The organism is Paenibacillus piscarius, from assembly GCF_022234545.1.
GTDB classification, from domain to species: domain Bacteria; phylum Bacillota; class Bacilli; order Paenibacillales; family Paenibacillaceae; genus Paenibacillus_AQ; species Paenibacillus_AQ piscarius.
This window is the reverse complement of the sequence record NZ_JAIEUI010000005.1, coordinates 288,357-346,027: the sequence shown is the minus strand read 5'-3', so window position 1 is coordinate 346,027 and position 57,671 is coordinate 288,357. Positions and strand designations below refer to the sequence as shown.

At 39.9% G+C, this 57,671-nt stretch carries 47 protein-coding genes and 1 pseudogene (2 of these 48 cut by a window edge); 9 read left to right on the top strand and 39 right to left on the bottom strand.

The annotated features are described in order from the left end of the window. The 7 genes from K1558_RS12010 to K1558_RS11980 form a co-directional block, all read left to right on the top strand. Window positions 1–465: the 3' portion of a sensor histidine kinase gene (locus K1558_RS12010; RefSeq protein WP_238651809.1), read on the top strand. It extends 378 nt beyond the left edge of the window; 465 of the gene's 843 nt are visible here — the last part of the coding sequence; its start codon lies beyond the left edge, outside the window; it ends in the stop codon at window positions 463–465. Further along, window positions 462–1,118 (top strand): response regulator, encoded by a 657-nt coding sequence (locus K1558_RS12005; RefSeq protein WP_238651808.1) that lies wholly within the window; start codon window positions 462–464, stop codon window positions 1,116–1,118. The genes K1558_RS12010 and K1558_RS12005 overlap by 4 nt, the downstream gene beginning before the upstream one ends. A gap of 167 nt (window positions 1,119–1,285) precedes the next feature. Further along, entirely contained in the window at window positions 1,286–2,653 is a 1,368-nt protein-coding gene (locus K1558_RS12000; RefSeq protein WP_238651807.1) for a right-handed parallel beta-helix repeat-containing protein, read from the top strand. After that, window positions 2,650–3,207: a nitrous oxide reductase accessory protein NosL gene (locus tag K1558_RS11995; RefSeq protein ID WP_338019688.1), complete on the top strand. Its 558-nt coding sequence runs from the start codon at window positions 2,650–2,652 to the stop codon at window positions 3,205–3,207. Before K1558_RS12000 ends, K1558_RS11995 begins: the two co-directional genes overlap by 4 nt. Window positions 3,208–3,209: 2 nt before the next feature. Then, window positions 3,210–4,031 carry an ABC transporter permease gene (locus tag K1558_RS11990; protein ID WP_238651806.1) on the top strand — a complete coding sequence of 274 codons (822 nt, stop codon included), beginning with the start codon at window positions 3,210–3,212 and terminating at the stop codon, window positions 4,029–4,031. Continuing rightward, window positions 4,024–4,743 (top strand): ABC transporter ATP-binding protein, encoded by a 720-nt coding sequence (locus K1558_RS11985; protein WP_238651805.1) that lies wholly within the window; start codon window positions 4,024–4,026, stop codon window positions 4,741–4,743. The genes K1558_RS11990 and K1558_RS11985 overlap by 8 nt, the downstream gene beginning before the upstream one ends. Beyond that, window positions 4,740–5,279, top strand: a complete 540-nt coding sequence (locus tag K1558_RS11980; RefSeq protein WP_238651804.1) for a TlpA family protein disulfide reductase — start codon at window positions 4,740–4,742, stop codon at window positions 5,277–5,279. Before K1558_RS11985 ends, K1558_RS11980 begins: the two co-directional genes overlap by 4 nt. On the opposite strand, the gene tnpC is transcribed toward K1558_RS11980, so the two are convergent. The 24 genes from tnpC to K1558_RS11860 all read right to left on the bottom strand — a co-directional run bounded on the left by tnpC (window position 5,207) and on the right by K1558_RS11860 (window position 37,613). Next, a complete protein-coding gene (gene tnpC / locus K1558_RS11975) occupies window positions 5,207–6,694 on the bottom strand; it encodes an IS66 family transposase (RefSeq protein ID WP_238651803.1) in 1,488 nt (495 codons plus the stop codon). The two genes, K1558_RS11980 and tnpC, sit on opposite strands and share 73 nt — an antisense overlap. Window positions 6,695–7,423: 729 nt before the next feature. Next, a complete protein-coding gene (xerS, locus tag K1558_RS11970; protein ID WP_238651802.1) occupies window positions 7,424–8,494 on the bottom strand; it encodes a tyrosine recombinase XerS in 1,071 nt (356 codons plus the stop codon). A 281-nt stretch (window positions 8,495–8,775) separates the two neighbouring features. Continuing rightward, a complete protein-coding gene (locus tag K1558_RS11965) occupies window positions 8,776–9,207 on the bottom strand; it encodes an HNH endonuclease (RefSeq protein ID WP_238651801.1) in 432 nt (143 codons plus the stop codon). A 74-nt stretch (window positions 9,208–9,281) separates the two neighbouring features. After that, on the bottom strand, window positions 9,282–9,680 hold the full coding sequence (locus K1558_RS11960) for a hypothetical protein (RefSeq protein ID WP_238651800.1): 399 nt from the start codon (window positions 9,678–9,680) through the stop codon (window positions 9,282–9,284). Window positions 9,681–10,428: 748 nt separating this feature from the next. After that, window positions 10,429–11,160, bottom strand: a complete 732-nt coding sequence (locus K1558_RS11955) for a serine protease family protein (protein WP_238651799.1) — start codon at window positions 11,158–11,160, stop codon at window positions 10,429–10,431. A 1,312-nt stretch (window positions 11,161–12,472) separates the two neighbouring features. After that, window positions 12,473–12,682: a hypothetical protein gene (locus tag K1558_RS11950; RefSeq protein ID WP_238651798.1), complete on the bottom strand. Its 210-nt coding sequence runs from the start codon at window positions 12,680–12,682 to the stop codon at window positions 12,473–12,475. Window positions 12,683–12,703: 21 nt separating this feature from the next. After that, entirely contained in the window at window positions 12,704–13,327 is a 624-nt protein-coding gene (locus K1558_RS11945; protein WP_238651797.1) for a hypothetical protein, read from the bottom strand. Between the two features lie 57 nt (window positions 13,328–13,384). Continuing rightward, window positions 13,385–13,780 carry a hypothetical protein gene (locus K1558_RS11940; RefSeq protein WP_238651796.1) on the bottom strand — a complete coding sequence of 132 codons (396 nt, stop codon included), beginning with the start codon at window positions 13,778–13,780 and terminating at the stop codon, window positions 13,385–13,387. Window positions 13,781–13,856: 76 nt separating this feature from the next. Further along, the gene (locus K1558_RS11935; protein ID WP_238651795.1) at window positions 13,857–14,477 is read right to left on the bottom strand and encodes a hypothetical protein; all 621 of its coding nucleotides are present in this window, start codon (window positions 14,475–14,477) and stop codon (window positions 13,857–13,859) included. 1,567 nt (window positions 14,478–16,044) lie between these two features. Next, window positions 16,045–16,437, bottom strand: a complete 393-nt coding sequence (locus K1558_RS11930; RefSeq protein ID WP_238651794.1) for a hypothetical protein — start codon at window positions 16,435–16,437, stop codon at window positions 16,045–16,047. 78 nt (window positions 16,438–16,515) lie between these two features. Then, a complete protein-coding gene (locus K1558_RS11925; RefSeq protein ID WP_238651793.1) occupies window positions 16,516–17,352 on the bottom strand; it encodes a hypothetical protein in 837 nt (278 codons plus the stop codon). A gap of 2,055 nt (window positions 17,353–19,407) precedes the next feature. Next, entirely contained in the window at window positions 19,408–20,325 is a 918-nt protein-coding gene (locus K1558_RS11920; protein ID WP_238651792.1) for a hypothetical protein, read from the bottom strand. Window positions 20,326–20,516: 191 nt separating this feature from the next. After that, the gene (locus K1558_RS11915) at window positions 20,517–21,248 is read right to left on the bottom strand and encodes a hypothetical protein (protein ID WP_238651791.1); all 732 of its coding nucleotides are present in this window, start codon (window positions 21,246–21,248) and stop codon (window positions 20,517–20,519) included. A 204-nt stretch (window positions 21,249–21,452) separates the two neighbouring features. After that, window positions 21,453–22,571, bottom strand: coding sequence for a hypothetical protein (locus K1558_RS11910; protein ID WP_238651790.1), 1,119 nt, complete (start codon window positions 22,569–22,571; stop codon window positions 21,453–21,455). Window positions 22,572–22,919: 348 nt separating this feature from the next. Next, window positions 22,920–26,741 carry an nSTAND3 domain-containing NTPase gene (locus K1558_RS11905; RefSeq protein ID WP_238651789.1) on the bottom strand — a complete coding sequence of 1,274 codons (3,822 nt, stop codon included), beginning with the start codon at window positions 26,739–26,741 and terminating at the stop codon, window positions 22,920–22,922. 97 nt (window positions 26,742–26,838) lie between these two features. Beyond that, on the bottom strand, window positions 26,839–27,573 hold the full coding sequence (locus K1558_RS11900; RefSeq protein ID WP_238651788.1) for a hypothetical protein: 735 nt from the start codon (window positions 27,571–27,573) through the stop codon (window positions 26,839–26,841). Window positions 27,574–27,821: 248 nt separating this feature from the next. Continuing rightward, on the bottom strand, window positions 27,822–29,270 hold the full coding sequence (gene cap4 / locus K1558_RS11895; RefSeq protein ID WP_238651787.1) for a CD-NTase-associated endodeoxyribonuclease Cap4: 1,449 nt from the start codon (window positions 29,268–29,270) through the stop codon (window positions 27,822–27,824). After that, the gene (locus K1558_RS11890) at window positions 29,267–29,743 is read right to left on the bottom strand and encodes a Mov34/MPN/PAD-1 family protein (protein ID WP_238651786.1); all 477 of its coding nucleotides are present in this window, start codon (window positions 29,741–29,743) and stop codon (window positions 29,267–29,269) included. The genes cap4 and K1558_RS11890 overlap by 4 nt, the downstream gene beginning before the upstream one ends. Continuing rightward, the gene (locus K1558_RS11885) at window positions 29,736–31,457 is read right to left on the bottom strand and encodes a ThiF family adenylyltransferase (protein ID WP_238651785.1); all 1,722 of its coding nucleotides are present in this window, start codon (window positions 31,455–31,457) and stop codon (window positions 29,736–29,738) included. Before K1558_RS11885 ends, K1558_RS11890 begins: the two co-directional genes overlap by 8 nt. Continuing rightward, entirely contained in the window at window positions 31,457–32,452 is a 996-nt protein-coding gene (locus K1558_RS11880; protein WP_238651784.1) for an SMODS domain-containing nucleotidyltransferase, read from the bottom strand. The genes K1558_RS11885 and K1558_RS11880 overlap by 1 nt, the downstream gene beginning before the upstream one ends. 323 nt (window positions 32,453–32,775) lie before the next feature. After that, window positions 32,776–33,462 (bottom strand): hypothetical protein, encoded by a 687-nt coding sequence (locus K1558_RS11875; RefSeq protein WP_238651783.1) that lies wholly within the window; start codon window positions 33,460–33,462, stop codon window positions 32,776–32,778. A 571-nt stretch (window positions 33,463–34,033) separates the two neighbouring features. Beyond that, complete coding sequence (locus K1558_RS11870) at window positions 34,034–35,086, bottom strand: HNH endonuclease (RefSeq protein WP_238651782.1); 1,053 nt, start codon at window positions 35,084–35,086, stop codon at window positions 34,034–34,036. A 953-nt stretch (window positions 35,087–36,039) separates the two neighbouring features. Beyond that, window positions 36,040–36,675: a restriction endonuclease gene (locus K1558_RS11865; RefSeq protein ID WP_238651781.1), complete on the bottom strand. Its 636-nt coding sequence runs from the start codon at window positions 36,673–36,675 to the stop codon at window positions 36,040–36,042. Between the two features lie 179 nt (window positions 36,676–36,854). Beyond that, entirely contained in the window at window positions 36,855–37,613 is a 759-nt protein-coding gene (locus K1558_RS11860; RefSeq protein WP_238651780.1) for a hypothetical protein, read from the bottom strand. Between the two features lie 457 nt (window positions 37,614–38,070). Here K1558_RS11860 and K1558_RS11855 point away from each other — a divergent pair, with 457 nt between their 5' ends. Further along, window positions 38,071–39,153 (top strand): hypothetical protein, encoded by a 1,083-nt coding sequence (locus K1558_RS11855; RefSeq protein WP_238651779.1) that lies wholly within the window; start codon window positions 38,071–38,073, stop codon window positions 39,151–39,153. A gap of 241 nt (window positions 39,154–39,394) precedes the next feature. Here the strand turns inward: K1558_RS11855 and K1558_RS11850 are convergent, their stop codons facing one another. After that, window positions 39,395–40,381, bottom strand: a complete 987-nt coding sequence (locus K1558_RS11850; protein WP_238651778.1) for a DGQHR domain-containing protein — start codon at window positions 40,379–40,381, stop codon at window positions 39,395–39,397. Between the two features lie 132 nt (window positions 40,382–40,513). Here K1558_RS11850 and K1558_RS11845 point away from each other — a divergent pair, with 132 nt between their 5' ends. Continuing rightward, complete coding sequence (locus K1558_RS11845) at window positions 40,514–40,855, top strand: helix-turn-helix domain-containing protein (protein ID WP_238651777.1); 342 nt, start codon at window positions 40,514–40,516, stop codon at window positions 40,853–40,855. A 25-nt stretch (window positions 40,856–40,880) separates the two neighbouring features. On the opposite strand, the gene K1558_RS11840 is transcribed toward K1558_RS11845, so the two are convergent. The 14 genes and pseudogenes from K1558_RS11840 to K1558_RS11775 all read right to left on the bottom strand — a co-directional run. Continuing rightward, complete coding sequence (locus K1558_RS11840; protein WP_238651776.1) at window positions 40,881–42,446, bottom strand: hypothetical protein; 1,566 nt, start codon at window positions 42,444–42,446, stop codon at window positions 40,881–40,883. Between the two features lie 18 nt (window positions 42,447–42,464). Further along, on the bottom strand, window positions 42,465–43,439 hold the full coding sequence (locus tag K1558_RS11835; protein ID WP_238651775.1) for an ATP-binding protein: 975 nt from the start codon (window positions 43,437–43,439) through the stop codon (window positions 42,465–42,467). Between the two features lie 15 nt (window positions 43,440–43,454). Continuing rightward, a complete protein-coding gene (locus tag K1558_RS11830; RefSeq protein WP_238651774.1) occupies window positions 43,455–45,434 on the bottom strand; it encodes a hypothetical protein in 1,980 nt (659 codons plus the stop codon). Continuing rightward, the gene (locus K1558_RS11825; RefSeq protein WP_238651773.1) at window positions 45,431–46,081 is read right to left on the bottom strand and encodes a hypothetical protein; all 651 of its coding nucleotides are present in this window, start codon (window positions 46,079–46,081) and stop codon (window positions 45,431–45,433) included. Before K1558_RS11825 ends, K1558_RS11830 begins: the two co-directional genes overlap by 4 nt. Window positions 46,082–46,391: 310 nt before the next feature. Beyond that, window positions 46,392–46,826: pseudogene (locus tag K1558_RS11820) on the bottom strand (site-specific integrase); the annotation flags it as partial. A gap of 65 nt (window positions 46,827–46,891) precedes the next feature. Beyond that, a complete protein-coding gene (locus K1558_RS11815) occupies window positions 46,892–47,893 on the bottom strand; it encodes a hypothetical protein (protein ID WP_238651772.1) in 1,002 nt (333 codons plus the stop codon). 936 nt (window positions 47,894–48,829) lie between these two features. After that, window positions 48,830–49,822: a thiamine pyrophosphate-dependent dehydrogenase E1 component subunit alpha gene (locus K1558_RS11810; protein WP_238651771.1), complete on the bottom strand. Its 993-nt coding sequence runs from the start codon at window positions 49,820–49,822 to the stop codon at window positions 48,830–48,832. Further along, window positions 49,819–50,727: a glycosyltransferase family 2 protein gene (locus K1558_RS11805; protein WP_238651770.1), complete on the bottom strand. Its 909-nt coding sequence runs from the start codon at window positions 50,725–50,727 to the stop codon at window positions 49,819–49,821. The genes K1558_RS11810 and K1558_RS11805 overlap by 4 nt, the downstream gene beginning before the upstream one ends. After that, window positions 50,724–52,295, bottom strand: a complete 1,572-nt coding sequence (locus tag K1558_RS11800) for a B12-binding domain-containing radical SAM protein (protein ID WP_238651769.1) — start codon at window positions 52,293–52,295, stop codon at window positions 50,724–50,726. The genes K1558_RS11805 and K1558_RS11800 overlap by 4 nt, the downstream gene beginning before the upstream one ends. Further along, window positions 52,296–53,594 carry a B12-binding domain-containing radical SAM protein gene (locus K1558_RS11795; RefSeq protein WP_238651768.1) on the bottom strand — a complete coding sequence of 433 codons (1,299 nt, stop codon included), beginning with the start codon at window positions 53,592–53,594 and terminating at the stop codon, window positions 52,296–52,298. 18 nt (window positions 53,595–53,612) lie between these two features. After that, window positions 53,613–55,022, bottom strand: coding sequence for a B12-binding domain-containing radical SAM protein (locus K1558_RS11790; protein ID WP_238651767.1), 1,410 nt, complete (start codon window positions 55,020–55,022; stop codon window positions 53,613–53,615). Beyond that, entirely contained in the window at window positions 55,019–56,521 is a 1,503-nt protein-coding gene (locus K1558_RS11785) for a class I adenylate-forming enzyme family protein (RefSeq protein ID WP_238651766.1), read from the bottom strand. The genes K1558_RS11790 and K1558_RS11785 overlap by 4 nt, the downstream gene beginning before the upstream one ends. Beyond that, a complete protein-coding gene (locus K1558_RS11780; RefSeq protein WP_238651765.1) occupies window positions 56,499–57,257 on the bottom strand; it encodes a hypothetical protein in 759 nt (252 codons plus the stop codon). Before K1558_RS11780 ends, K1558_RS11785 begins: the two co-directional genes overlap by 23 nt. Further along, window positions 57,235–57,671, bottom strand: partial view of a BtrH N-terminal domain-containing protein gene (locus tag K1558_RS11775; RefSeq protein ID WP_238651764.1) — the 3' portion only. The gene runs 577 nt beyond the window's last position; only the last 437 of its 1,014 coding nucleotides appear in the window; its start codon lies off the right edge, out of view; the stop codon is at window positions 57,235–57,237. Before K1558_RS11775 ends, K1558_RS11780 begins: the two co-directional genes overlap by 23 nt.

The window sequence follows — 57,671 nt, the reverse complement described above, 5'->3', positions numbered from 1 at the left end:
ATTCAAGAAGTCAACCGTTATGTCCGTCAGGCTATAGCTGATTTAAAGTACGAACCCATGAAGGACAAAACAATTTGGTCGCATGAGTCTATTGAGTCCAAACTAAAAAAAATGGTCCAAGATATCCCCATTCAAATTACTGTAACCTGGTCAATACAGGACAACTTGCTTTCACCCAAAGAAAAGATTGAACTGCTTGCCTGTGTTCGTGAAGCTGTCGTTAATATGGAGAAGCATTCAGCGGCTAATCAAGGCTGGATTACGGGAGATGGGAACCAGAACCAACTTAAAATTACCGTTAAAGATAACGGACGAGGGTTCGCAGGCAATCCCTTTATGCTGAAAGACCGCTACGGTCTAAACATTATGAAGGAAAGGGTGGCAGAGATGGACTGGAGAATGAACTTTTACCGTGACAGGATCTACACTATTCTTGAATTAGTTAAAGAAGGTGAGCGGAATTGAGGCACACGCGTATATTAGTTGTCGATGATCACAAATATGCCCAGGAAGCTATCTGTGATATTCTTTCGATGGATGCAAGCCTTGAAGTAGTTGGGGTAGTATCCAATGGCGCAGAAGCGATAGATTTCACTTCAGAGTGGTTGCCTGATTTAATTCTGATGGATATCCAAATGCCTGAAATGGATGGTCTGGAAGCTACGCAGCGGATTAAACTGATGTTTCCTTATGTGAAAATCGTTATGATTACTGTATCGGATGATATGATGCACCTCCTAGAAACCCTAAAGCGCGGTGCTCAAGGATATCTTCTGAAGAATTTGGCACCATCAGCTTGGATTGAGTATCTGCATGCTATTATTCACGAAGAGATGCCGTTAAGCAGGGAATTGGCCTATCAGATATTGAAGGATGTCTCTTTTACTGCAAAGAAGGAACAGCAGGTTAACCTGACAGCAAGGGAACAGGATATTCTTAACGGAGTAGCCGCAGGCTGGACGAACAAAGAGATTGCCGAGAATTATAGTATTTCTGAATACACCGTTAAAAATCACCTTAAAAATATCCTGCAGAAGCTGCAGGTACAGAATCGCGTGCAGCTTACACGTTATGCCTTGGAAAAGGGACTTATTTCAGATGACGCTAGTCGTTCATAAATATATGACATAAATCACAAAACAGACACATGCTTTTGTAGTTATAGCTACATCGAGCTATAGTCAGCGGGATTCCTTTTATTTACAATGTGAAGCATAATCATGTTTTATAGCTTACAGAATTGTTAATGATAGAGTAATGGAACGGCAATGCGCAGGGGGGAACAATGCCAACAAATAAATATGACTGTCTTCCTCGAATAGTAAAAGTTATGATTACGATCCTGATATGCTTGTTGCTAGATAGCCTATATTGCCGAAGCACGGTTAGTGCCAAGTTAAGTGTAGAAGCTATCCCGCTTCAACCCATGATTGATTCAGCCAGTAACGGGGAGAGTATCACACTGGCGCCGGGAACTTATCTGGGTCCCATTCATATCGACAAGAAACTGACGATTAACGGGAACGGCGAAGCGACAATTCTTAACACTTTAGCAAACGAACAGGTGGCAGTTCTGATCCGTGCCGCTGGTGTACAACTGGAGAATCTTAATATTCAGCAAAATAACGGCGGAGAGGCCGCTGCGGTGAGAGTTGAGGCTGACCGGGTTACATTGAAAGGCCTTACCATTCATACGGCCGGTTTTGGAGTTGTGCTCCGGGAAGCTAATGGCGGTTTTATTTCAATGAATAAGATACGCTGGTTTATTCCAAAGGGAGAGGCTCCGGGAACAAGAGGCAATGGTATTGATCTCTATAACTCTCACGGGACAGAGATCCGGGAGAATGAAATCTCTTATCTGCGTGATGGCATCTATTTGGAGAACAGCCGCAACACTGTAGTGGATCAGAACAAGCTATCTTATTTGCGGTACGGTGTGCATTGTATGTACATAAATGGCTCCAGGGTCATCAATAATACCGGTGAATACAACATCACCGGAGCAATGATAATGGGAGTAACCGATGTGATCGTATCGGGCAATTCTTTTCGCAAGCAGAGTCAGAACGTTCACTCTCAAGGAATATTGCTCTATGATGTGCGAACCTCAAGTGTGGTGAACAATGTGGTAGAAGGCAACCGCGTTGGGATCTTTATGCAGCAATCTTCGGATAATATCCTGCAGAATAACCTTGTTCTCAGGAACTATATCGGCATTCAATTTGAGGATGCAGAAGGTAACCGTTTTCAGCGTAATGGCTTTGTTGCCAATGTAATTGAAGCTCAGGCGACAGGCAGTAAAGATAACGCATTGAACGGCAACTACTGGGACTCGTTTGAAGGGCTAGACCTTACCGGAGATGGTCTAAGCGATCTTAGGTATGCTATCAATCCTTTCTATCAGCAATTAGTGTCCACTAATGCGGCCTATCAGCTATTTTTCCAGTCACCGGGCATGAACTTTCTAAGTGAAATGTATACAAGCGGAAAAGCACAATGGTCAACCGATCCTGCACCTCTGATGCAGTTGGAGGCAGGTGCCGTCACTCAAGATCAAGCGGGTGGAGGCCAAGGTACAGTAATGGTAGTAGGCTGGCTGCTTTTGTTTTTGTCAGTAATATCAATAATATATCTGGGGGTATTGAGATTATGAAGATGAAACAATGGAGTTTGTTATTAATGGTAGTAATGAGTGTGGCCATCCTGGCTGCTTGTGGGCAAAAGAAATATGAACCTGTAGCAGTTAATGAAGCAACAGATATTTGCGTCATCTGTAATATGCAGGTCAAGGATGATGCGTTTGCTACGCAGCTCACAACCAAGGATGGAAAGAACCTCAAGTTTGATGATATCGGTTGTATGAACAAGTGGAAGGAACAGAACGGAACAGAGAATATTGGCATGGATTACGTGCGTGACTATAACGACAAAGAGTGGGTTGAGTATAGCAAAGCCAGCTATGTGTATGATGAATCTCTGCGCACGCCGATGGCTTATGGCATAGTCAGTTTTAAAGATAAGACGGCAGCTGAAGCTTTCGTAAAAGAACAGGGTGTGGGAAAAGTTCTGACAGCCGGAGATCTGTCTTCCCATGAATGGAAGCAAAACACGGATATGATGAATATGGATATGCATGATGACAATGAAGGTCATATGGATGAGCATTCGTCTAAGGAAGATGCAGATTCAAAAGAGATGGATATGTAAGCATGGCTGATATCGTGCAAATAGCCCGCAGAGAAATAAAAATGGGCTTCCGGAACCCCTGGGCATACTCCTTCCTGGCCTTATTCTGCACGTTCAGCCTTGGCATGCTTTTGATTAATGCGCAAAATGTCGTAGAAGGCTACACTGCCGTCACGGGTTCCATGCTCAGCCTGATTCTTTATCTATTACCGCTAATGACTTTGTTTCTTGGATCATTCTCACTGACATCGGAAAAGGAGGACGGCAGCTGGCAGCTGCTGTCCACTTATCCCATAGGTACATTATCATTTGTTCTGGGCAAATATATTGGCCTTTCTGCCGTGTTGCTTATCATTGTTGCATTTGGTTACGGACTGATGGGGCTGATTAGCGGCTTATTAGGTACAGCCTTTGATTCAAATACCTATTTTCTGTTTCTGGCATTCTCGGCGGGACTTGTGCTGCTTTTCCTGACGATCGCCCTGTTTATCGGCTCTTTATCCCGTAATCGTTGGCAAGCTCTCACCGTATCTGTCGCCGTATGGTTCTTCGCAGTCATTGGCTGGCCAACCTTTCTGATTGCAGGATTAGGCTTGCTGCCCTATCTCTGGATCAAACCTTTACTTGTTGCACTAACCATCCTCAATCCGGCAGAGCTTGTACGGCTGTTCGTTGTGGTTAAGCTGGGCGGAGGTTCTGTACTGGGACCTGAATACTATCAGTGGGTTGAATGGATCAGCCGGCCAAATGGCAGTCTGTTGTTTATAGGGGTATGTCTAATCTGGATTCTGCTCTCCATTCTGACAGTCTATTGGATTTGGGAAAGGGGGCGTTCCCGTGGATAACCCGTTAGTTCAAGTGAATGGGATCTCAAAAGTAATCAAAAAACAGACTTTGGTCGAAGATATTAGCTTTCAAATCCCGCAAGGAAGCATTTTTGCCCTTTGTGGCGGTAATGGGGCAGGAAAGAGTACGGTTCTGCGGATGATTGCCGGAATCCTGCAGCCGACAGCAGGTGAAGTTTCTGTGAGCGGACTTTACTGGAGCAAATCCCGCAGAAAGTTCTCCGAGCAAATCGGCTATATGCCGGATGATTATCAGTTCAATCATGGTCTATCGGCGGAAGAGACACTGACATTCTGGGCGGCATTACGGAAGATTCCAAAACGTAAGCATCGGGTGGAGGAAGTCCTTGAGTTGGTCGGTCTTCAGGACAAGCGCAATAGCCTGGTGAACACCTTCTCAAAAGGCATGCGCCAGCGTGTATTGTTCGCACAAGCATTACTTGCCAAACCACCGCTGCTGATTATGGATGAACCGACCAACGGACTTGATCCGTTCTGGATGAATGAATTTGTAAAGCTGCTTCAAGGGATCAGGGAAGAGGGACATACTGTGATTTTCTCAACACACCAGCTGGAAATTGCCGATACGGTAGCTGATCAGATTATATTTTTAAGCCAGGGGAAAAATGTCGGTTCAGGGTCAACAGAAGAATTCCGGACGAAGCATGGTTCATTGTACGAGGCCTTTAACCATAGTCTGGGGTTACAATGAAGATACTGAAGACATATAAAATTGCAACCTGGCTGGTTATTGTTGCGGCGTCTGTGGCTATTGTCTTTGTTTATCTCAATCACTCAAATAAAGGACCATCTGCAAGAGTAATGGCAGGAGCTCCGGCTCCTGAATTTGAAGCTACCGCATTGACTGGAGACAGGTTAAACTTGGCTGATTATAGGGGAAAAGTAGTGCTGCTCAACTTCTGGGCCAGTTGGTGCAAGCCATGTATGCAGGAAATGCCGCTGCTTAATGAAATCCATCTCTTATCAGGTGCAGAGATTGAAACATTGTTTATCAATGTGGGGGAATCCAAGGGAACAGTATCGGAATATATGAAGGAGCGGCAGTTTTCTTTTCCAGTGGTGATTGATGTAACTGGTAAGATATCTGCACTTTACAGAGTTACTGCGCTTCCTTCAACTTTTATTATTAATAAAGATGGGGGTTACTACTTAGGTCACTTCAAAACAGGGTTACCGGAAAAGGCAAGAGATAGCGAGGCAAGGACAGGGAGTTGTTGTTTAATGTAGGTGGAGACGACGCTCCGTAAGCGGGCAAACCATTTCGCTGCGGCTTCGGTCCGAAACGAACCGGAGACTTTTTGCTTGACCTTGACCATTCGGAGATCACGTTCGGCTTGGTTGTTATCAAACGGAATCTCGGGACGCCAAAGAAACTTGAGAATCGCCTCTTTGTATACCAAAAAGCGTTCTCCCAAGTTGCCGGCTCTGCTCTTAATGGCACGCCCTTTTTTACACGTTTTGGCCCGTACCCAGTCTTTCGACCATTCCCCTTCACCCGTTTGGAGAATCGTGTCGTACCGTTCCCTAAACGATTGAAGGATCTCCGGCTCCAACAGAACCCCGGCTTGGCGGGAACGCAGTGCCTGGGCCCATCCCTCCGTCAGCAGATCCTTCATCTGCTTCGCCCACTCATGTCCGTCATGCTCGGCGATTCCAATGCATTCCCGGAGCAAATGGGCATTACACAAGGCATGGGAATAGCTATGCTTCTCATTAAAATATCCTTTCATGCAGTCATGGACGACGGTTCCCGTATAAGTAGGTAAAAAACCGATGTCTTTCATCGCGGGAGCTCCCCGTTTGGCGTGCAGCTGGAGCAAGGTATACGTTTCGTCAGACATGACGTGCATCCACTGGGTTCGTCCGTCAACCCGGCACCCGGTTTCATCCGCATGGACTTTGACTTTCTGATGTAACTGGGTACGGATATGCTCTTCGATGGGGGCGAAACGGTCATGGGCGGTCTCTAAAAAGGAAAGCAAGGTACCTTCGCTGGGCCGATACGTGGTCCAGTCCTCGAAGAGCTGAGCCATCCGCTGAAGCGGAAGAAAGTGAAAGGCATGCAAATAGACCGTCCACGCCGCCATCCGGCGGCCATATTGGGCCGGAGCGGTAATGTGGGATGGGAAGGCTGCACGCTGGACTTTTTGGCAACAAGCGCAGTAGCGCTGCTCGGCACGAAACTCGGTGGTCCAGATGCGGGACACCGGAAGGTCGAATTCTTGACGCCGTTCTTCTCCCAGACAAGGGGCATCTGCGAGCGAACCCAAACAGTCCGGGCAGGTGGTTAATTCGCAGACCACGACTTCGTCGGGATTGTCGATAACGTGGAGCGTCGTCCCGGGATGGCCTTTTGGTGCGCCTTTGGGACCGCCAGGGGTCCGCAGATTTGGAGGCTTGCGAAGCCCGTCACTCGATGGAGGTTTGCTGCTGTTATGACTCTTCTGCTGGAGTTGCCGTTCCAACTCATGCACGCGTTTTTTCAGCGATTGAATCTCTTTCGCCTGGGTGTCAACGATTTGTTGAAGGCGCTGATTCTGTTCGGTCAAGGCCCGATTTTGGTCGAGGAGCATCTGGATGAAGCCTGCAATTTCAGGATCCCCTTTACTGATCTGAAGGACTTGCTGTGGGCTAACATCCATACCTCATTCACCTCCCGGGTTTTGTCTTTTTTCTTTCGACAGGGGAGAGTGAAACTCCTTTTCGAGCGTGGAGAATGGCCAATATTTTTTCAAGGGGACCTAAGTAGTAACAGATGGGGACATACAAAAGATCGTTTTGGGAGAGATTGAAGATTTCCACTTATTGAAAAAATGGCTTGAGGATGCAGAGCATTCAACATAATCTGTTTTAAGGGACCAAATTCTTGTGCTTTGCTCAGGACAAGAATTTGGTCCAATTGCCGAGTGGATGTTTATTATTTGTAGACATAGTTAAATGCAGAAGGTACTTAATCTCCATACATACATATGTACAAAATACGGGTTTTGTGCATATGTACGATAAAAACCGTGAAGCACCGCGGGTTTATCGGTTCAGTATCCAGGTGTACAGTGACACAAACTTACCCCCTTTATTGACACGAAACTTACCTCTTAAAATTGAATGACGCAAAGTCTACCCCTATATAATAAGAAAACTAATGAATTAAGTTGCTCTCTCTAAAGGAAGGTTCAAATATGATTTGAGTCTTCCTTTAGAGAGGTAATCTTTGTGTCATTTTCTCCTATAGGAATAACTTTTGTGTCATTCGCTTCTAACAGGGTAACTTTTGTGTCATTTTCCTTCGAAGGGATAATCTTTGTGTCAAATACTAGCGGTTTTGTGTTATTTGTTATGAAACTAATTATTAATATCACTTTTAATATATATTATTGGTCCATTTTATTAACTGCAATTCGCATCTCTTCGTCAGTCAAATGAGTATATATCATCGTAGTCTGTATAGATGAGTGCCCCATTTGAATTCTAAGCCTAGGTACATCATTATTCTCTTTATGATATCGGGTTGCAAATGAGTGTCTTAAAGCATGTACTGTTAGCGCCGGCTTGCCAAAAGCAATTGCGTATTTTTCAACGAGCTTCTCAATAGATCTTTGGTTTAAGCGGCGATTAGTTCCTTTACGTCCTACCGGTGCAGCCAAAAATAAATATGCTGCTGTTTTATCTGGTTTATACCTTGATTCTCTAACTTCAAGATAATTATTTAAATCCATTAATGCCTGCTCACTAAAATACACATACTGCTCTTTGTTGCCCTTCCGTATTACTCTCACCAGACCCTTATGAATATCAAGATCCTCTAAATTGCATCCTACAACTTCAGATAACCGAAGCCCAGAACCCAGAATTAAGGATATAATCGCTGTATCCCGTTCACGATTAAATTGGTGGAAATTATAGATTCGTTTATTTGCCTTCAATATTTCTCCATAATCATATGCAATAAATTTTCGGAAAGATTCGAAATCGTCGTCCCGAAGTATCTTACCTTCGATTCGCTTGGCGATCGTTTCCTGGCTTTCTTTAACGGCATTCAATTCCATTTTGGCCATCACATTTCGCTGCAAATATGGCTTCAAATCGGAAGTCTCTGCTTTGTTCTGGAGATAATCAAACAACGATTTTAAAGAGGAGAGCTTTCTATTTATTGTAATTTTGGAATTACCCAACTTGTATTCTAGAAAAGACAAGAAACTTTCCACTTCGCGCACAGTCAAAGTTTCAAGATGTGTAAGGCCTACATTAATTCGCATATCTGCAGATAGATTTTCACTAACCATCCAGTCAAAAAATATAATAAAATCGTGACAATAGTTTAAAAGTGTAGTGTGAGATAATTTTCGCTTACGACTGTCTATGTATTCAGTGACGTACCAAGGTAATTCCAACAGTTTTTCGTCTATCCGTTTCATATAATTAAGCTTCACGTGTTTATCCATTTTACACCTCAGATCGAGATCAAGTTATAATAAGATTATAATCTTAATTTTTTTATTCGTCAAAACAGTATTTTACGTAAATATATGATATCTATATTATTTTACCTGATTTTAGTCTAAAGTTGTTGTCGGTGACAAGAACTTGGGCCCTTTGCCGAATCCCTCGCTATTTCTAAAAAAGTCAACCCATTATAAATGAGCTAATTAATAACCAAGTTTACTAATGTTCATAAATGTTTTTTACTTTAAACATAAGTTATATAGAATAATTAATGATACATTTATTCAGATTCATGCTTAGACAGAAACACTTGTCGGTGCCATTGCATAAATCTGCTTTTCTTTTCACTTAAGTTTAATCTTCTAAATTCATCAATATTCAGAAAATTTCTATCCAAATCAGTCAACATTGGTGAAATTAGAATATTACCCACATCATCAAATGAAATTAATTTCCTGTCAAATATCTGGTCATGGTTAGGACAGAGTAACAGCCCATTTTCTGGATCAAGCCTTTCATTACTATCTTTGCAACTACTCCACTGCTTAATATGACTCGCTCTAAGTAACCTCACATTTGTTAAGCCGCACAAATCACATTTCTGTCGTTGCTGCAGGAGACGGTCCTTAAATATGGATTGAGCAACCCTTAATTTAATCATGGTCAGCTTTTCAGTTCTGGAAAGATCATCCAATCCGTTTTCGATTTCCATTGAAAACTGTTCTACAGCTGAAGGATCCAGTACGACGCAATAGCCTCTTTTTTTCCTATTTCTAAGGAGAGTGATTAATAAAGGTATAGATTCCTCTTTGTGTGAGGCATAAAGCTTTGGAAATTCACTATCTTTGAGGAAACCTTTCTCAGCTCTTCGATAACAATCGTCTCAGTATATACCATTATTGAATCCGGAATGAAATAACTTGCATATTGATATTCAGAATCATCTATTGTCAACTGTTTAATAAAAATAGCGCTCGCAATCACTTGTCGATCAAAATGAAACAAGACAAGTGTTTTATTGGATGGTAAATTTCCTCTAGGAGAGTTAGATAGGTAGCCATTTACAGGCATATCTCTTAAAAAGAAATCACGTTGTATCTCAGGAACACTTTTGTCTCTAAATGTACGTTCTTTTTTATCCATTGAATAGAACACAGCTAAATCAACTTGATCTAAATAGTCCATAAATTACTCCACCTCAATAACAAAGTAACGGGAACCGAGCTGTGACTGCTCAAGCCGGGCCTTGCAGGCGTTCAGTCTACAACTTTATAAACATAATAATATTTTATTGTTTGGTTTACAGCTATTGCATTTCCAGGAGCGAACCAGTCACTTGATCTTACGTCTTTGAAAAGCCCTCCTTATTCAAGAGTGGTTTGCTCTCATAAGATATTCCACCAAATATTGTAACTATCCTGCCTGTCAGCTGAACAAAAGCAGCCGAGCGCGTTAATCGGCTGCCTCCTTGATTCTATTGAGCTATTATTTCCTGTTAGCTAAACGCTATTTATGATATGATTCATCGCGATTAATCTTAAACCTACTCGTTACTTTAATAATATAAAGGAGCAACACCTCGGCGGTATGCTCCCTGGTTTGGCAATATAGAGCGTATCATCAATGTTTGCGTTAGCTCAGTCATCTGGTCAATCAGTTCAGTAGTATGAACAGAAGCCTTGCGGGTCGATCCACCGCCCTTCCCGGTTTCCCTGCACCGCCGAGCTGCGATTCACCAGTGCTGCAGCTGCTTCTATAATCTCCAAGTAATTTTACGTTGTCACCATCTTCAATAATTTCATAGTTAACGTTATGTTGATCACAGTATTTTTTGTAGTTATTTATTATTGCTTCTTGCATTTATTGAACTGGTACCATGTTATATAACCCTAAAATCAATTATTATTCCTTCTATTTTACCAATATGCTCATTTCATTTACTAAAGTATTTTTGATCTAAAAATTTAATAACTAAGCGATAATCTAACACCAGAAAAGAACCGGCTCCTGGATCACCGTTCGTCAAGATTCCAATCCATCGCAATAAATTCCTTTTAATATCGATTTTAAATGAGGGGCTCCCACTCATTCCCGCAAAGGTTTCTACTTGGTATTCTACCCCGTCTTCACCAATACCTTTTGTATCGGCGTTTCCTTTGAAGAAGTCATTTTCATATTCCTCAATTTCAGTAAAGTATGGTAGCGTGGTTAAGCGCAACAATGTCAAACCTTCTTTTTCGTCACGATCATATCCAGTATAGTTGGTTGCATTGATTACAATTAGCTCGCCGATATTATTTTCTGGTTTTAATTCATCAAACAAAACTTCCTGTATATATCCTTTCTCGTTCTGTGTTACAGACAAGTCCACGTATGAAATCTCAAACGATGCTAAATCACTTTCCGGGTCACTCTGAGGGTTTCTTAGATTAAAGGCTTTTACTTGACCGTTAGGGTAATGAACCGGTGCTATAAGATCACGTACATCATCTATATAACGAACACAATGGTAGCATGTTACGATAAAGTATCGTTTACGGTAATTAAGTAAAATGCCGCTTCCAAGTGGATACATTGCTTGGTCTAGGAGTTTGATCTGATACTTACCAGTCTCCCGTTTACACCAAGAAATAAACTGTTTATCAAATTCCACCATTAGAATCATCAAACCCTTCTTATAAATAAATGTAATTCATCAAGTGACCTAGATCATATACTGTAAAATCCTTCAATCTGCTTGAACAAGCCAGCTACGTTAGCCTGCCTGTTAGTTGAGAAACCGCATCCCATTTTAAGAGGCTGCCGTTCTTTGCATGGCTATTGTTTCTTACCAAGTAATCCAACCGCTTGTTCGTTGATAGTTGCGTAGAAGATCGTATTGTTCACTAAGTAATAAACGTTTCATTTGTGTTCTGTATTTTCGATAATCATTTTTTCTTGCTGATTTACTTTCTTTGTTGAAATGAACATTTTCGATTCCTTTGTGGTAATCCTTTAGCTTCTCTGTACTTGGGTCTTTGTATTTTTTAATGTGCTTCCAATCATGTTGATTCTGGTTTTCCCACGACCGAATTTCTTCCTGCGTAAACAACTTCATCCGCGTTGCGTCGGGTCAGATTATGGCTATGTCAGCCATTACCTCGACACAACTAATAGAAGAAGACCTTTGGATTAAAAATGAGCTTAAAAGGTATCCTTATTTTAACATAATTATAACTCCTGCCCGTTAGCTTAATGAACGTCCTTCAGTCTATCCTGAAATAACTTTATTTCATCATCTGATGGTGCCACGTTAGCGGCATGGGAGTCTAATACTTTATTTTCTCAGTCTAGAACTTTATTTGCTTAGTCTAACACTTTATTTTTCAGTCTAGAACTTTATTTTCTTTTGACACCGAACGAAGATTAGCGGAAGAACGGTACTGTGGCCGCCACTGCCTGGAATGTCCGGCTCGGTCCGGCGAAAACCGCCACGGTGACTGCTCGCTCCCGATGCAAAACGAGGCGGACCGTATGGCCCGCCCAAGCAGCGGCCAGCTGGCCGCCACCATACTCCCAGCGTCCTTCTTGGTTTCCTTGCGCAGGCTGGCGCCCGGTCGCCTGCAAGACGGCTGCGCTGAGGCGACCAGCCGGTGTTCAGCGCAAGAACGGTACAGAGGGAAATAAAGCGGCATAACATCCGAATTATTCCGGATGAGCGGGGTGACAATATTATTTACCAAAAGATCTTTTTTCGAGAATATCAGGAGAGGTCGCCAAACAACTGAACAGAAATACTGTGAAATTCCTACCTATCTTGGCTGGTAACAAATCACTGCCACCGAGAGCGGGTATTGAACCTATCAGGATGAATTGATTGTAGTTTCTGTTCCTTCTCCTGCTTCTTTCGATGCAAATTAATGTGCCTACCGTTATAATTTAATTCAACGGTCAGCTTTTTAATCCTATCTACTCATAACCCGAGCAGCACCACCCCATCATTTTAGATTGAGTAATTTTTTCAACAACTTATCAAACTCTTTTATTCTTTTCTTGTGCATTGTTTCGTCAGTAATAAATTCATATACATCCGGTATATCGGTAACATCCCCGTTAAATGGCATTTTGTTATTGATTATTTTTTCAATATCTTTAAGAACATTATTATCTAAAAGCAGTGAGTAATTTTTATCCTTAATAGTAGTCAAAATCGAAAATGTTCGATTCATCTAATTCAAATATATAAGCATCGAATTATTGAATTCTTTCATAACTGGCCGCATGAAAACATCTTTTGAAGTGTAGCCAGAAAAATAGCTATATAATTCCTGATAATTTCCCTTCAATGTCGATACTTCACTGCAGATTTCTTCTTTTACTTTCTTTACGTCAAAAGAGTGCATAGGAAGATAATTTTTGAGTAATTCTGGAAATTTCTTTTGAAGTAATTTTGAAATCTCAGTGTTTGAATAAAACTTGAACTCGCATTCATACTCCTTAGATTTCGCCTTGCACTCTTCAATTTCAGCATTCTGGGGATCAAAGTTCAGAAAAGCTATACACAATGCTCCAGCATTCATATTCTGGCTCTTTAAGTGTTTCAAACTTTTTTCTAAATCATTTAGGATTTTCCCTTTACTCGGGTCCCCTGTTGCCTGAATATAAACTAATGTACCATCCTCCCTATGACACCAAGCATCGGGTGTACCCTTTCTTGTTTTGTTTGTGCCTTCTACTCCTCCACTTTTATTTATTCCCTTCCAGTCTGTATGTAGAAGAGGAAGCATATCGCAAGCTAGTCTCTGCAGTGATCCCGGATCTAAGGCTTTTAGCATTATTTCAATTGCATCCATATGAGTTTCTCCTCTTTACTAAGATTTAATGGTCTTCATTTAACTATCAGTTTCTATTTAGGTTTCGCTTTTCCGATCAAGAATATTATTAAACTCCATCGAGTTATGAAGGTTGTCTCTCATAAACCAATCGATGTATTCTTTCACCATCTCAATGTTCATTCCATTGAACTTATAAGGCAAATTAGATCGGATACAAGCTCCTATGTGATCCAGAAGAGATATTACAGCTTTTAATTGAACTGTATCGTCATCTTCCTTGGAAGTTTTGTTGAAAATAGTATCAATAAGTAAACGTGCAGAACTTACGGTCTGCTCTATGGAGTCTACAGCTCCATTACTTTGGATTACTATTGTCAATCTATTATCACCTTCAAAATCACGTCTTGAAATAATATTTACAGGCTTATCTTTATCAATCCCCAATATTTCGAAAATTTCATTTTCTTTCATTCAATTATCTCCTCTCAGTTTAGGTAAACCATTCAATCCATTTTTTATCTGGTGTTCTTGGCCAACTTATCTATAATTAATATTGCGGTCCTTCATATGTTTTGTATTCCTTCAACAGTTTTCCCGTAAAGAGATGATCTGTTTCAAACTTAATGGCATCTCTCTTTTCCTTTTTCAACAAATTTAATTCATTTTCCCAATTCAATAACTGGTCATCATGAATTTCCATTTCTTTCAAAGTGTCTAATATTCGTTCTATAGCTGATGGACCATAAGAAAGATTGTATTTAAATGTTGATTCAGCTCCATCCCGTTTTAAATTCTTCCTAAAAGTAGGCAGTGTTGGGCTACCGATTTTCCAGAGTCTATGCCAACGAGCCACAGGAATATTCGATACGTAATTAAACATTTCTACTTTGTAACGCTTTAAAGCGTGAACTACCATGGTTTTGCATAGACCATCCATTTCAACAGCCGCTTTACCACTATTCTGACTGTTTACTTTATGGGTTAAAGATAACCCACTAACATTGTAAGTTTGAATACAATCCGGACAGTTTATAACTGTAATTTTTCTAGTATCTTCATTAAAGTAGTCATCACGGTAGGTATGCCAATTAATGCTATAATTCCCTTTGCCACATGCACATTGATATACATGTACTTCAGTGTACACAAATTCCATTTTGTTTCCCACAATTAACCACTCCTTTATTTTATCACTCTCTCTAGCACCTTATCTAAGCGGAAGCGACCAATCTGAAATATCTAAAGATGAAATCGCAAAACATCTGCATAAACTCTTCAATAATCGGATAGATTCCTGAGTCCGGGAATTTGGAGAATGAAAATTCAAATCGTACATACCTGTGTGCCTGACCAAAAAAACAGCTGCAGGTAGCCGGTGAGCTGATGATCAACTCCAACACTGCGGTAGGCCACCGGCGGGTTCCTGGACCAACGCTGCAGATTCGGACTAAACCAGCTAGGGCGAGCAATGGCGGAGTGTCTTCAGCGCAGCATCCAGCAGCTGGAGGTAGCCGGCGAGCTGAAGTTCAACCCGAACGCTGCAGTCTGGCACTAGCGGATTCCCATGCTAGCGCTGGAGAACCGGAAGAACCTAGCTGTGGGAGCGACGGCGGCGTACCTCCCGAGCAGCACCCAGCAGCTTCAAGCTGGTGAGCTGATGAACAACACGAAATTCCGTTCCCATACCAGTGCTGCAGATTGGGAAGAACCAAGCCAAGCCTTGTCGCGCCAAGGCAGTGTGTCTCCCCGGCAGTGTCTAGCAGCTGCATGTGGTCGGCAACTGAAGTATAACCAACTAGTAATGCTGCAGTCCGCCCGGCACCGACGTGTTTCCGCTCCGGTGCTGAAGATTGGGAAGAACCAAGCCTTGTCGCGCGAAGGCACCATATCTCCCGGGCAGCGTTCAGCAGCTGCAGGTAGCCGGTGACTGAAGTGCAACCAGCCAGGAGTGTAGGTCCGTTCGGCACCGGTGGATTCCGGGGCCGGTGGCAGAACCGGAAGAACCAAGCCGTTCGCGCGCTGGCGGCGTGTCTTCCTGGCAGCGCCCGGCAGCTGCAGGTAGCTGGTGTGCTGAAGAACAATCAGGAATGCGTACGCCCGGAGTCCTATCTTCACTCTAACCAGCACCCCGGGCTACTGCTACAAATCCGCGAGAGTCTGGCCATCTCGCGCATTAGCTGCGCAACTCTTACCAGCCGTCTAGCAGTGTATAAAAATCCTTGTCGCGATAAAATGGTTATAAGATATTTCTTGAAATTATTAGGAATTAGGACTCTAATAATTCAAAAGTAATATCATCTACAAAAAAATACAGCTATATGTAAAAAGAGAATAAAGTATTATACTAAAGCTTGCGCAGCAGATGATCGCTGCAATCGTCTGCCGTTCGCTGCCCGGCGTTTCTGGAGAGAACCAGGAGCACAAGCTAAAGCTTCACGAAGCAGCTGGCAGTCGTAATCATCCATCAATCACCACACCAAATCCAATACTATATTTTCTTCTGACTATGGTCGTAAGAGCCTACAGCCTACTGGACTTTATCGGCAATGAACTTATTAAAACAGACGTAAAATAAACCGCCATTGGGGAACTGACGGTTTTTACACATAAGTGTGGATTCTAAGTGGCACTCGAAATTTAGTTTCCGTTTTATTAGGCGTTAATGAAACACATTATCGTATAAGTAAGAAACCGTATAATCCCCCAACGATAAGTTTGGGTGTTGCCGTATTGTATTAGTCCTGCATTGCTTTCCTGACAGCTACTTCATTCACTTTGTCTTGGCATTCAAAAACTGAGTCGATCAACCCCTGAAGCTCTTCAGCGGTAAAGTTAAAGTTGATATTAGGGTTATCAAAATTCTGAATGACCTTTCTAACTGCAATTTCGAACTGTGCAACCGCTCTTTCCAAATCCTCAATATCATCTTGAACAAGGGGATAAACCTTCTTGTATTGATCAAATCTGTTGTAGATACCCGCTTTAGCTCGCTCAACGTCTCCGTTAGAGTTCACTCCACCAAAGATTCTATGATCGTTGAAGAAGTGCTGATCCGAGTATTTACGCAGGTTTCGATCATATTGGTACTTCTCAAGTATCGCTCTGACCTCAGGAGTTATTTTCCCCAAAGTACTCCTCCTCCCTTATTAAATCCATATCACATACCATACCATTAAGTGGGAATATGGACAAGCAAGGAGAGCTAACTAGCTCCCCTTGGTAAGCCTGGCCAAGAGCATGAGCTGAAGGTTGAGCTTGTCTGTTTGCAGACTAACGTAAGGCGGTAGAACCCCTTCACTGATAAGACGTTGGAGATGATAATTGACTCGTTCAGCCCTGAAATATGGATTGTACAGGTACTCGAACATTTTCTCCAGATCGTAATGTAGTTCGTTGAACTTAGGGGATTTCGAATGCAGGAGGTATCCATGAGCCATACCATCTTCTCCAAAAGTCATGCTCTGAAACGCTTCGTATAGCTCATCGACCAATACATGCAGTGAATTCAGGTATTGCGCTACTTCTTGCCGTTCCTGCTCAGGGAAATCCTGCGGAGCAGTAAATAGCTTGATCAGCGTCTGGATATCATGATGATACCCATCACCCTCACGAACTCGAGTGCTGTTCTCCCTCAAGAGAATTTGGAGCTGCTCGACAATATCGGAAGTGCGCACGATCTCCCGCTGCCGTTGCTCCTCGATAAAAATATCATTATTTTTCTCAATAACGCTGATTACATTCGTTAAGAGAGAATATCGTTTAACCGTAAACTCATGAATTTTGGTGAAGTTTATCGAGAAGCGAATAGGTTGGGCCACATCGGGATTGTTGCTGTAGAGATAAACCGAATAATCTCCGTTAACACTGAAATTGCTGATATCGCTAGACCAAGAAGCGAAGTACTGATCCGTACTTTTCGTTCCATCATAACTCCTTAAGTCGACCGGATGCGCCCCGAAGCATGCCCGGATCTGCGCGAAATATACATCATCCGGAACTGTTGCATTAAATACCGAATCGTCCTTCTTTAGCGGGTATTCCATCTCGAAAACACGGTGGAGCTGTTCTATGGATTGTAGGACAATATCGTATGTCGTTGTCAGAAGAAAATAAAGTATTAGACTCCCATGCCGCTAACGCGGCACCATCAGATGATGAAATAAAGTTATTTCAGGATAGACTGGGAAAATAAAGTTGTAGACTGATGAGGGTTACATGTACTCGTCGTAACGATAAAACAACTCGGTACTTTCGATGTCTGGATCTGCTTCACTAATGAAATCGAGCTTGGCATTGTCTAAATAGTCAGCTTGGTTTTTCCAAGTACGATCATTATATTCAAGCGAATATACCCACGGAGCTATCGAGAACATATGGATTCATAGCTTACCACACTTGATTGATTTATTTGACTTTCCAATCTAAGCCTAAGTGATCTAAGAACAAGATATCATTTCTTATTCCTGATAGATGGTGGCTTATATTAATTGAGAATACCATACCTGTCGATTTCATGTGTGAATCGGATGCAACGGGCTTGCAATCGGCATACTGCCGACTGAGGCTGGCTCTGGGTTAATATGCAGCGGAGGCTCCTAATTCTCTATGCATTGAGGCGTGGAGAGATCGATTGCCGGAACATCCGGGCTCTCACGAATACAGAATTATTTATGGCTTCAAATCGGCGGGAGCTATTCAGTTCTCTTTGAATCATTCTTCCGTTTGCTCCCGGTACGCTAACTGCTCATGCTGAGCCGGCACGGGTCGCCCCCAGTTTAATCCGGAAGTACCAGATGTGCAGAGCTGCAGCAGCTGGATTTGTTATCCCGGCACGGTTCGTCCGCCCGTCTTTGTCCGGAAGAATCTGGTCGCGGAGCTGCAGCACCCGGTCATACCATGCCGGTCCGTTTCGTCCGCCTGGCTTTGTCTGAAATCAACCGGGTGTGCAGAGCTGCGGCAATTGGCCACGTAGTGCCGCCGCTTTCGTCCGCCCGGCTCTGACCGGAGGCAATTAGGTGTGCGGAGTTGCAGCAACTAGCCGCGCCGGCGCGGGAGGCTCCGCCCGACTTATTTCGAGAGTAAGCAGACGTGTGGTGCAGCAGCTGGTCACGCTGGCCATAACGTTCCGCCGGCTTGGTCAGGAAAGCAATATGGTGCACGGAGCTCCAGCGGCTGACCGCGCCGACGCGGAATGTTCCGCCCGGCTTTGTCAGGAAGTAAGAATATTGCGGAGCTGCAGCAGCTGGCCATCCGAGCCGCGGGGATCGCTTGCCTTGCTTTATCCGAGCAATCAAGTACGTGGAGCTGCAACATTTCATCCGGGGAGCAAACAGGTGCACGATGCTACGGCAGCTGGATATCACACTGCGGTGGTAGCTATCTGCCATACTGCTGGCGCCGAAAGTTGCAGCGCTCCACACTGGTTAGTTTATTATAAAGCTCATTCTAGCCTGGGCCTTCCCGATGCGGCAATGCATAGCGCCGTTGGCTGTTGACTTTAACCATCATTTCATATTTGGATGATAAACAAACGCCATGCTCCTTCAAAACAAGCCACACGCGCTGAAGTAGTTAACCATGCTGGAGTAGTCATTGAAGATGCTGAACTTTAGCAACTAATTTCAGGCATAAAAAACGGTTCCGGAGATAATCCGGAACCGTTTTTCGTTATCCTATTCCTTTTAACACAGTCCTATCAAAAAACTCTTGAAGTCGGCCGAAGTCAGTTTCCGCATAACTTATAGGTACACCCTCATACAGATCGAGATAAGTAGTATAGCCACTTTCATAAGGCATTGTATATGCTGAATGTGAGTCACGATATACACGGTACATTTGCCAAGGTATTGCTTTTGATATGAATTGGAATTTAGATCTTAATACGTTACAGTGCCCTTCAGTTCCCAAGCTCTGAACTGGAAACGCATAATTGGCGTAAACCCAGTTATTACTCCGACTGTAATTCTCTATTCTCGTCGAAAAGTAAGCGATCCCGTCATAATCATTGCTCCTAACCCACTCCAAGAGCATTTGAGGAATAATATACTCAGGCTTAAATGCATCATTTGAATGTAAAACACGAATGGAGCAAGCAAAGATTAAAGGCCAGAGGTGAATATATTTTCTGATTGTTGAAAGAAGTTGAGACCTACCCTCTGGACAACGCCATAGGTCTTAGTGAAGAAGCTTTGGATATAACTACGAACAAATGCAGGAGAAATACTAAGATCGATGAATCGTATATCTCGATTTGGGACAAAAACAGCGGTTTGGACATTGTTAAGATCTGGACGACCGAGCTCTTCCCAACAAATTAATGGAGTACTTCCGAGATATACACAAGGAAGACCTGGAATGCTGTAGCGATTGGTTTTGACGAAACCTCGTTTTTCAAATGGAATATGAAACATCTCACCATCGCTATAACTCGAGTTCCCCCCTGTTCGCATTTTATACAGATGCTGGGGACCACTTTGTCCCATATTAGCACCAAGCGATTCAAGTAGATGATCTATCGAACTCAAAGCCTGGTCTAGATTTGAGAAGGCTAAGTGAGCATTTCCTCTTAAGGAAGCCTCCAACGATGATTTAATAGCTTCAGATAATAGGGAAACCTCCACAGCCGCAGAGTCATCAATAACGCTTCTATGAACACGATTAGTGGCAAATTCAACATACTCATCAAGATTGGCGGAGATGTATGTCAGAAAGTCAACTCCATGTGGTCGGCTCTTCGGTAAATTGCCTATCTCACCGAGTAGTTCAAGAATTGGAACAACGATCTGTGTCCATTCTACGATGAAATCTATTCGAAACCGGCTGAAAATCTCAGGGTTGACTGCAACATTACGATCTACTGAGATCCTCTCGTTCCCTGTATTTCGAAAGATAGGGGCAAGACTCAAGTGCTCGAGTTCTGTATAAAGTTGGAATGCTTGCCGTTGAAGTTCGTCATTAACGTCTTCAGTTTCCCCAAGAGCTTCCGTAATTAGTTCAACTTTCTGAGTGTAACTCATTTAAAGTTAGTTCCCCTTTCTTTCCCAACTATATTACTATTATTCTAAGTTTTTTGGTATTTGCAACCAAACTGTTCACAAATGAATACATGTTTCAGAGCAGTTCCAGGTTTCCCCGCGCTGGCTGCTCCCGGGTGACGAAGTTACCCTTTACCCGGATCCACTTTCAGCGCCGTCGGCAGTATCCCGATTTAGCCTTTATCTAGAACCTCATCCATTTGATAATATATCTTAACATCTAAATTAATAAATTCGATAAAATGTTTTCCAAATGGAGTGAGGCCCTTTTTAGCTCTTGTCTTAAAAAAATTATCTCGTGTATCTTCCTGAGTTAAATCCTCTAGAATGCTAATCTTCAAAATAGCAGTGGAATCTACTAGATCCAATTTCTCTAAATGGTTCTCTATATAGGACCTGAATGCGCCATTTTTCTTTAATTCATTATCTTCATCTATAGTTATTTTTTTATACTTAAATTTCTCCCTTTTCTTGGGTTTCTCCTCTGGTAATGTATATTTGTATAACTCTTTTAACTCATTAACACGTAATTCTCTTAAGACATCGAAGTAAATTAGAATCTCACTTGTATTATCAATTTTATTCTTATAGATGTACTCAATTCCATTTAGAATGAGATCAATTTTCTCTTCCTCATGCTCCTCAAGCACATCATTTAACGTAACTGGGAGTACTATTTTTTGAAAAACAGAATTGAGAAGGGCATCTTCATTTTCTCTCAACGAGTATGTAAGATTTAAGAGCCTATTTTCTATTCTCTTTAGTCTTTTATTAAATCTGTTCATTTTGTACACAGAAAGTGCTTTCCCAATAAATGGTATAGATTCCTCGACCAAAGATAATAATGGTGACTCGTCATTTATTCCAAATAGTTTGGCTAATCCTTCATTATTTTCTGAATTCATAATTTTTCCTTCCGTTGTTAATATTATTTATAAATTGGTAAAAAAACCGTTACAAGTGTGGTTTGTAACTAGCACAAGATGACAAATTACATGTCTTATTGTCACGCGTCAATGCATAGTCATGTCTCCCCCCAAGTGGTTGACTGACGCATTTATAACTAAGGTTTTGCCAGAAATTATAATACTAACTCTTATGTGAAAAATTCAATTCAATACGATCCCTAGTGATAATTTCTTTTGCCTTCTATATTCTTCAAACTGTGACCATGTCATTTCACTGTTTTTAATCATATCAACAATTACTTTTCCTATATAAGTTTGGACTTCTAACATTACCTTTTTCACTTCGGTTTCATTACCCAATATATCTTCAATATCATCCCCAATATGAACTATTCTTGTTCGATAACCGATGGCTTTCTTGGATTCATCCTTTTTCCCCGTCAATTCATTAAATCTATTATTTAACTGAAGATATTCATTATAATCTTTAGCGATATGTGGAGTAATCTCTTTTTTTACTTCTTGAAATTTTTCATAGCGGTCGGGGTAAGCTAAAAATTCGAGTATAGTCATTGCCTTAACGAATTGAGTTGTAGGATTATTGGTTTCTAAAAAGGTTGTATGCATGGCAAGAGCTGATTTTAAGATTGCCCCAACTTCACCACTCGCAAAAAGAGAAGCCTCACAAGTTTCAATAAATTGCTCAGCATCACACAAATCCAATTCTAAACCAACACCTTTTACAACTGTATGAGTAATAACTGATCCACCAATAATATAGCTCTCATAGTCATCAATGTTAAATAACAAGGCACATGAAAGGCCGTTGGAACCCTCCCATGTTCCAACAGTTCCTGGTAATGTATCTGCAAGGTCAGATCTGCATAGAAAAAATTTAATTAAGTCCATTACTTTTTCAGCTTCACGTGTAAGGGTCCGAAGAACTTTAAGGTCATAATCGTGGGAAGTAGCTTCGAGAAATTCATCCCAATCCAAATTGTTCATAGTAAATGCGAGCAAAGGATTTGTCATAAATACTTCCGGTCGTGCCCCGGTTACTGCTGTTGCAACTTCGCGGAGACCCTCTTCTCCGTAACCGAGAGCGAACCATTCATCATCGTTAATTTCATCGTCTCCAACAAATCTAAGGGATTTGTTAGGTACTGGTCTCAGAGAGCTTATGTCAACTTCTCCAGCGGGATAAAATCTGTACTTTGCTATACTAAATTCATCCTCAATTAATACTCTGGATAATGGCATAACTACGGGATGATTACCATCTCTTAACTCAGTGCTAAATTCCTCTACTAAATTTTTCATTGTCTCTCTCCTGTCGTCTAAATTTCAGTTAATGCTGGTAACAATGTTCTCAAATAAATTCCGTCGTATCTTTTAGCTCGTAGGTAGTGTGGATTGGCCGATAACGACTGCCAAGCATGGGGGAACCAGTTAAGACATCAAACAACTTCCCTGCATAGTTCTTCATTACAGAGTAGAGTGAGATATATATTCAGAGTACCCTGCAAGCACGCTTACCGCTCACCTAGCGAATAGCAGCTTTACATTCCCTCACTTTCTAGGGCAAGACAGCTGTTAAAAATATGTGTTTTGCCGTAATAAGGTAACTTCAATTTTCAAGTTGATTCAGTGATGAATTTAAGACACGTTCTAATTGTTTCGCTTCAATTCTATCCATCCTTCTAACGGTGCAACATGCTCAACATTTTCTTTTTTAACAAAAGCTATTGAGATCAACTGTTTCCGTAACACTTCAATTTTATGCAAAAGCGAGGTTACCTTCTCATCTGAACTGTGATGAATTCGGCTTTGCAGAATTTCGTAGCTTAGATAAACCCTAGGTGGTTCTTTCTCAAGCAAGCTATCCAAATATGCAAAAATTCCTTCTCGAGCGAAGGTATGGCTTACTTCAAGTTTCCAAATATTTTGATCAGAGGACAAATAATGTTCAAGTAAATAACTATAAATACGGTCTCCTAGAAGTTCTGCAGGTGTATCTCCGTTTAGGCTGATGCATTCAATCACCTCAGCTAATCTATCAGCAACCTCTATTAATTCGGCTTCGTTCAGGTGTTCGTAAAGTAATTCCCATAACGATCGGCTGTCCGCCCCGTTGATCCTCACAGTCCAATGTAGTAAGTGATCCGTCATCAGTGTTATCGCAATTTCCCTGTTGTTATTAAGATAAACAGAACAAGCCTGGATGACAGTATCCTTAAACTCCTTGCTCGCTGAGGTACTGATTACCCATCGCAGAGCGTAGGAAAGTGCACTAGGGAACGCAGGATGTTCCGGACGATTCAATAGTTCTAATATAATAGATGGCCATTGGTAACCATAGGAGCTGCCTACAAGATTACATGTCTCTCTATGTTCTGGGTTGAAGACTTCGATTGCATCCGAGAGTAAACTGGGATCAATCAATCTAATCATTCCCATAAGGTCCAGAGGCAATGACAGTGCCGCTAAATCTCCCAAAAGTAAATTAGATAATACAGAAGGCACTTTCTCCCTTGTCAGTGCGATAGCCTTGAACCAACGAACATCGCTTCGGTCGCTTTGTAATAAAGTGATTACATGTGACTGCTCTTCCGTATGTAATTTTGGCCAATAATTTACGTATTCAGCTATGGACATGGATACTACATAAGAATCTGGGTGACTTAAAAGACGTACGACTAGTTTTCCTCTGTAATTGGTACTCTTTTTTGTATTTTTGAGCAAGAAATCAAGGAAACCCATTCCATAGTCACTGGGGCGCCAGTGCGTAATAGACCGCTCCATCCATTTGGTCCACGCCTCAGTAATTCTCACAACCTGATCTTCGGTGAACGAAGAAGCTGCTTTAGAGGCAGATTCAAATAAATAAGCTTCGTTAATTTCAAGAAATTCGTCAGGCACATGTTCAAGGAAGAGCGGGAGTAATGTGCCCCATAAACGTATAACCTCCTCACGCTTTTTTAAAGGCAGGTTTTCGTAATTCAAATAAAATTTCTCCGGTTTGAAAATACAGTTGGTCATGAAATCGTGAGCAGCCACGCAGTTTACTTTGGACATGAAAACCTTCTGCAAATTCGTAAGTATCCGTTCGCGAACTTCACTGGTCCAGTTGCACCAACCTTGAAAGGAACCTTGAATTCCTTGTAACACGACAAAAGGGTGCGGATCGCTAAAAACACGATCGATATATTCTAGATTATCTCCGTATTCATGAAGGAGTTTATACGCGGCAGCCTCTCGGATAAACGCTTCTTTATAATTTAACAACTGCTTTAGAAGTGGAAACTTTCTCCTCGCCTCAAGGGTATATTGATTCATGACGCGAACAACTCCCCACGCTTCCTCAGCGGATATCTTTGAAGCTTCTTCGAGTGAACATAGACGCTTAGCTATAGCATGGAATTCTTTCTCAGTAATATCCTCGGTATCTCTCATTGATGGCCAGTTTGTAAATCCCGATGACTCTTTAAGTTTAGGAATTCCACCATTCCATTCAAGTCTATTGTTCATAAAACGATAACCTTCGATATACTTCATGACTTCATTCACTTCGCCGGCAGGCAGCTCCTCGACTCGTTCAGTAAGTAAGATAAGAGCTTCATCTCGCATATTTGGAAAAGGACTTTTCAGTTGATGAATAGCCATTCTCCTTATCTCATCACGGAAATTATCATTATGATAGGATTCATAGATCCTCCCAAAATTCCGCATGCAGGCTAGCATGATATCTGCATTTCCGTTATTGAGCATTTGCTGAAGTATGATTAGTAGGCGCTGTTGACCAAATCTTCCTTGCTGCTCGGCGACATACATTGCCGCCTCATAATAAGTTGGGTGGGAAAACATCCATCGATCCTTGGAAAATACTATATAGCCGGCTTGCTCTAATTCTTCACAGAAAGCATGTGCCAATTGTAATCCTTCTGAAACCTTTAATTCCGTATGTATCAAATGCAAAAGCAGATCGAGATCCCTTTCAACAATCCCAAAGCCTATAGTGGTTCCTAAAACCATTACATTAAGCAGTATCAGTTCTGACGGCAGCCGATTCTGAAATGACTGCCCCAGTTGGACAGAATCCACTCTGGCTATACTAGACAACTCGGCAAAATTTTTATCAATCAACAAATTCCGATCACTGAGAGCCAAATGGCGGATTTGTCCCGGTTGTAAAATACCGGAGGGTTGAACAGCCATTCCAACTTCCACTCTTTCATACACGCTTGGAGGGAGTTGCTTAAGTTTCGAATATTCAGACCACACCTGGATTGCAAAAAAAGAATCATTAACCGTTAAATCCCTCCATTTTGCATTACCTAAATCCCAACTTTTTGTTAGGTGGCTACCACTAAGCTGCTGCAACAGATCCTTTCTTGAAGTAACGATTAGTTTCCGATGAGGTGCCAATTCTCCAATGAGTGCGTATAAGCGCGTCCACGTATTTAAAGCATCTGAATTTAATTTGGTGTGGCCGAAAGGATCCTCAAGAAAGCAAATTCGACTCTCACTACTTCCAATCGTAAGGAATCGGTATGCCGAGTCTAATTGATTATCCTTTTGGAACGTAAATCCTTGTTTGGCACGCAATTCTTCAGCTATCGATTCGGCCAAATGGGATTTCCCACAAAAAGAAATTCCCGTAAGTAATAGAACATGATTTAGCTCTAAGTCATTATGTAAAAGGTTTGTACCCTCACGAAGGACGTCAACAGGACGAGAGAAGGCTCGATCTCCAGCATTTCTGTTTAAAATGCTTCTCATAAGTGGGATCACGTCTTTTCTCTCATCCCGTGCTTCTCTAACTGCCATATCTAGTTCAATAATCGATGTATGTGCTTTGTGCATTGGAATGTGATGATCAAGCTTCAACAAGCGAACCACTTCATCTTTAATCTTCAAACTATCCGTCTGTTCCCAAATTAAGATACGGCGGGACAATGCGTACAGAATAGATTTATTTTCCTTCAGTTGCTGTGCCTGCACCTTACAATATGTATCTCTGAGTTGCTTCAGCGGCGTTGATTTTCTCTCTTCGTTCAATTTGGAGTATGTCTCCAGAAACAAATCCGTACGTTTCCCTTGAAGCGGTGTTCTTACATGATTATAAATGTTACCCATAGGGATCTGAAAAGTCTGTGTATCATCAGAACAACGACTCTTGGTAATGAACAAAGCAAATCGTTGGGAATCGTTTTGAATCCTATGCAATAGATTTCCGGTATCCTTTTGATTGGGGAAATGACTAATCCATTTGGTAAGGTTGCTGATTCCCAGATTACCTTGTTCACTTTTAACTTGCGCCTCAATCGTTATGGTTTTTTTAGATTCAATAAAATGAAGCTCTGCATCTTCGCCATCTTTTTGTTCTACAATAAGCTCCAATCTTTCATGTTTCCACATTAATAGAGCCAAATAAATAGTTAGCAAATATTGATACTCATAACCTTGAGGGCCGGTCTGTTCGATTGACATTGTCAAATCCTCCTTGTCGTTGACAGTCAGTCCAAGGTATCCTTCTCTTGTTACATACGCATTACAAAATTACTATTTACCAAACTTCGGACATACTTCAAAAATCTCTATTCTCAAGACGGCGTTCATTTTTTTGTTTAAAGGTAACAGGGTCCCCTACTATACTTATATCTACTTCGTTTTCGTAATGAAATAGTGCATAATTTGTGTATTTGAGTACTGTTCGATGTGCTCCTATAAATTTGACGCCATCATATCCCAGAAAATCACAACAAGCCCCAACAAAATTCGGTAATAAATATGAATGTTTTAGCAGTCGACTCTCCGTGCGAGCATTTAGAAAAAAACCTTCGAATTCCGAATTAAACTCTCCAATATCAAAAAGGATAATGTCTCGTTCCAAATGAAATGTAGCGATATCAACAACTTCATCATCTGCAGTATGAAGTTCATATGGTATAGATTCTATGTTGTCTGTCAAGTACAGTACTGGAATTCCAATTGCATTGTAACGACCGTGACTAGAGTACCCGGCTGGTGGCGACCACATCTCAGAACTAGTGAACGCTTTAAAAAAATCACTTTTTCGGTTTCTCCCTCTAAATAAAACTATAGGATTACCTGTCCTGCTTGATTTCTCTAAAATGAATCCTTTACTTGCTTCCTTATGACGTCGAATTGCTTCAAATAACTTTTCCCCGACTGAATTCTTTGTTCCTAACATTGGGTGTTGAATTAGGTACTGTTCGAACGCTTTTAATTCATCTATGCTAATTTCAATACCATACTTTTCAGCAAATTTAACAAACTGATCAAAGAAAAAGAAAAACAATAATCTCTACCTCCAATCCCAAAGCAATTTGTATTTTGCATGATTTTTTTAATTTTTCTTCGGTTTTTTTGAAGGTGTCTCACATAAATTTGATTTGGATCACTCAGGTTGTATTTACGCTTTAACGCAATTTCAAATTCATTTTTTGCTCGAACCCAAATGTTTCACTATTTATATCCTGATTGCTTCTCGCTCCTGAAATGGAGATGTTATTTATGATCTTATCTGCTATCTGCAACTTTAAAGTATTATCGGATCAAACATGTTGCTACATATTCATTTGGGGCAATCCATTCAAAACATTGGATTGGAGGCAACGCATTAGCCCTATGACCAAAGAATAAGGCCAAGTGGGTAGGTCCTGCATAAAAGAAATTAATTCGTTTCGCACCACAAGCTGAAACCACTCTTGTAATTATATTTTTCATTTCCCCAACAGCAATGTTTGCTTGTTTTGCAGACAAAATAGGTTGTAATGAATGTAGATGCAGTATAGGATAATCGGTGAGGTCATTATCCTTTGTGAATTTCTCAACCTCAGTTGCCAAATTATCTTTCATTATGCCAATTGTAACGATTAGTGTATCTCCCTTACCAGATAAGTAAGATTCAAAGAATTCGTACCCTGGTGTGTCTACATTTGCATATTGATTAGTGGACCAAATTTCACCACGATACTCCATATCAACTGAAAAACCAGCAACAGCAGAAAATACTTTACCAAACGCAACTGCAGAAGAAATTCGTCGGTTCCCTTTTAATACTATATGGCGACTATTTCGGTTAGTCTTTATCCATTCGGCAGTTTCATATAATTGAGGTACCATTCCCTCATTCCACTTCTGAGCCGACGGATAATTCCGGCTTATTCCTCCGAAATATGATTCCCATTCAAACTGGAACGAAACATTCTTTTCTGTCAAAGGTTCTACTTCTGTCGAAATAACAATAGGTGCAGGCAAAGGTCTAAACTTTTCACTGATAGCTGAATTGATAGTATCTTCAATTTGTTTTCGTGTGATCGGATGAGCCTTATTAGATCTCAATAGTGCAAGCAGAGCTTGATGAATGTTTGCGAATTCCTTTGAAGGCACTTCGCCATATTGCGACAAATGACGCTCCATCTGTGAACGGAACATGCCAGCTGAAGTCCCTTCGTCGTTGTTCATATTCCATATGGGTTCAATAAGTACTTTTTCATATAGGAATTTTGCTACCTTTTCATCTTTTTTGAGTTTTCTAACACGGTTAACGAAATTCATATAAGAATTTTCAACTATATATGAGGATGGATCATAGAATGGTTGAGGATCACGAATCCGGCGCAAACCAATTATAATTGGCTTTAAAGTATCAGATATGCCACAGCAGCACAGTGTAAAATGGCCAAATACTCCTGGGCTCCCCTCATCAATTTCCATGAACCGGTCGATTTCTTCCCAAAATTCAGTTGGAGCCATGAAATGATTTTTAGCCTCTACTGCTTCACGGATAAGACCGTTACTTGGTGAGAAAAACTTAGATTCAAAGTCGGCAACTGCCTCCCTTATGAGTGAATCGAATCCTTCAAATGAAAGCCAGAACGGAATTTTACAAATAAGAAGATTAGTTTGGAAGTCAAATCCTGTCTCAGCAGTATCTCCCCCTTGAGATTGAGCTTCTAGAAGAGATGGAGTAAGCTTTTCAGCTTCTGTCATTTTGAAATTCCCTCCATTATGAGATGTCCTGTTACCATTTCAAAACCAGGAGCAAATAAATATACTTTACCGATTAACTTTCCTTGTTGTAGTTTTGTAATTAGAAGAAGTGCAAAATTTGCTCCGACATTTGGATCATTCACGATTTCGTACATACTCTGTTTATCATGTGTGCTCGGTGTAAGTGAAAAAGAGGGATGAGAATGCCATTCCCCGACATAATTGAACCGTGTATACTCAAAATTCGTTTTGTGGAAGAAATTTCTAAGTGACTGTCTTAAAGAATCTTCAATTTTTCGAACAAACGTTACAATAGTGCCCCCTTGTGGCTGCACGGTCAACTCGTGAATCCGAAACACACCTTCATCAGTATGTTCACCTAACAGAACACCACCAATTTCGCGCGTGCCCGCATTTAGTAGCGCGAGAGTAAGACGCTCTTGTATGTCGATTGGTACTATAAGATTAATCATCACTTTTCTCCAGTAGGTTTATAAGAAAGCTAATGTGATCCGCTTTAGTTGCTTCGTCAACAACTATTGTTGAACCATCATCACTTAAAAGATGCTCTGTTTGTATTGGTTTTGTATCGAAAGGCTGACTGAAAATCCATCCTTTTGTTAAACCAATAACATACATAGAGTATGGAAATATTGATTTTTCTGGAGCTACAATTGTATCTACAACAAATCGCGTCATATGACTTGCAATGACGGACACATCAGCGTCAGAGGCAATAAATACTTGGCCGGCCTCATTTTCATGAGCATATGGAATTGGTTCAGAAAACTCAAAGGGTGGGGAACTGCTTGCAAACTCTTGATATGCTTGTCGCATGATATGTGGTTTGGGGTCGAGAATTGGACGGCTACGTGCAATAAGACCTCCTATCCCGCCCGCATAAACTTCTGTCCAAATTATTGGCTTTTGTTTTGTTGTTGCAATGGATGCAAGTAAATTAAATACCTGTCCATTCGCTGTCGCATCAATAATTACGTCGCAGTTGCTGATTTCCACCAATACACCATTTAAAGAAGCATTTGATTCCTGCCCGTTTAAATTAAGTCTGCTTGTTTTTATATCTACAGAACTTGAAATATAACGCATTCTTTGAGCGATTGCATCTACTTTATGTAAGCCAAGATCTCTCCAATCAAGTGTGTGCCTTTCAAGATTTCCTAATAAAAATAGATCTTCATCTACCAGGTAAAATGTAGTTGCACCCATACGGCATAAAGATTCTGCAACTTTACTTCCAACTGAACCTAATCCAATGATAGCAAAGCGTTTCCCAATCATTTCCAAACAAGAATCCGGTATTCGTTTATTAGGAATGTCATCCATAACAATTACAACTTCATGTATAGACTCTTCAAAAAAATAAAAAAAATGAGATATTGATTCTTTGTCAATGAGTATGATACCCTTTGTCATTTCCCCGTTCTCATCCTCAGATAGTTTAAGTTCGTACCCATCATATGTCTTAATCACGTCAAATAATTCTTTTGTTTTTTTCACACCTGAAATACTCTTTGTAGGAGCTGTCGTTCGATAGATTATCCACTGTTCTTTGCTGTACCCATTTTTAAAAGGGGCGGGTAATTGTTCATTAATAAATTGATTAATTTGAACGGCATGATACACAATTTTACCAGTGGAGACTACGTATTTCATTGTCACTTGCCCAACTGTCTTTTCCTCATATACGGATAGATAATTAAGAATGGGCTTTGTCATATGGAAACGCCAGCCTTCGCCTCGAATTGATTGCCCCGGCGTTAGAAAATGCCTGGATGGAACCATAGCCTTAGTTGTTGATTCTCCCAGTGGATTTTCAGCGTTAAGTAACTTATATGCGCTTTCAAACATTTGTGCGCCAGTTACATCTGGATGCCAATTATCTGGTCCCCATTCCAAGCATAACGTCCCATTTGAATACTGATGTTCTGACCATCTATCATCAGTATTCACGGGTGAAATGAACGGTGGTGTAGCAGGAAAGAAATCAGGATAAGTCAGTTGCAACTCATATATCTGCTCATGCGCCATTATAATTGCTCTTACCACAAGTCTAGACTCAATACGCCACTCTGTTCCCTTAAGCCATGTTGAGCTCTCCTCAAGACGTTGCATCTCGTTACGTTCATTCGAGAGTCGGGATATATCAGTTAAATACCAGAATTCCATTATGCAAATCCTCCTGGTTTTTTTGGCTGAATTGGGTGATTGGGAAACGTTAATGATGGTGAAATTACAGTTGATAATAGCGAGCTGGTCTGTGTTGTGCCTGATTTGGGAAAACGATCACCAAATAACACACGCCATTTTTTGATGGATTCTTCCGAGTCGGTCTCATTGAGGGCTTCTCTACCGATGACAGCATGTGCTTTTACCTTGTTGTAGAATCCGTCGAAAGCTGCGAATGTCATCCCGTCTGTCACTGAGTTACCAAATACACCAGGATCATCGATATGCGGAACAAGTCCTATTGAGACGTAGAACGCGTATTTCTCAACAATTTTTTCTAGTGTACCAACAAACAGCTCTCCATATTGAGTTTGCTTCCTATCCATACACTCTGCCACAATACACTCAATAACAAAACCTTTTGGCTTTTTTGAAATCGTTTTATTATGACGTCTCCACCATTTCATAAGTTTTACAAGAGGTTTAAATCGACCTCCACTATCTTGATTGACTTCAGTCGTCCAAGTTGTGTGCTTTGGCGGATTTGTAACAATCCACTGTTCCTTTTTTCTATCGGGAATATACAGGGTACTATATATTCCGTATGGAGCAATAATTGGAACTACATCAATATCCACTTTATCCGTTTTTATACCAATTGAGCGATTTTGTTTTCTGATCGTTGTGTACTTGGGGCTTAAAACATCGTACAGGAGATCAATTACACTTTGGGGGTCATCACTTGTGGAGTGATTAGTTTCAACGATAATATCAACGTCTGGACGAGAAAGGACTTCATTAATTTTTCGTGGTCGAATGGCAGTATCCCGCTTATAAGAGCCCGATAAAAAGGAGTTTTCATAATATACTCTAAAAACAGGATCTTCTTTAAGTTGATCTCGGACCCTTATGTGCCCATTGCTAGCATCACTTTTTGTCGTTGGGCTAGGTTCAATTTCGGTTAAGAAATTGATGAATTGCGTTTGAGTTATCATAGTTTTCCTTCAGCTCCTTTTTTGGATACTGCCCCTAACAATGTTTTTTGATTCAGTTAAAAATCATTGAACAATCAGCAACAAAGGTTCAAATCAATAAAATAAGAAACGTGTATATCAGTCTCCTATATTCTTCTAATTTAATATCATGATAGAATGGAAGTCAACTAAATTCAAGAACGTACGTCCTTGGGGTATGTAGCACAAAATAATTATTGGAAATATTAATATCTTCATATGCTTTAGTACTTGATAAAGGTTGCTTTAGGATAAAGCTCTACGAAATATCATGTACACTAAACTAGTGCAGTATGGCTGATTGTTTAGCTCTTGTCGTTATTATCTATGGGTATATAGACCTTCCCTTTAAGAATAGCCTCATTTGCTTTATAGAACTTAATTAAGTTAGCTTCAGAGATGATAGTTAGATCAGGACAAATTTCCCCTATGGCAGATTCAATCCTGTTTTTAATGCGAGGGTTTGGTGTGACAGTTCTTAAATACTTTAAGATCTCTTCATTATTCTTGTACAGGTGATATGTCTCCTCGTTTTGCATATCGATGATCGAATTTAGGAGTCTACAGAGTTCTCTTAATTGAATCAACAAAATAGAGCCATGCCAGCTTCTTTCTTGTTGGGATTTACTATCATAAATATATATGCAATTCTTTTCACTGATATATCCAAGACTCAGAAACGATGGAACCTCACCAGTTGCGTAAAATAAGCGGAGTTTCATGCTGTTGTTCACCCGCTTCTTAAATTCATGAAGATCCACAACAACAATGACTTTCTTATTGTACTTGTCTCTACATTTAGCGATATACAAATCAGAGGGCTTATCATTGTAATATTCGTATATATAGGATAAAAGCGAATTTGGTTCTGCTTCAAGAATATAAGGTTCGAAGGGAATTGGAGAAACATGCGTTGATATAAACGAAGCAGTTTCAAGAGCATCCTTCCGATTTAGCCATTTCTTTATAATACAGAAAGAAATTCTTTTCATGGGAAAGCCTCCTGAGTTATTTCAATAAAAATTAACATTTTAGCCTCCTCGCTATACGCGGTGGGTATTATAGATAGCGATTTTATATGGAGAGGCGGGCATGATAAGCTGGTTAGCATCGCGAAGTCCTTGTGCTTCGCGGCGGCTTTCGCGAGTACTCATGCCCGCAGAGGCTCCATGTCAAATCGCTCTATTACTCTATCAAACGTACCTTTAACCACGCAGTATAGCGAAGAGCCTCATTTTATAGGATTAACGCTAGTCTGCACTGCAAGGAATCGTCGTACCCATTTTATAGAAACTTAATAGGCCAATAAAATTAATAGTTAATAATTTGTACTGAATATGCATATATATAGTATTCAGTTGCAATATCAAAGCAAATCCGGTTACATTAAAAAAAGCCCTTATATTTCAAGGACTATATTGAAATAACTATAGCTTCAACGTATGATTTTATATCGGCTATTGGCATTTATACTGTATCAATTCTGCTACAGATTTTGATTCTATTGTACAGTTTGCAACCAGAATCGCTTCCTTTTTTAATTGAAGCAATTCTGGTTTGATCTCACAGTTTAAACGGTAGATCGTCCTCACTATATCTTGTCGCTGTCGGTTCAAGTATTTCTTCACTGCCAATCCTCTTTTTCAACTCTGCATACTGTTGTTTTAATTTTTTGTTATCAGGGAACAACAGCATCTCATTGAGCAGCCGCCCCTCCAACTTCTTATCATCTGTCCAATAGTTGTTCCATACTTTTCTTGAGACTTCTATTGATTCTTGAGGAAGACTATTTGTTATTATCCTATTACTATCTTCCATGGCATTATAGTCATGTATAATATGCGGCATCGCACACATTATTTCATCTGTTACCCGTTCCAATGTAATAGCTTGTTTATTAGAAAAAAATAGTTTATATGGATATTTAACTTCGAATAAAGAGTTGAATTCATTAATTCTTGAATCCCAAGCTGATTCTTCCCAAAGGATAATGAAAAACATAGCTGATCCAAACCTAATTTTTACAAGAGCGTGTTTGTGTGGAATTTTCAGTGTGTCTTTATTGAGTTTGATATTCATCGACCTTATATAAGGCAATCCATGGATCATTACAACAGGACTTTGACTTATATAAAGTGGCGTGTAAAATGTTCCAAAAGACTGACTCTCTTCCCCCATAAGAGTAAGATCAACATGTAACCCTCCAAATATTGATACTTTCGGAACAATTTCTTGATCATTATATAGTATGAAATTTAGATATCTTTGGTACCAAGATAAATCTAATTTATCTTTCCTTGCACTATTATATGAAATTTTCAGTAGCCATCGCATCAATAAATTGTAATCATAATTAATAGTTAACTTAGAATTTCTCTCAAATTTCTCAAGGAAATTATTACGAATAAATTGATTTCCATAATCATCAAGAGCTCTTAGAAGGACACCGTTGCAATTAACACATACATCAGTAATTACCAATCCCTTGCTATCTTTGTATTCTATTTCATTATCAATCGTCACATCTTGCTCAGGGTATAACTTAAGAATACCGTTTGGAATAATGTGCTCGCGAGTAAGTTTTTCAAAATCTTTAAAACAGAACATACATTGCATAATTTATTCCTCCCTTCTAAATACTTGATTGGTCCGAAGCTTCTTAGGAATTGCAGCGCCGTGGACCTGAACTTGTCCAATGCTTCCTTGCTGATCTGCTCAAAGAAATATTCAGACAAGTTTCCTTGACCGGATAACAAGGCCGAGAGATGCTTCATCAGCTTTTCTTCATAAAACTCGGCAATGCACTTCTCCGCATCCGGATGACCCGACAGAGCCAAATGCTGGCTGCGGAACATCTCAATTTCCATATAGCGGAGATTGTCGTCCCTCTAGCATTCCTCTCATCACATTACCTTTAAAGAAGTTCTCCACCTTACCAAGAGTGTAGAATGGCGCTCTCCAGGTCTCGAAAGGAGCAATCATCAGCTCGTAGCTATTATCATAGCCGTAGCGCTATCGAATTCTGATCCTGACCGGAAAATTCTCTGGCAGTGAAAAGCTGGGAGCTTGATACGGACGATGATCTCACGATTGTGCTTGCCCGTGGTGGTCTTAATCAGCGGGAACCGGTAACTTTCAGCCCCTGTTCCAGAATAAGCCACTCCTATACCTCGATGATTCCCTCCTTGCCCATACCGAGATAGTCTCGTTCTTGATGAACTCCAGCTCATCAAAATGTCGGTCATTGAACACTTCGAGGCTCAGGTCAGTTAGGAAATCGTGCCAAATGGACTGCTTAACAGGCGGTTTATCACAAGCGCACCTCCTAGCATATCCGGAGTGGTTCCAGCTCCACGGCATTGCTCTCTGGGAATAGCTAGGCCAACGTCCATTTCTAAGTGGACGGCGTATTCACCAGATGATCCAAGTGATTCATAGCGAATCTTTAAGCTCCCTCAGGAGCACGCAGGGTCAAAAGTGTACTATCCCATATTTCTGAGCGAAGCCAGAAATCAGATGGCAGGGGGCATCCAGTAACATGTCTTTACCCGGAAGCTCCGGATCATGCTTCACTTCCCTTGTTGCTCCGCTAAGATTCGCTTCTCTGCTTTATAATCTTTTTTAATGACTTTGTTGTTCTTCATGTAGCCATCCCATGAGTCAAGAATAATTCTAGGCTCTGCTTCAATGATATCCTTAGATCTCTCTATCTCATCCGCTTTAAACTTGTCGATGATTTCTATAAGATCGCTTCGATTAAGTAATTTTACAGCGTTATATCCAGCGAGTTCCTCACACGCCGCTGTATATTGGTTCGAAGCGATTACAATAGATTTCTTCGCACGATAATACCTCATAGAACTGTAGACCTCTTGAACAGCCCCCAATCCTACAGGATATGAATATCGCTTTGCTTGAACTACATTTCGATACCCTTCCCGGTCTGTAAAAACTAAATCAGATCCGAAATCTCTGCTGCCCCTAGTTTTATAGGCATCAGTGTATCCTAACGCCAAGAACAACCGATATAAATACTCCTCAAATTCCAAACCATCTTCCATGTGGTCTATATCTTGAATTGTAATCTTCAAAGGGTCAATGGTATCATTTTTTGAATACTTTTCTTTCTCTTTGGATAAAAATTCACCTATAACGACGGCGATTATAAGTCCGATAAAAACAGCAACTATAATAACCTTAACCAACTTTAACCCCCCTCAAATAAAAACCATCACATTTACCAAGTTGGGCGACCGGCTCCGCTGTGAATCTGCAACTGGGGTCTCCTGGCTGTTAATTATGATTCGCCGGAGAGATGCTGCCGTCGTTGCCCGCCGGTGGCCATCTACAGGGCTATTACTAAGCTTTAGTCGAACACTGCTCCTCAGTGAATAATTTTCACTTGTTTTTTGCTCACTACAGTTGCATAAAATTCATTTTGTGTTCCAACTGAATACCACTCTCCGGCTACAATAATCTTACTATCCTTATTGGCATAGAGCTCTTTTTGTATTGATTTGTACAGCTGATCATCTACAAACCGCAATAGAAACTTGAATTTCTGTTTTCCTATTGGGGCAACCAAGTAAATCTCTTCTTTTCCAGTATCATAAAACTTAGGTTTACTACGTTTTGCTTCAATAATTCTCCAACCATTCACATCAGTACTTTTTCGGTACATTTTAGCACTGCCGTCATAAAGAAGCATTCTTCCAATAATAATTCCGTTATATGTATCAGAACAATCATAAGCAGTACATAAATCATATATTTGACGTATTGTACAAGGGGGTTTTGGAATGACAGGTCCCAGCCCATGTTCTCCAGGATCTAACTTCTTAGTTTGAGGCTTGCTTACATTAGTTAAAGCTAGAAGTGCTTTATTAAAGTCAAATTCAGTCTCGTTGAACTTATTCGGATCAAAATTATTAGAATTATAATGAGGGCATTTTTCTATATGACCATATTTCGTAAATTTTGCGCTAAAATAAAATGCCGAACTACCTTCCTTGCCACAGATATACATATGGGCATCACATGCTGGATTAGGGCAATAAAAGCGAACCCCCTTGTCCTCTTTAAATGCGTCTCTAGCCAATAGTTTTACTTTTCTTGCTGGATCGCTAAAAACATACATTGCCATTCTTTTCACCGGTCCTATATTTGAGTTGAACAATCCTAGCTATGCATATGCATACAGATAATCATCAATCCAGATCTAACGTTGAGTCCTACTTTAACCTATAATTGAACAACTTACTGCGATCTATATAACAACAAAGTGAGTGCTGTAGCAGTTTATAAAGCTGACGACGCTCACCGCTCCATTGCTGGCATCGGTCGTTTGGGCGGTTTTATCCAGAATCGAATGGGCAAGCGGAGCTGCGGCAGTAGCATCCGGACATGCTTCAACGTCGTATACTTGGGCAAGATTGATATGCTTCTTTCTTTTGCTTCTGCTTTGTACCATGCCTTGGCTAAAATTCAATAATTACTGCTAGTAGACCAAAATGAAAAATTAATGGATGATAGGATTTTATGGACTTCTGCCGAATTTTCTTATATATGTTTTTAATTACACTTTTAAGGGGGGACTAAATTTGACTGCTGAAATAGCTATTTTGAATAGATCTGCTGTTGCTCTGGCAGCTGATAGCGCTGTTACCGTAGGTAGTAAAGTGTACACATCAGCAAATAAAATCATTTCATTAAGTAAACACAATCCTGTAGCGGTAATGCTTTATGGTTCGAGTTCGTTATGCGGAATACCCTGGGAAACATTAATAAAAACGTATAGATCCATAATTGGTGATATTAATTTTAATACACTTGAAGATTATGCAAATTCATTTTTTGAATTTGTAAATAATGAAACAATCCCTTTTGATGTTGAAAATACATATGCAAAGAAGACAGCATTTAACTTTTTTCAAAGTTTGTTTGAATATTTTAGCGATATTATTAATGAGATCGAAGATTCGAATGAAAAATTATCACAGTTGCAAAAGCTAATTTCTTCAACACAAGAGGAACTAGGCTCGGATACTTGGGCTTTGAATAGAGATTCCTCAGATCTCGACGACTTGGTAATAATGTTTTCAGAATCATTTGTTGATTTAATAAATGTGATTTTTAACCAATACCAATTAAATGACTTTGATAAAGAAACATTAATTGCAGCTGGTTGCAAATATCTAATATCCAATCAGTTTATGTTTGAAGAGTCTACCGGCATTGTTTTTGCTGGGTTTGGTGATACAGAACTCTTCCCATCGTTACTTTCATATACCGTAGGTGGCAAATACAAATATTTGAAAATCGCATTAGAAGGACGACATGAAATTGATGGAGTGACTGAAAATTCTCACATTGTTCCTTTTGCACAAAGCGATATGGTAATACGATATTTGGTTGGATTTGATCCCAACCTTAAAGATTTCTCGAGGGAACATATAAGCGGAACGCTAAAAGCCTATAATAAATTAGTAACTCAAATGTTAGAGGAATATCTTGTAGACTTCGAGCAGTTAGAAGCTATTGATAACAATTTAAATGACTATGCAGAACAGTTTGTACATCTCTATAATGAGGGCATTAACGAATTTCAGCAGGAGAACTATATAGGACCTATGCATGAAATAATTACTTATTTGCCTCTTGATGAATTAGCAAAAACTAGCTGAAACTCTTGTCAATCTTTCATCATATAAAAATAAATTATCTCAAAATCAAGAAACAGTCGGAGGCCCCATCGATGTAGCCATCATTACTAAAGGTGATGGATTAATCTGGATAAAGAGAAAACACTATTTTGATTCAAAGCTAAATTCGGATTATATTAAACGTAGTCACTAAAACTAAAACCACCCAAACTTCAAGATAAACTATACATTGAGGTTAGGGTGGTTTTTTTACATGAGTCCACTAAAACATTGAAATCATGTCTGCAGCTAATGATTTTGAACCGCTAATGCCTTTTATATACTTTAAAGGTCCATCTGAAGACCAATCTATCCCTCTAATTTTCTTGATGTTTTTAGTAATTTCTTCATAAGGCGTATGCTTTGAAGACTGTCTTACTATATTTAAAAATAATTTTGCACCTGCAAATGCAAATGCGTTCAGACATACAATATGCGTTAGGCGATAATTTTTATAATCGAGCCATTCTTTATTATAGTTTTCTTTAATGCAGTTAAAGAAAACGACTGCCAACATTAGTTTTTTTTCTTTCGTTAGTTGAGATACCTCAGGACTCTTGAAAAGTATATCAAGGATCTTATATAAATTTTGAAGAGTTACATGTTTTCCGGCATTTCTTTTTCCTGTTAAGGTTCCGATAAAATGAAATGGACTATCACCATTAATGATTAATTCTGTTGCAATCCAGCTATTATCATCTACACCCCTTTTTAAATATCGACTTAAAGAGCTTCCTATGCCCTTAGCTTTCGTATTTATTGCATCGAATAATTGAATTTCTTCATCTTCGTCTAAGTAATGAAATGCTAAAAAAGGTACCTGCAGTTCTGAATTAGTATCTTGCGTGTACCTTTTTATTCCGCCTAAACGATGTTGTCCATCCATTAATGAAGCTTTATTCTTGCAAAGAAGACGTCCAAAAGTTGGACGATTCTTATCATATGGGGCAAACACCCAGTGAGATTCTGCATTCAATAAGATGGGAGTAAAAAGAGCATTTTCTCCTTTTGACAAATACATCGCAAAATCATTGCAACGCTTATTATCTACCGGTCTTTGATAACCTTTGCCTGATGGATGATCATAAGGCTTAACATACGTTAATTGAAGTGTGGTTGATGCCAACAGGTTCCCTTGATAGGTTACTTTTCCACGCATTTTAGACTGTAATACATTCTCTATAACATGGTGTTGAGGCAATTGAGCCATTGTATTTCTCCCTTTAGTTTCGTTTTCTCTCATATTAGGTTATATATGACCTTTTTACAAATGGTAAAAGGTAGTAAGTGTACTTCACTCAATAATCGCACTTGCCTACTCTTATAGAGAGGTGAGTCTATAGTGTCTAATTCCTTTCTAGAATTCGGTATGAAAATAAGAAAACATCGGAAGGCAGCTCTTCTAACTCAAGAGCAACTAGGCGAAATTCTTTCTATTGACCCTTCCTATCTTGGGAGGATTGAACGAGGCGAAATTAATACTACGTTGGAAATGGTTTATAAAATTTCTGAAGCTTTAAAGATTTCTCCTGATGAATTATTTATCTATACGAAAAAGGGAGTACACTCTGAGAAACGTGAATTAATTGAGAAAATTGAAATTATGCTTTTAAGTCTACATATTGAAGATCTTAAAACCATTTCACGAATTATGAAGGATACAATAAGTCTCATAAAAGAATGACGCAATCATCCTGATTGCGTCATTCTTAATTTGCAGCCATCTTATTGTGCTTTTTTCTCTTCTTAATTGAGTTGAATGGACATTTTATAGGTGATTTAATTTCCTCATTCATCGCTTTCCACCAATGAAACTCATAGTTCTCGTTCTTTGATTGGGGTAGTTTAAGAATAAAATATGGAACATCATTCCATTCAAATGGAATGGTACCTACAATTATATGTCTTTCAGAAAGTTCCTTTGCTTTGTCTAACCAATTCAAAAAGTAATAATAAGCAAAGTGAATGATAATTCGATTAAGTCCCCATTTTATGGAGGCTCTACTTTTCTCAGTAATAACGTCCTTTTTGTTCATGTAGTCAAATAAATCTTCAAGTTGATGTGAAAAGTAGGAAGGAAACCACAAATAATTTTTCTCCCCAACCAATGGCCTTCTATAATTATCTACTCCCTTTAGAAGAAAGTACTCTTGAAATGAATACCGCCAATTCAGATAGGCGTACGCGTAAGGGCAGATAGGATCATTATTTTCCCCCTGAAGGGTACCATGAAGTCGCTTTATGCAAGTTTTATGTACCGAGAGTTTTTGACGGATATGTTTTGCAAAACCACTAATTGTGAGTTCAAACGCCTTATTTATTTCCTGAACAAATTCTTTATATTTTAATTTCGTTATATAGTCCTCATTCATATTAGAGAAGTGTTTTTTAGTATAGAATTGATGATCGTACTTTTCCTTTAATCCTCTTATGTTCTCAATACAATTTGAACTTTTGATTACATAATGTTTATACTGATCTAATTGATTACTGTTTACTCCATCTTTATCATTTATCAATCCGTAAACTTTTTCCAAAGCATTAGGGAGCAGTTCCCAATTAAGATTTGGATCAATAAATAGATTTTGTAGGCAATAAATTTGCGAAGAATTTAAATCCATCCATCCCCTTACTACTTCATATTTCATCTCTTCTATTGAAGTTTGTTCCCAATGGATTAGAGAATTTTCTACATTCGATAAAAAATGATGACCGCACTTACACACAAACGGTGCATTAAATTCATTACATAACAACATATAGGGTATTTTAGTGTGGCATGCCGGACACTCATGTTTCAACGGTGTTAAATGAAATGGGCATAGGCTTAGTAATTGAAACTGATGCAACAAACTATGATATCCCTTTTTCATACATTGTTCGCAAAAAGCCAAATCTTTTCGAAGATAAATGGGTCGTTTAAACTTCTTTGGACCACTATAACCCCAATCGGGCATCACTCCGAAAATTTTCTTCAAGTCCTTTTCATTTTCTGATACAATGTCATATTTTAATACTTCAGAAAGCTTCTCTCGGTTGAAAGCAGAAAGAGTTATCAAGTCTCTAAATTTATAGGATGTAGGATTTTTTATTTTTTTAACGTAATCATTGCCAAAGAGTTGAAGAATGTCTTTCATGTCTGCTTCATTAGCGTGCTTAAATTTTTGAAATACTCCCCATGGAGACTCCAACGGAGATATCCAATCTGCTCTCCAACAGCAATTAGAACTGGATTTTATGCTGGGACTATTTTCAAGATTAATGATTTTTGCCATATCAAATAATCACCTGCTTTATAAAATTTCCATGTATACTTCATTTTCAATATAACCCGATTTTCGAATAGCTTCTTCCCAATGAATTTTTGATAATGTCTCCAATGCTTGCCCATCAATTCCATATTTCTTCAGCACGTATTCAACAGAAAGCGTAAAATATTGCATTGGAATCTCAAACTTTCCTTTCAATCCATTACTAACTCTCAGTTCACTAAAAATCTCGTAAATATCTTTTGAAAATTTTTTCAGTCTAAAACCATCCTCATATGAATAAGGAAAGTAAAACTTTGTATATGACCAACCACTGCCAACCGGATACTCAGAATCAATATCGTACCCGTCTAAGCAGGTCTCAATTTCATCGATATTTTTAATTCCTGAAAATTTATACTGATGGACCATAAACCGTCCAACAATCTGGGCTTTTTTTGCACGTAGGAATGCTGTTCGTTGATATTCAAGCTCCTCTTGTCCAACCAAAATCACTGTAAAACTAATTCCATGAGCTTCTAATTTGTTGAAAATATCCATTAAAATATCGTATTGTAACTCTACAAGACTTTGAGCGTCGTCAATAAAAAAAATAATACGATATGTCCCTGAAATTTGAGCTTTTTCAAGTAGAAACTTAATCAATCGATCTCTCTTCACAATAGTTTTTCCGGTAAAGGGTATATCGTGCCCTACCCCAACCAATAGCTCTTCCAAATATTTATTCTCATTCATTGTTTTGTTGCCCAAATCGCATAATAAATGATAGATAGGCAAGTTCTCACCAAAGTCTAATGGTAGGGCTTGAGTCAAATATCTAATTGCTCTTGATTTCCCTAGACGGGGTCGACCAAATGCGAGACCTCCAGGTGATCGATTATCTATCCATTGTTTGATTTCATCGTACATTCTTGAAACTTCTTGAGTACCTATAAGGTATGTTGCCCTTTCAATTGGATGGCTCCCTTTAGGCAAATAAGGGCGGATTGTTTGTCTCATATCTGCATCTCCAACTTAAAAATTAAAAGTTTTTAGTGGTTTTTTTATAGTGTTACTAACTACTTGCTCCTTTAAAACATCTTTATCAGAAGCTTGTTCCTGGACAATTGATGGTTGCTCTAATCCTCCTACATATTTCTGAGTTTCAAGCTGTCGTTCCTCTTCTCGCGTTTTACGCAGGATCTCTGCATATTGGTTTCTAAATCGTTTATTCTTAATACTTCTTTTCTTGATATAATCATCGTAAATTACCATTGGGTTTTGGTAGGTATTAAAGTAAATTTCCCCGTTAGCTTTTAATTTATTTATAGCCTTACGCTCAACTAAAGAATGTGGTGTTACTCCCCATTTCCCAGTTGCTGTGAGATAACCAAATTCGCTTCCATCAGCTAAAAATGCACGGATAACTCGTAGATCATCAGTATTAATAACTAATGTTAATTCCTTTCCAATTAAAGCTGGACTGTTGGAGAGCACACTACTTTTGTAATCTGCACCTTCATAATGAATAAATGGGCGTTTCCCCTTCTTGACATCTCCTCTTATTTTTCTTTTTAGATGAAGTGTAAAGAAAACGACATCTTTTCGTTTTAGGGGCTCTAAAGTTCGTGGAATCATGCCTCTTTGCTCAATTCGTTGCTTCATTAATTCGAGAGGCGAAAAATTATCAATTCCACTGTGACGTGTTCCGTTGTAATCGGAAATTAATACATCGGTAAGTTCTTCCAAGTCTTCTAAAGATATTTCGAATTTTTTAGCAGCTTGCTCCGGGTTATTTCGAAGTGGATCTTTTGGATGACTTCCAGTTGTGCTCACTAAATTGTGATACCCACGGTTTTCTAACGTCCGGAAAAACCTTTCAATAATTCCTCTAAATTCTGGGACGCCGGCCGGTCCTGGGTTAATTCTACAATCAACTACCTGATATAACCTATCACGAACCATTTGTGATAAATTAGCTTTTGCATTGTCGCAACTAAACTCATTCCAACAAGCCCACTCTGTTTGAGGTATAACTGAAGAAGGAAAACCTCCTGATGGTAGATATTGCAATCCATCAATAGTTAATGTTCTCTTGGTGTAAGGCATTATTGCTTTCTTAATACACTGAAGAACATCGAACTGCGTATATTCTTTATTCAGACTGATATGGTACCCGAGTATAGTTCTTGTAGCCACGTCAATAATAGCAAGCAACCAAATACGCTCGATGGTGTCAGTCACCCAATCTCCTTCCGGTGTTTTATACGTAATGGTAAACATTGCATCAATTCGGTGTCCATCAAACTGAACTCGTTGGTAGGGGCGATATAAGAGGAGGCTTTGCGTATTAGATTGTGAATCAATTCTTTTAGAATTCCTTGAGGCTTCTGATCCGTAAAGACTGGCAGTAGAACTGAAATGAGTTGATTCAATAACTTTGAAATATCGATACAATGCTCGCTTGCCACCATCTGCAGTATTAAAGGGGTAGTCTGTCTCACATAAACCGATTTTCTTACAAAGAGTTAAGAAATATGAATGTATATCAATACCTCTTACAAGATGAGGTTCCTTCTTTCTTCCTGTTTTACGAAGATAGGCTGATGTTATTTTTTCTTTTATTACAGGATAGTCATTCATCAATTTCGTGAATGCCCCATTAAAGTTGGTGTTTTGCTGTTTGCTTGAAGAAGTGGTTTGTTTTCTTTCGTAATTTGAGATTCTCTTTTGTGGGATCAAGGCCCGAAATCCCCATATTATATTTGTAGAATCATCCCAAATTAAACATCTCTTTATAAGACGACGAATTTCTTTTTCATCAATACCAGTAGACTCTTTAATTTCTTGATTGGTTAACTTTTGCTCCATATATAAACTAACTGCAAGTTCCCGTCGTTCAAATAATTTCTGATTTTCTGGATCAAGCGCTGATTTATTTACGATTGGCCAATTGGATATGTCCAGATATTTTTCTTCTGTTCTAAACATCTCTAATAAACGTTTTTTGCTCATACCAAATACACCTCTGTTTCAGGACCAATTGGCTTCATATCTATATTGCTCAAAACGAGTTTATTAATTATGAGCATGTATATGGTCTTTTGAATTTCGAATGGATCATCATCAATGGCAATACGAGCTTCTAAATCTAATAGGTTTTGAACTCCTCCGCTGATACAATCAACTATTTTCTTTTTTAATCCTGGATTAATAGTACTTATGGGATAATTGTAAGGAAGTAATAGTTTTAAATTGTCTAATAAAATGGAGTTTGAATATACGTTGTGATCAGTTATAACTTTATGATTCTTATTATTTGCTTGCGTCCAAAGTTTGATTGAATTAATTTTTTCAAATGTGTCACTACTAAATTGCTTATTATCCCTTTCAATAGTTTGGGTATACGTTATACTTATAAACTCCTCTTTTTTGTTTTTCTCAACCCACATATCGATTAATGCCTTATCTGGTTTTCCAAAATATGAATGACTAATTTCTAATGGTTTTTCACAATAATTAGTTACTAATGGATCCATTTCGATTAGCACCCAATGATCGTATTCTAGCGGCCCATATAAAATAACTTCACGGTTTAGCTTTTTACTAAATACGTACCATCTATTTATCCAAAGGTTATTATGAATAATTGGTTTATACATATTGCGCCTCTTTTTTATAAATATTTACATCATAATTCTTCAGCAATCGCGAAAATCCTTTATCGATAATAGTCTATTTTTGTCGAATGTAAACTTATTGTTGTAAAAATTCTAGTTAAGTTAATTTGACTCTCCTTCATATATTACAAATTCCTTAAAAGGGGTAAGTTTGGTGTCAATCTCCCTTAAAGGGTTAATCTTTGTGTCGCAATTTTATGACACTAAGTTTCCCTTGAAATAAAAAAAACCTTATTAAATAAGGTTTTAAACCGGGCAATCTTTGTGTCACTGTACACCAGGTCATCCATATTAATCCAGCAACCTCGGATAATCTAAGCCCAAAGCCTAATATCAACGAAACAATCGCAGTATCGCGTTCGCGGTTGAATTGATGAAATGTAAAAATCCGTTTATTATCCTTATGCATTTCGCCAAAATCATGGGCTACAAATTGTCTGAACGATTCAAAATCGTCTTCTCTAAGAATCTTTCCTTCAATGCGGTCTGCAATAGTTTCCTGGCTTTCTTTAACGGCATTAAGATCCATCTTGGCCATAACATTACGTTGAATATAAGGCTTCAGGTCACTGGTCTCATCTTTGTTCTGAAGGTAATCAAACAAAGATTTTAACGAGGATAATTTTCGATTAATCGTAAGCTTCTTGTTTCCAAGCTGATAATCAAGGAATGACATAAAATTTTCAGTTTCACGGATGGTTAATCGCTCAAGTATTTCTAATTGTATTCTTACTTGCCCTTAACGCAGGAATGGGTGTAGTCTTCCGTACTTTCGAACAACGCCGACCTCTCTTATCCTATTATTTTTAAGTAGTATTCTTTTTCATAGTTGATAAATTGTTTCATTAGATTTATCAACCTTTCCAGAACCGACCTATCTTTAGTTAAATTATATTTTATTGCAATATTTCGATGTATTTCTGACATTTCAACTATTTTTTCGATTTTCACTAAGTCTAATTCACTAGGATCAAAATATTTATTTGCATTTAAATATTTAAATCTTTCTTGCATAATTTTTTTGTGATCTAAAAATAAATGAAATGGCCTGATATCAATATTCTCATTTACAGTCATGTTGTTTACAAGTATTTCAATAGTATTTTGATAAACGTCGTACCCGAATAATAGGTTCTCTCTGTCATAATGAGTAGTAATTGCGTAATCATTCTCACTCATATGAGTACATTCCACATAATGTTTAAGCAAAGATTTAACTCGTTTCCATAAGTCACGGTCTACTTTATGTGATTCATTCTCACGATATTTATATAAAACTACACCAAACAGCCAATCATAGAAATCATCTTCCAAGTTAATATATGCTTCATTAAGTTCACAAAACGAACATGTTACTCTCATATATTTTCCATTTGTAAAATTCCCTGCAATATAAAACACTTCTTTTTCCAAGTCATACCCATAAATGAATATATCATGATAATAGTCTGTTATTCCAAATGCTTCAGATACTGATAAATATTTATTGTTTACCAATAAAAGAATATAAAAGTCTAGATCAACACAATCGATTACGAACTCGATGATATTATTCCACTTCCGTCCGATTATCTCTCGCGAAATTCTTTGGATTGAAAAAAAGGGTGTATCCCGATCATGTTGAGACTCATAAAAGAAATTTTGAGAAGTCCCTTTGAATCCTTTTATTTGTATGAAATTACCATATATCCACGGTGCCGTTTGCTTATAATGACTAGCTGCCATTGAAAGAAAACTGGCATCAATATTATATGTAGTTACTAAATTTTGTTCTGACATAGGAAGTTTCTTCATGTCAATCCTCCTCATAATCTTACTTGTAAGATCATTTCGTTCTTTTTTCAGTTGATCCGGCAGCTGAAAAGAGACGATGTCATCAGGTAAGAGGGCATAGCCCGAACCCGTACTGCAGTCTGAAGAACGGAAGTCAGGGCTAGCGGGCAACCTGGCTCATTTTGAGTTTGCCATCTTTGTTATGAGCTCTTTGACAACTACATACCCTATAGCCGTTATTAGATCCCTGTCTCAACGTCTTCCGTCTACTATAAACTTCTATACCTGCCTGTGGAACAATGGGATCAACAAGCATCCTCTCAGGAGATTTCTTTTCCTCCTTCCGTCTTCCGGAACAAGCCTTGACTAGCGTGTCAGGCCTTCAGGTACTACAGTGAAAAGCCCGGTATTCGTGATACACCACTTATGTTCAAACAGCTGGAAGTGCCGTCGCTTTCGTCTGGGTTGTAACATACTGTATTGTCGGGCGTTTGCTGATAAGTGCTAATACGAGGCTGATGTCGGTGGTTTCCATGGGCACACCTAATTTGATTTGCGACAGGAGGTAATTCCATATCACCAATGCTAATTGGAATAGACGTAAGCTTACGTTCACACCATATACAATTTATGGATGGAGTAGGGAATTTGCTGGCATACTCCGTTCGCAAGCATGGTCAGGAGTATGCCGCCGCCTTCTACGGGAATAAGTACGACGAAGTTCCCACGCACCACCACAAAAGAGTACTCGTCTTCTCTTGCACGAAAATTGGCCCTGATTATACCTTTTTTTAAAGCTAACCTACGACCAATGTGGTTTATAAAATCTGAAAACATGGTAGGTATAGTTTGATATACTCTTTTTGAGGCTCAAACGGTGTGTAGGTCTGCCTTTTTTCTAACTCCACAAAATTACATTTCACCTCTGGGCTATTTCAGCTGTGATATTGTGCTCTCTCATTCATTTGCATACACATGTAATAAAGTATCTTCAGGATTGGGATAACGGGCTTTTTCAGCATAGTCCACCGCTTCATTTATCATACTATTTATCTGATTATGTAGATTTTTGTCAACTTCCTCAGACCAAAATCCATTTTTCAACATATAATTTTTAAGTTTTTTTATCCCGTCATCATTTGAATGAAGTTCCACTTCCTCTTTGGAACGATAGATCAGGTCATTATCAGAACTTGAATGAGGAATACACCGATATGTTACTGCCTCAATCAGTGTAGCACCCTCATTGTCAATTGCTCTTTCTCTAGCTGCTTTTACAGCTTCATAAACTTCAAATATATCATTTCCGTTCACCCGGATCCCTTTAAAACCATATGCTTTTGCTCTAGATGCTATAGGTACTCCGCCGCCAATTTGTTTTTGATAAGGTGTGGAAATACTATACTGGTTATTTTCACACATCATAATAACAGGAAGACTAAATACGCCAGCAAAATTACAAGCTTCGTGAAACTCCCCCTGATTGCTTGAACCTTCACCAAAAGTAACAAACGATACCGCACTGGCCTGTTTCATTCTTAATGCGAGTGCAAATCCGACAGCATGTGAAATCTGAGTAGCTACGGGAGTTGACCCTGTTACGATATTTAATCGCCGAGTACTAAAATGACCGGGTGATTGTCTCCCTCCACTGTTAGGATCCTCCGACTTTGCGAAAATAGAAAGAAACAGATCCTGCAGCGACATTCCTGCACTTAAAACAAATGCGTTATCCCGATAATAGGGTAACAAAAAATCGACACCCATTTTCAGGGCAAATGCTGCGCCTACTTGGGCCGCCTCCTGGCCTATACCCGCAATATGAAAGCTTACTTTGCCCATCCTTTGCAATAGTAGGGCTCTTTCATCAAATTTTCTGCCTTGGAGCATATGGGTATACATATTAATTACCGTTTCTTCCGTCAAGCCAAGCTCAAGATGCCGATTCATATAGTATCCTTCCTTTGAGATGTATTTATTCTAAATAGAGGATAATACGAATCTTCTGTTTCTCGATCCATCTCCTGAAAAGTACAGTGGTCATACTCTTTTAAACTCATATGTCCATAATATAATTTTCTGAAATATTCTAAATCCTTGGGATATCCATACTTAGATAAGAAATATTCCATGTTTTTGTATGTATCTCTGAACATTTCACTTTTATTTCTGAGATGTTCAAGATGATAATTAATAATGTCAGGATCATAGTAGAAGAAAAAGCCACCTTGATAAAGACGGTAACCTAATTCAATATCCTCCAGTCCCCAGCCTGCAAAAGCTTCGTCAAATCCTCCTATCTCTGAAAAGGTTGCGGCTTTCAAGGACATATTTCCTGTGAGTGAACAAATCCAGTGCCTGCTTATAGGAAACTGAAAGATTTTTCTTGTAATTTGCGAAGTAAACAGGCTTTGCCTGGATCGTTGCACCGTCCAGGAAAGCAGTTCTGCGGATGCCATGTGCATCATCTCATGCATGGTTCGTCCTGCTCCGTATACTTGCCTTCTTTCGCCAAGTACAACCACGCGTTCACACAGCAGGTGCCGTGTCCAATGACCGCTCAGAAATTCAGGGGCTGCCAAGGTATCATCGTCATTGAATACGATCACTTCGCCTCTGGCCGCTTGGATAGCTGCATTTCTGGCAGCCGCTCTGCCCTTATGCTGAAGCATTAGAATCCTTAATGAGTATGGATATGAAATTTTCCCAATGGAGTCATAAGAGCATTCGGAGCCATCATTACAGACAATTACTTCAAATTCGTTGGGATCAAAATCCATCAGACAGAAACTTTTTAATGTCAACGTCAGATAGTCAGGCTTATTATAGGTAGGAATAATAATGCTAATCTTCAACTTTGGATCACCGTTTCTGACCACTTAGGAGAGGAAAGCTTCAGCGGTTTAGCCAAATGGTAGTAAAAATTGTTATTCTCAAAATATTCATAGTGGGCAATGCCCTCTTTATTCAGCTTTTCGCTGATGATTCTGTCATCCATTAAAATACGGGCTCTGATTCCTTCAAGCGAATGCTGCTCTTGGTCTAGCCTGCTGTAAGTGGTAATCAGTTCCTTATAAAGCGTGGAGTATTCGCCGACAAACCCCAGGTTGAGATGCCATGGAAAAAGAATATGATAGAGCTGAAGTTGGCTCTGTGATAGATCCTTGAAGCTCAAGGCCGATCTGTCGAAGCAGTTCTCATGGGTCTGATTCCCGTTATCTATCAGGCCATTCTCAATGCAATAATCATAAAGCGGAGTACCGATGAAAGGCTCGAAAATAGCCATGCGAATCAGGGTTGGCTGCAATTTACGCAACATATTGAGGCTATCCTGTATACTGCTTTCCGTTTCACCAGGTATGCCTAACATGGCAAAGGCTAAAGATCTCAGCTCGTATTTATGGAACAAATCAAAGACTTGAAACAGATGCCGGTTGCTAATCCCTTTTCCGAGAACTCTATTTCGCATCTCCTGATTACCAGTTTCAAAGCCTACTCTAACCAAATCGCAACCTGAGCGAGCCATAACACTAATCAATTCCTCGTTGATTAAGTTTGCTCTAACATTAATGGCATACTTAATTCCATACGGTTTGAAGATTTCTTTCTCAAAGCGGTTGGCAAATTCTATAAACCATTCTTTTTCCAAAATCAGCAAATCGTCATCCAGATTAATTACATCAATGTGAGCACCATATTTATCGATCAATCCTGTAAGCTCAGACAATGCCCTGTTTACGCTGTTGATTCTAAAGTATTTTCCACTTTCCGTTTGCCGGTGATTCAATTTTAATTTTTGATTAATGCAGAAATTACATGCATAAGGACAACCCCTGGAAAAGGCGATGCTTAACCATTTGTTCTTCAATGTCAAAATTTGTTGGGTATTCATGATTCCATAATTTCGCATAGGCAGATCATCTAGGTTACGAATGACTTTGCTTGCGGGATTGGTAATGACCCGCCCATCAGCACTTTTGAAGTGAAAGCCGGGGATGGTTGTTAGTTCTTCTCCAGTCCGTATCCGCCGGAACATTTCGCTTAAGGGCACTTCCCCTTCTCCCGTGCAGAATGCATCGAATTTCGACTCTTTTAGATCTTCAGGGGAGATATTGGCATGAATGCCTCCGAGCACAATCGGGACCTTGATCCCCCTTTCCTTCAATTGGCCAGCAATTTCATTGCTGATATCATATTGATACGACGTAGAGGTCATACCAATCACATCAGGAGAAGCCTGCTGAATTTGCTCAAAAAGAATTTGATGGTCAAAAGGAACGCCATGCTTCTCGTGAATATGTATCAGCTCCACTTCAACCTCTTGCTGTTCCAATACAGCGGAGAGAATCTCAATCGCAGGTGAGAAGCTGATACTGTTACTTCCGATATCCGGATAAATAAACAACATTTTTGGCTTCTTCATTTATTTCACCAGCCTGTCAGTATGCTCTTCATATCCTTTTGAAGCATATTTGATAGTCTCGATTAAAAGCTCTTTAAATCTTGAATCTTCAACTACTCCTGTAAAATTGTTGTATGGGCTGTGATGGGAATACATTTTATAATCCATTTCACTTGCTTCATAAAGTTCATTGCCCGGAAAAGGAGTAAAGATACTTAAGGTTACACTCTTTGCGGAAATACTCTGGATCATCCGCTGTGTCATCCGAATGTCCTCTTCGGTCTCCCCCGGAAAACCGATCATGAAAAATGCAGACCAATTTAATCCAATTCTCTCCAGCAGTTCACTGGCCTTAATCACATTCTCAACCTTAATTCCTTTATTGACTTTGTCCAGGATCCGCTGTGACCCAGACTCAATACCAAATTTAATATTCCGGCAGCCCGCATCCATCATTTGAAGTATCATTGGCTCTCGGATGTGATCTATTCGATCCAAGCAACGCCATGTTACATTAAGTTTTTTAACCTCTGCGCAAAACTCCTGAAGCCAAGCTTTATTGCATGTGAACGAGTCATCGCTGATGTAAAAATCAGTTACACCATGTTTTTCTTTTAACTGTTGCAGTTCTTCGATGAATCTGCCTGTACTTTTCCGGGTTACTTTCCTGCCCCATATCTGCGGGGAGTTGCAAAATTTACAGCTAAACGGACAGCCCCTTGTGCTCATTACCAGAGAAAGATCTCTTTTTTTGAACTTCTCCAGCTTGTACAAACGATGTACGGCTGGCAATGGTAGGGCATCCAAATCCTTAATACGCTTACCGCTGATAACACCACAGCCGTATTTTCCTTCAATGATATCGACAATAACTTCTTCACTTTCATTCTGGACGATATAATCCGCAAAATTGACATCTTCCGGGAAAATAGTAGGATGCACTCCACCCGCAATAATTAATACCTTCGGATTAATATCTCTGGAGATCTGCGCAATCTTGCGGGCAGAATCCTGGGTTACACTCAATACGGTAATCCCGACAAAATCGGGCTGGTACTCTCGGAGCAGCGCTTCTACCTCATCCCAGACTGGTGAAGAAAACTTGTTCAATTCATTGACATACAAATCATAATTGTCAATCAACTCCAATTGATCGTAGCTAATTCCGTTAGGATCATAGTCAGCGTCATATACTAGTACATCATGGCCGGCCGCCTCAATAATGCCCGCCAATGACAATAGGCCAGGATGGGTATAGAATCTGGCATATCCCATTAATCTCTCGAAAGGAGGCTGGATAAGTACAACCTTTTTCTTCAAGTCAATCTCCTCCATCTGTCAGTTTATCAACTTATCTACGACTGCCCAGAACGGCCCCCTGACCCCATTTCGGTAATATTCCTGCATTCTTTTCTCCAGCAGAACATTCTTTAATTTCTCTTTCCTGTCCCATATGTCGGGGGTTGCGAACCAGTTCTCATGCCCTTTCAAACGCGACTGAATCACATCAATGATGCTTTCATTAACTGCGGGAGAGACATAAAATTCCGGTATCAGCAGATCCGGGCGGTTGCTTAGAACAGCCTCCTGCTTGGCGATTTCATATAGCGGTGTTCCGGGATATATGCGTAAGCCATACATTACTAATGCGATGTTAGGATCATATTTCTCCAAAAAATCAAATGTTTCGTTTAGAGTCTCTACGGTCTCACCCGGTCCACCCAGCACCAGAACGAGGTTATACCTTACCCCCGCAGCTTTGCATACTTCAATGGCCTGGATTATAGCCTTGGTTCCGTAGCCCTTACCCATATTTTTAAGCATCAATTCAGAGCATGTATCCGTGCTTAACCAAATACCGTCTGCCCCTGAACGAACCATTTTTTCCAGTCTGCTCTTAGTAAATCCTTGGGGCGACACATACCCGAACCATTGAATCTCCAATTTACTCTTAATAATCTCATCGCAGATATTCTCTGCATGGCGAAACGGGACATTAAATATACTATCAACAAAATAAAAATAGTTCATGCCGTATTTCTCCACGATATCCTTCATTTCTTTAACGACCTGTTCAGCCTTGCGCAGGCGGAATGCCCTTCCTTCAACGATAGGATAGGTACAGTAAATACAGCCCAAAGCACATCCCCGTTTGGTCTGAATGCTGCATACTCCGCCGTCCTTATAGTATTTCTCAGTGTCGATGCAGGAGTAGTCGGGAAAGGGCAAGGTATCCAACTCCTCATTAGCGAGATTACAGATCGGATTGGAACGGATGAGGTGCTCCTGACCGGCATATATCAAACCCGGAATGTCAGCTAAACGGCCCTTTCCTTGCATGAATTCGCACAGCAAGAGCATGCTTTTTTCACCTTCGCCAACAATACCGTATTCAGCGCCAACGTCCTTCAGTATTTCTTCCGGAAAGATGGAGTAGCCAGCGCCTCCCAATACAACGGGTACACCAGTTATTGCTTTTATCTGGCCCACCAGCTGTTTTATGTCCTTCAAAAAATATTCGTTCTGGGTATAGACCACATTGTCCACATTGCGTATTCCAATCCCAATCATATCAGGCTTAAACTCTGCTATCGTTTTTTGTACAGCCGCTTCTGTATGTTGATCAAAGCACAGATCCAGAAGATTCGTCTTGACCCCATGTTCATTTAGAAAGGATTGGATATAAATAAGTCCCAAGGGCATAACGGGCGGCTTAATGCGGTTGGGGTTAATTAATAACACGTTCATAAGACTGCATCCCCTTTTAGGTTCGGATTAGCATGCTCTGCTGGACTAATCAGCCTTATTAATTCCCGCTTGACAGGTTTGCCGGCAGAGTTCCGGGGAATTGCGTCTATGATTAGCAGTTTGGGAATCATATATGGAGGGAGATTCTCGTTAATGTAACGCCGCAAGTCCTTAATTAAACGCTCCCGCTCCCCCTCCTGAAGCACAATAGCCGAATAAAGCTCTTCCCCCGAGATTTCGGCGGCTGCACCAAAAGAAAAGCATTCCAGAACACTTTCTATCTGAATCAGAAAAAGATCCAGATCCGCCGGGTTTATTTTATATCCGCCTTTGTTCACTATGTCCGTTTGTCTTCCGGTGATATAAAGCTCGCCTTCCTGTAAGAAACCTAAATCACCTGTATGAAATACATTACTTTCTTCAGCCCGACTTGGACTATCCTTCATCAAATAGCTCCCGCCTACGCAAACCTCACCCTGCCGAAGCTGTACTTGAACACCTTCCAGCAATGAACCCGAAGAACGGGTTCCTCTCGTGTTTTGATTCTGACTCGCTACAAACAGAGTTTCCGTCAGTCCATAATTTGAATAAACGGGAATTGAGGTTAATGCCTCAAAGACCGCTTGATCTTCCCTGCGTAGGACCGCCGTCCCGCAGATAACAAAGCGCACTATATTTGCATTCCCGTCAACGTTTGAAGGGAGTGAATTTGTAACTCTGTTAAGCATTTGGATTAGACTAGGTACAAGACTCAGAATCGTCACATTGGCGTTTGCAGACCGATTCAAATAGCCGGATAAGGTATAGGGACTAAACTGCTCATCCACAAAGATGGAAGCGCCCGTAACGAAGGGTAATAGAAAGGTTATGGTCATTCCATTGGAAGTGAAAACCGGCAATATTGAGTGAATCCGGTCGTCTTCCGTGATCTCCAGCTTGTTGGCCAGTGCCTGCATGTTATCTAATACCGTATTCAAACAATGCCCTGCCCATTTGCTTTCGCTGGTTGTACCAGAGGTAGGCAAGTATAGTAAGTTGGAATATGCCGGAGCGGCTTGTTGTTGATTTTGCGGCTTGTTAGAAATGACCTGTATGGATGGGAGAAGCGTATTATCATCAGCAAAACTGAAGACAGAATGGTGATCGGATATTTGCTGCACAATTTGCAAATCCATAGCTAATGAATTATCGTACAGCAGATTGTTGATCCCTGTTTTTATTAAATTGCCGTTTATTTGTGCAGGCTGCCAGTCTGTATTAAAAATAAACAGCGGACGGTTTGCCTTAAAGCATGCCAATACTGCAACAAAATGAAAGGAATTATTCGTTCCCAGCCAGGCTATCGGACCGTCGGGAATGTATTGTTCGATAAGTTCGGCTGCCTTCTCTACCCTTTGTCCAAGCTCACTATAAGTCAGTTCCTTTAGATGCTTGTCAATAATGAATATCCTCTGCCCGTGGGCCAGGATTAGATCTTCACAACGATCCCAAGGGTTCATGTTCTCCCTCCATTACACTTTTCATTAACCAGGGTGCTTGAGAGGTTCCGCGTTTTAAAGACCATAAATACAAATGGGGCAAATCCGGAAACAAAGGTTTCATTTTGTTTAAGGAGATGCTGAAAAAGATGGCCTCCGGATAAAGGATTCGAATAATCTCCGCCTCGATTTTGCGCATGCTGTAGTAATGTTGTGCATTCTCCGTAAAGGTTTTACAGTTGATGCTATAACGGGATGCCTGGCATTCAAGCGCTTCGGACAACGGATTTTGCTTCCAGCAGGATTTAGTCCGGTCTGCCCGCTGCGCTATTTGCTGCTCTACTGCATAATCCTTCCACAGGGTTTTCAATAAAAGGGTCTGTATACCTGCCTTGTGCTCAAGCCTTGTTCTGATCTGATCCAAATAATGCTGAACATGTTCTGCAGGGTACCCGTTATGCAGGGCATGCATATCTGCAAGTATTATAGTCCAACAACAGCCATAAGGAAGCTTGCGGGATAAATATAAGTTGAACTGTTCCAGTTGCTGTATTGTTTTCTCGTCATTGTCATCCATGTTATATTTGTTCATGGCACCCCAGAATCCAACCAGTTGAAGAGGATTCCTTTTATTCAGAGAAGTTTGAACAACCGTAGTGAGAGCTTGGCGGTCAATCAGCTTTTTATTAACGAACTTTCTTACAAAAAACGCTTGTTCAACCAGGTTATCCAGTTCAATAGGTTCTTGCGTATTCATTCATGATAGCCCCCTCCGCCGACACGATTTCCTTCAAGTAGTCCGCCACATTACAGAATCTTTGCCGATGATCTTTGGATCTTGCGGGAGATAAAGAGAACTTGATCTTCTGCCAGGTTCTAAGAATTATTGAGATGGACAGATCTTGGCAATGGGCATGCTTCTCAGTATATTTGGCATTTCCTTCACGATGCTGGCATATCAGAACCACCTGGTTCAGAATCCTCTCCAGAGCCTGTTGCTGTCTTTCCGTTCCTTGAATAGCCGACACGATTTGAAGATGTTCAATAAATAGCTCTAATCCTTGTGTTCCAACAGATATTTGTACTCCGTTCCCGGAAGAATGCTGGCGCTCTTTTCCAGGGTCACAGCTGAACCAGTCGCCGATGCCGCTTTGAACCTGGTTTGTAACCG

Coding starts and splice junctions, on each gene's coding strand:
- K1558_RS12000 (WP_238651807.1), top strand. CDS start 1,286: ATGCCAACAAATAAATATGACTGTCTTCCTCGAATAGTAAAAGTTATG.
- K1558_RS11995 (WP_338019688.1), top strand. CDS start 2,650: ATGAAGATGAAACAATGGAGTTTGTTATTAATGGTAGTAATGAGTGTG.
- K1558_RS11990 (WP_238651806.1), top strand. CDS start 3,210: ATGGCTGATATCGTGCAAATAGCCCGCAGAGAAATAAAAATGGGCTTC.
- K1558_RS11980 (WP_238651804.1), top strand. CDS start 4,740: ATGAAGATACTGAAGACATATAAAATTGCAACCTGGCTGGTTATTGTT.
- tnpC (WP_238651803.1), bottom strand. CDS start 6,694: ATGGATGTTAGCCCACAGCAAGTCCTTCAGATCAGTAAAGGGGATCCT.
- xerS (WP_238651802.1), bottom strand. CDS start 8,494: ATGGATAAACACGTGAAGCTTAATTATATGAAACGGATAGACGAAAAA.
- K1558_RS11965 (WP_238651801.1), bottom strand. CDS start 9,207: ATGGAAATCGAAAACGGATTGGATGATCTTTCCAGAACTGAAAAGCTG.
- K1558_RS11960 (WP_238651800.1), bottom strand. CDS start 9,680: ATGGACTATTTAGATCAAGTTGATTTAGCTGTGTTCTATTCAATGGAT.
- K1558_RS11955 (WP_238651799.1), bottom strand. CDS start 11,160: ATGATTCTAATGGTGGAATTTGATAAACAGTTTATTTCTTGGTGTAAA.
- K1558_RS11945 (WP_238651797.1), bottom strand. CDS start 13,327: ATGGATGCAATTGAAATAATGCTAAAAGCCTTAGATCCGGGATCACTG.
- K1558_RS11940 (WP_238651796.1), bottom strand. CDS start 13,780: ATGAAAGAAAATGAAATTTTCGAAATATTGGGGATTGATAAAGATAAG.
- K1558_RS11925 (WP_238651793.1), bottom strand. CDS start 17,352: ATGGAATACCCGCTAAAGAAGGACGATTCGGTATTTAATGCAACAGTT.
- K1558_RS11920 (WP_238651792.1), bottom strand. CDS start 20,325: ATGAGTTACACTCAGAAAGTTGAACTAATTACGGAAGCTCTTGGGGAA.
- K1558_RS11915 (WP_238651791.1), bottom strand. CDS start 21,248: ATGAATTCAGAAAATAATGAAGGATTAGCCAAACTATTTGGAATAAAT.
- K1558_RS11910 (WP_238651790.1), bottom strand. CDS start 22,571: ATGAAAAATTTAGTAGAGGAATTTAGCACTGAGTTAAGAGATGGTAAT.
- K1558_RS11905 (WP_238651789.1), bottom strand. CDS start 26,741: ATGTCAATCGAACAGACCGGCCCTCAAGGTTATGAGTATCAATATTTG.
- cap4 (WP_238651787.1), bottom strand. CDS start 29,270: ATGACAGAAGCTGAAAAGCTTACTCCATCTCTTCTAGAAGCTCAATCT.
- K1558_RS11890 (WP_238651786.1), bottom strand. CDS start 29,743: ATGATTAATCTTATAGTACCAATCGACATACAAGAGCGTCTTACTCTC.
- K1558_RS11885 (WP_238651785.1), bottom strand. CDS start 31,457: ATGGAATTCTGGTATTTAACTGATATATCCCGACTCTCGAATGAACGT.
- K1558_RS11880 (WP_238651784.1), bottom strand. CDS start 32,452: ATGATAACTCAAACGCAATTCATCAATTTCTTAACCGAAATTGAACCT.
- K1558_RS11875 (WP_238651783.1), bottom strand. CDS start 33,462: ATGAAAAGAATTTCTTTCTGTATTATAAAGAAATGGCTAAATCGGAAG.
- K1558_RS11870 (WP_238651782.1), bottom strand. CDS start 35,086: ATGCAATGTATGTTCTGTTTTAAAGATTTTGAAAAACTTACTCGCGAG.
- K1558_RS11860 (WP_238651780.1), bottom strand. CDS start 37,613: ATGGCAATGTATGTTTTTAGCGATCCAGCAAGAAAAGTAAAACTATTG.
- K1558_RS11850 (WP_238651778.1), bottom strand. CDS start 40,381: ATGGCTCAATTGCCTCAACACCATGTTATAGAGAATGTATTACAGTCT.
- K1558_RS11840 (WP_238651776.1), bottom strand. CDS start 42,446: ATGGCAAAAATCATTAATCTTGAAAATAGTCCCAGCATAAAATCCAGT.
- K1558_RS11835 (WP_238651775.1), bottom strand. CDS start 43,439: ATGAGACAAACAATCCGCCCTTATTTGCCTAAAGGGAGCCATCCAATT.
- K1558_RS11830 (WP_238651774.1), bottom strand. CDS start 45,434: ATGAGCAAAAAACGTTTATTAGAGATGTTTAGAACAGAAGAAAAATAT.
- K1558_RS11825 (WP_238651773.1), bottom strand. CDS start 46,081: ATGTATAAACCAATTATTCATAATAACCTTTGGATAAATAGATGGTAC.
- K1558_RS11815 (WP_238651772.1), bottom strand. CDS start 47,893: ATGAAGAAACTTCCTATGTCAGAACAAAATTTAGTAACTACATATAAT.
- K1558_RS11810 (WP_238651771.1), bottom strand. CDS start 49,822: ATGAATCGGCATCTTGAGCTTGGCTTGACGGAAGAAACGGTAATTAAT.
- K1558_RS11800 (WP_238651769.1), bottom strand. CDS start 52,295: ATGAAGAAGCCAAAAATGTTGTTTATTTATCCGGATATCGGAAGTAAC.
- K1558_RS11790 (WP_238651767.1), bottom strand. CDS start 55,022: ATGAACGTGTTATTAATTAACCCCAACCGCATTAAGCCGCCCGTTATG.
- K1558_RS11785 (WP_238651766.1), bottom strand. CDS start 56,521: ATGAACCCTTGGGATCGTTGTGAAGATCTAATCCTGGCCCACGGGCAG.
- K1558_RS11780 (WP_238651765.1), bottom strand. CDS start 57,257: ATGAATACGCAAGAACCTATTGAACTGGATAACCTGGTTGAACAAGCG.